This is a genomic window from Actinospica sp., from assembly GCF_035552695.1.
In the GTDB taxonomy this organism is placed as follows: domain Bacteria; phylum Actinomycetota; class Actinomycetes; order Streptomycetales; family Catenulisporaceae; genus Actinospica.
Genome location: NZ_DASZKT010000043.1, coordinates 1 through 57,671, shown reverse-complemented (window position 1 = coordinate 57,671; position 57,671 = coordinate 1). Strand labels below are relative to the sequence as shown.

At 71.5% G+C, this 57,671-nt stretch carries 43 protein-coding genes, 1 pseudogene and 1 riboswitch (1 of these 45 running past the window's edge); of the genes and pseudogenes, 21 read left to right on the top strand and 23 right to left on the bottom strand.

Annotated elements, in window-relative coordinates:
* From VG296_RS06995 to VG296_RS06965, 7 genes are all read right to left on the bottom strand, one after another.
* On the bottom strand, positions 1-242 hold the 5' end (the start) of the coding sequence (locus tag VG296_RS06995) for a bifunctional helix-turn-helix transcriptional regulator/GNAT family N-acetyltransferase (protein WP_325564299.1). Its footprint begins 652 nt before the window's first position; the window shows 242 of its 894 coding nt (coding positions 1-242); it begins with the start codon at positions 240-242; the stop codon falls past the left edge of the window.
* A gap of 9 nt (positions 243-251) precedes the next feature.
* A complete protein-coding gene (locus VG296_RS06990; protein ID WP_325564297.1) occupies positions 252-1,169 on the bottom strand; it encodes a YihY/virulence factor BrkB family protein in 918 nt (305 codons plus the stop codon).
* Between the two features lie 50 nt (positions 1,170-1,219).
* Positions 1,220-1,741 (bottom strand): 2'-5' RNA ligase family protein, encoded by a 522-nt coding sequence (locus VG296_RS06985; protein WP_325564295.1) that lies wholly within the window; start codon positions 1,739-1,741, stop codon positions 1,220-1,222.
* Positions 1,738-2,772: a tryptophan--tRNA ligase gene (trpS, locus tag VG296_RS06980; RefSeq protein WP_325564293.1), complete on the bottom strand. Its 1,035-nt coding sequence runs from the start codon at positions 2,770-2,772 to the stop codon at positions 1,738-1,740. Before trpS ends, VG296_RS06985 begins: the two co-directional genes overlap by 4 nt.
* Positions 2,773-2,945: 173 nt before the next feature.
* Complete coding sequence (locus VG296_RS06975; protein WP_325564291.1) at positions 2,946-4,310, bottom strand: hemolysin family protein; 1,365 nt, start codon at positions 4,308-4,310, stop codon at positions 2,946-2,948.
* Between the two features lie 152 nt (positions 4,311-4,462).
* Positions 4,463-5,302: a hypothetical protein gene (locus VG296_RS06970; protein WP_325564289.1), complete on the bottom strand. Its 840-nt coding sequence runs from the start codon at positions 5,300-5,302 to the stop codon at positions 4,463-4,465.
* Positions 5,303-5,473: 171 nt separating this feature from the next.
* On the bottom strand, positions 5,474-6,463 hold the full coding sequence (locus VG296_RS06965) for a malate dehydrogenase (protein ID WP_325564287.1): 990 nt from the start codon (positions 6,461-6,463) through the stop codon (positions 5,474-5,476).
* Positions 6,464-6,675: 212 nt separating this feature from the next.
* Between VG296_RS06965 and VG296_RS06960 the strand changes: the two genes are divergently transcribed.
* From VG296_RS06960 to VG296_RS06945, 4 genes are all read left to right on the top strand, one after another.
* A complete protein-coding gene (locus tag VG296_RS06960; RefSeq protein ID WP_325564285.1) occupies positions 6,676-9,891 on the top strand; it encodes an AfsR/SARP family transcriptional regulator in 3,216 nt (1,071 codons plus the stop codon).
* Between the two features lie 14 nt (positions 9,892-9,905).
* Positions 9,906-13,124: an AfsR/SARP family transcriptional regulator gene (locus VG296_RS06955; RefSeq protein WP_325564283.1), complete on the top strand. Its 3,219-nt coding sequence runs from the start codon at positions 9,906-9,908 to the stop codon at positions 13,122-13,124.
* A gap of 67 nt (positions 13,125-13,191) precedes the next feature.
* Entirely contained in the window at positions 13,192-16,416 is a 3,225-nt protein-coding gene (locus tag VG296_RS06950; RefSeq protein ID WP_325564281.1) for an AfsR/SARP family transcriptional regulator, read from the top strand.
* Between the two features lie 104 nt (positions 16,417-16,520).
* On the top strand, positions 16,521-18,743 hold the full coding sequence (locus VG296_RS06945) for an NADP-dependent isocitrate dehydrogenase (protein ID WP_325564279.1): 2,223 nt from the start codon (positions 16,521-16,523) through the stop codon (positions 18,741-18,743).
* 76 nt (positions 18,744-18,819) lie between these two features.
* On the opposite strand, the gene VG296_RS06940 is transcribed toward VG296_RS06945, so the two are convergent.
* Positions 18,820-19,080, bottom strand: coding sequence for a DUF3017 domain-containing protein (locus tag VG296_RS06940; RefSeq protein ID WP_325564277.1), 261 nt, complete (start codon positions 19,078-19,080; stop codon positions 18,820-18,822).
* A 97-nt stretch (positions 19,081-19,177) separates the two neighbouring features.
* Between VG296_RS06940 and VG296_RS06935 the strand changes: the two genes are divergently transcribed.
* The 3 genes from VG296_RS06935 (at position 19,178) to glgB (ending at position 22,284) form a co-directional block, all read left to right on the top strand.
* Positions 19,178-19,450, top strand: a complete 273-nt coding sequence (locus tag VG296_RS06935) for a LapA family protein (RefSeq protein ID WP_325564275.1) — start codon at positions 19,178-19,180, stop codon at positions 19,448-19,450.
* Between the two features lie 198 nt (positions 19,451-19,648).
* Entirely contained in the window at positions 19,649-19,924 is a 276-nt protein-coding gene (locus tag VG296_RS06930) for a hypothetical protein (RefSeq protein WP_325564273.1), read from the top strand.
* Positions 19,925-20,064: 140 nt separating this feature from the next.
* Positions 20,065-22,284 (top strand): 1,4-alpha-glucan branching protein GlgB, encoded by a 2,220-nt coding sequence (gene glgB / locus VG296_RS06925; RefSeq protein WP_349259484.1) that lies wholly within the window; start codon positions 20,065-20,067, stop codon positions 22,282-22,284.
* Positions 22,285-22,358: 74 nt separating this feature from the next.
* Here the strand turns inward: glgB and VG296_RS06920 are convergent, their stop codons facing one another.
* Positions 22,359-23,216, bottom strand: coding sequence for a bifunctional methylenetetrahydrofolate dehydrogenase/methenyltetrahydrofolate cyclohydrolase (locus VG296_RS06920; RefSeq protein ID WP_325564269.1), 858 nt, complete (start codon positions 23,214-23,216; stop codon positions 22,359-22,361).
* Positions 23,217-23,311: 95 nt separating this feature from the next.
* Between VG296_RS06920 and VG296_RS06915 the strand changes: the two genes are divergently transcribed.
* Positions 23,312-23,806, top strand: a complete 495-nt coding sequence (locus VG296_RS06915; RefSeq protein ID WP_325564267.1) for a DUF4190 domain-containing protein — start codon at positions 23,312-23,314, stop codon at positions 23,804-23,806.
* A gap of 57 nt (positions 23,807-23,863) precedes the next feature.
* Here VG296_RS06915 and purH read toward each other — a convergent pair whose 3' ends face one another.
* Entirely contained in the window at positions 23,864-25,447 is a 1,584-nt protein-coding gene (gene purH / locus VG296_RS06910) for a bifunctional phosphoribosylaminoimidazolecarboxamide formyltransferase/IMP cyclohydrolase (RefSeq protein WP_325564265.1), read from the bottom strand.
* Positions 25,444-26,085 (bottom strand): phosphoribosylglycinamide formyltransferase, encoded by a 642-nt coding sequence (gene purN / locus VG296_RS06905; protein WP_325564263.1) that lies wholly within the window; start codon positions 26,083-26,085, stop codon positions 25,444-25,446. Before purN ends, purH begins: the two co-directional genes overlap by 4 nt.
* A gap of 144 nt (positions 26,086-26,229) precedes the next feature.
* On the opposite strand from purN, the gene VG296_RS06900 reads away from it, so the two are divergent.
* The 4 genes from VG296_RS06900 to VG296_RS06885 all read left to right on the top strand — a co-directional run bounded on the left by VG296_RS06900 (position 26,230) and on the right by VG296_RS06885 (position 30,328).
* The gene (locus tag VG296_RS06900) at positions 26,230-27,273 is read left to right on the top strand and encodes a hypothetical protein (protein WP_325564260.1); all 1,044 of its coding nucleotides are present in this window, start codon (positions 26,230-26,232) and stop codon (positions 27,271-27,273) included.
* A gap of 5 nt (positions 27,274-27,278) precedes the next feature.
* The gene (locus VG296_RS06895; protein ID WP_325564258.1) at positions 27,279-27,731 is read left to right on the top strand and encodes a DUF2752 domain-containing protein; all 453 of its coding nucleotides are present in this window, start codon (positions 27,279-27,281) and stop codon (positions 27,729-27,731) included.
* Between the two features lie 69 nt (positions 27,732-27,800).
* Positions 27,801-28,679, top strand: coding sequence for an RDD family protein (locus VG296_RS06890; RefSeq protein ID WP_325564256.1), 879 nt, complete (start codon positions 27,801-27,803; stop codon positions 28,677-28,679).
* Positions 28,680-28,765: 86 nt separating this feature from the next.
* The gene (locus VG296_RS06885) at positions 28,766-30,328 is read left to right on the top strand and encodes an RDD family protein (protein ID WP_325564254.1); all 1,563 of its coding nucleotides are present in this window, start codon (positions 28,766-28,768) and stop codon (positions 30,326-30,328) included.
* Positions 30,329-30,487: 159 nt separating this feature from the next.
* Here VG296_RS06885 and VG296_RS06880 read toward each other — a convergent pair.
* From VG296_RS06880 to VG296_RS06860, 5 genes and pseudogenes are all read right to left on the bottom strand, one after another.
* Positions 30,488-31,513, bottom strand: a pseudogene (locus tag VG296_RS06880) (DUF6350 family protein); the annotation flags it as partial.
* A 407-nt stretch (positions 31,514-31,920) separates the two neighbouring features.
* Positions 31,921-32,805, bottom strand: a complete 885-nt coding sequence (sucD, locus tag VG296_RS06875; RefSeq protein WP_325564252.1) for a succinate--CoA ligase subunit alpha — start codon at positions 32,803-32,805, stop codon at positions 31,921-31,923.
* A gap of 19 nt (positions 32,806-32,824) precedes the next feature.
* Positions 32,825-33,997: an ADP-forming succinate--CoA ligase subunit beta gene (gene sucC / locus VG296_RS06870; protein ID WP_325564250.1), complete on the bottom strand. Its 1,173-nt coding sequence runs from the start codon at positions 33,995-33,997 to the stop codon at positions 32,825-32,827.
* Between the two features lie 286 nt (positions 33,998-34,283).
* Positions 34,284-34,577, bottom strand: a complete 294-nt coding sequence (locus tag VG296_RS06865; protein WP_325564248.1) for a hypothetical protein — start codon at positions 34,575-34,577, stop codon at positions 34,284-34,286.
* Between the two features lie 106 nt (positions 34,578-34,683).
* Entirely contained in the window at positions 34,684-35,121 is a 438-nt protein-coding gene (locus VG296_RS06860) for a cobalamin B12-binding domain-containing protein (protein WP_325564246.1), read from the bottom strand.
* A gap of 223 nt (positions 35,122-35,344) precedes the next feature.
* Here VG296_RS06860 and VG296_RS06855 point away from each other — a divergent pair, with 223 nt between their 5' ends.
* The 4 genes from VG296_RS06855 (at position 35,345) to VG296_RS06840 (ending at position 38,994) form a co-directional block, all read left to right on the top strand.
* Positions 35,345-36,154 carry an ABC transporter ATP-binding protein gene (locus VG296_RS06855; RefSeq protein ID WP_325564244.1) on the top strand — a complete coding sequence of 270 codons (810 nt, stop codon included), beginning with the start codon at positions 35,345-35,347 and terminating at the stop codon, positions 36,152-36,154.
* Between the two features lie 76 nt (positions 36,155-36,230).
* The gene (locus tag VG296_RS06850; protein WP_325564242.1) at positions 36,231-37,073 is read left to right on the top strand and encodes a hypothetical protein; all 843 of its coding nucleotides are present in this window, start codon (positions 36,231-36,233) and stop codon (positions 37,071-37,073) included.
* 28 nt (positions 37,074-37,101) lie between these two features.
* Positions 37,102-38,343 (top strand): sensor histidine kinase, encoded by a 1,242-nt coding sequence (locus tag VG296_RS06845; protein ID WP_325564241.1) that lies wholly within the window; start codon positions 37,102-37,104, stop codon positions 38,341-38,343.
* Between the two features lie 6 nt (positions 38,344-38,349).
* Positions 38,350-38,994: a response regulator transcription factor gene (locus VG296_RS06840; RefSeq protein WP_325564239.1), complete on the top strand. Its 645-nt coding sequence runs from the start codon at positions 38,350-38,352 to the stop codon at positions 38,992-38,994.
* 66 nt (positions 38,995-39,060) lie between these two features.
* Here the strand turns inward: VG296_RS06840 and pcrA are convergent, their stop codons facing one another.
* On the bottom strand, positions 39,061-41,529 hold the full coding sequence (gene pcrA / locus VG296_RS06835) for a DNA helicase PcrA (protein WP_325564237.1): 2,469 nt from the start codon (positions 41,527-41,529) through the stop codon (positions 39,061-39,063).
* A 136-nt stretch (positions 41,530-41,665) separates the two neighbouring features.
* Between pcrA and VG296_RS06830 the strand changes: the two genes are divergently transcribed.
* Positions 41,666-42,559: a hypothetical protein gene (locus VG296_RS06830; protein ID WP_325564235.1), complete on the top strand. Its 894-nt coding sequence runs from the start codon at positions 41,666-41,668 to the stop codon at positions 42,557-42,559.
* 440 nt (positions 42,560-42,999) lie between these two features.
* Positions 43,000-43,158, top strand: a riboswitch (cyclic di-AMP (ydaO/yuaA leader).
* A gap of 3 nt (positions 43,159-43,161) precedes the next feature.
* Positions 43,162-44,175 (top strand): C40 family peptidase, encoded by a 1,014-nt coding sequence (locus VG296_RS06825; RefSeq protein ID WP_325564233.1) that lies wholly within the window; start codon positions 43,162-43,164, stop codon positions 44,173-44,175.
* 235 nt (positions 44,176-44,410) lie between these two features.
* Here the strand turns inward: VG296_RS06825 and VG296_RS06820 are convergent, their stop codons facing one another.
* Positions 44,411-48,220, bottom strand: a complete 3,810-nt coding sequence (locus tag VG296_RS06820) for an ABC transporter ATP-binding protein (protein WP_325564231.1) — start codon at positions 48,218-48,220, stop codon at positions 44,411-44,413.
* A 134-nt stretch (positions 48,221-48,354) separates the two neighbouring features.
* On the opposite strand from VG296_RS06820, the gene VG296_RS06815 reads away from it, so the two are divergent.
* On the top strand, positions 48,355-49,566 hold the full coding sequence (locus VG296_RS06815; RefSeq protein WP_325564229.1) for a hypothetical protein: 1,212 nt from the start codon (positions 48,355-48,357) through the stop codon (positions 49,564-49,566).
* A 114-nt stretch (positions 49,567-49,680) separates the two neighbouring features.
* Here the strand turns inward: VG296_RS06815 and VG296_RS06810 are convergent, their stop codons facing one another.
* Together VG296_RS06810 and VG296_RS06805 are read right to left on the bottom strand one after the other, a co-directional pair.
* Positions 49,681-50,421 carry a response regulator transcription factor gene (locus tag VG296_RS06810; RefSeq protein WP_325564227.1) on the bottom strand — a complete coding sequence of 247 codons (741 nt, stop codon included), beginning with the start codon at positions 50,419-50,421 and terminating at the stop codon, positions 49,681-49,683.
* Positions 50,393-51,736: a PspC domain-containing protein gene (locus tag VG296_RS06805; RefSeq protein ID WP_325564225.1), complete on the bottom strand. Its 1,344-nt coding sequence runs from the start codon at positions 51,734-51,736 to the stop codon at positions 50,393-50,395. The genes VG296_RS06810 and VG296_RS06805 overlap by 29 nt, the downstream gene beginning before the upstream one ends.
* Positions 51,737-51,885: 149 nt before the next feature.
* Here VG296_RS06805 and VG296_RS06800 point away from each other — a divergent pair, with 149 nt between their 5' ends.
* Positions 51,886-53,127, top strand: coding sequence for a PspC domain-containing protein (locus VG296_RS06800; protein ID WP_325564223.1), 1,242 nt, complete (start codon positions 51,886-51,888; stop codon positions 53,125-53,127).
* Positions 53,127-53,336: a hypothetical protein gene (locus VG296_RS06795; RefSeq protein WP_325564221.1), complete on the top strand. Its 210-nt coding sequence runs from the start codon at positions 53,127-53,129 to the stop codon at positions 53,334-53,336. Before VG296_RS06800 ends, VG296_RS06795 begins: the two co-directional genes overlap by 1 nt.
* 32 nt (positions 53,337-53,368) lie before the next feature.
* Here VG296_RS06795 and VG296_RS06790 read toward each other — a convergent pair whose 3' ends face one another.
* From VG296_RS06790 to VG296_RS06780, 3 genes are all read right to left on the bottom strand, one after another.
* Positions 53,369-54,607 carry a hypothetical protein gene (locus VG296_RS06790; protein WP_325564219.1) on the bottom strand — a complete coding sequence of 413 codons (1,239 nt, stop codon included), beginning with the start codon at positions 54,605-54,607 and terminating at the stop codon, positions 53,369-53,371.
* 52 nt (positions 54,608-54,659) lie between these two features.
* On the bottom strand, positions 54,660-56,255 hold the full coding sequence (gene guaA / locus VG296_RS06785) for a glutamine-hydrolyzing GMP synthase (protein WP_349259482.1): 1,596 nt from the start codon (positions 56,253-56,255) through the stop codon (positions 54,660-54,662).
* Positions 56,256-56,335: 80 nt separating this feature from the next.
* On the bottom strand, positions 56,336-57,671 hold a 1,336-nt coding region (locus VG296_RS06780; RefSeq protein ID WP_325564215.1), incomplete at its 5' end, for a hemolysin family protein.

Genomic DNA, 57,671 nt, shown 5'->3' with positions numbered 1-57,671 from the left:
TCGACGAGGCCGTCGGATTCCAGGGCGCGCAGCAGCCGGCTCAGATAGCCGGAGTCGAGATCGAGGTCGGATCGCAGGGCGCGTACTTCACAGCCGCCGGGGCCGGCCTCGCCGATCTCCCAGAGCACGCGGGCCTGGCCGAGCGGGCGCTTTCGCGACAGGAAGGCGTCGTTCAGCGCGCCGGCGCGCTGGGTGACGGTGCGGTTGAAGCGGCGCACGCTGGCGACGAACGTCTGCTGCATTCTCTGACTTTAGTCAGAGATTCGCACCGTGGTCAACGGTCGTTCGGCGCCGCTGCGGCGGGCCAGCTCGTCCTCGGTGCGGGTGGCCGTCCAGGCGGAGAGGGCCAGCAGCATCTGGAAGGTGAGATTGAGCCAGACGAGGATCGCGATCGGGACGCCGAACGCGCCGTAGAGGGACTTCGAGGCCACCCGCGTGACGTACGAGGTGAGCAGGCCCTTCGTCACCTCGAAGACCAGGCCCGCGACGAACGCCGTACGCAGCAGGATCCAGCGCGGCATGTACAGCCGCGGGATGCCGGAGAGCAGGTACGCGAACATCGCGGTCTGCGCGATCACGCTGATCACGACGCCGAGCGCCTGCAGCGCGAGCTTGGCGCCGGTGGAGTCCTCGACGTTTATCCACTTCAGCACGGTCTCGGCGAAGCCGGTCGTCAGGCTCGAGGCCGCGAACACGATCGCGAGGGTGATCGCGAGGCCCGCGAGCGAGACCAGGTCCAAGACCTTCCTGACCCAGTAGTTGCCGGGCATGTCGTCCACGCCCCAGATCATCCGCATGCTGCCGCGGGCCGTGTTCACCCAGCTCAGGGCCGACCAGAGGAGAATCACACCGCTGATCACGCCGACCGTGGCCGCGTTCGCGACGACGCCGTTCAGGGAGAACTCGTCCCCGAGCCCCGGCAACTGCTTGGCGATGTAGTTGTTGACCTTCGCCACGCCGCTGTCGCCGAGGAAGACCGTGGCGATCGCGAGCGCGAGGACGAGCGCGGGGAAGATCGACAGGAACGCGGAGTACGTCATCGCCGCGGCGAGCCTGGCGCCGCGCTGTACGCCGTACCGGTGATATGAGCGGTAGACGCGGGTGCGCTCGACGCGCTCGGAAATCCTCAGATAACGCTCGACGAGCACGCGCGGAATCGACAGCTGCACCCTTCGAGCTTATAGACCGCGGCGGCGCACCAGGTGAATACGGAGTGTCGTCAGTCCCCCGGGTCCTCGAACGCGAACTCGCGCAGCACACGCCAGTTGCCCTCCGGGCACTGCTCGTACAGCTTGAGCCGATCGAGGTCGAACTCCGCCTGATAATCCGCCAGATCCCGCATCGCGAGCTCGAGGCTCGGCTCGTCGAGATCGTGCGCCACGGTCACGTGCGGGTGGTACGGGAACTGCAACTCCCGCTCCAGCACACCGTCGCGCACCTTGGCCTCCAGGGCCTCGCACTCCGCGAGGCCGCGGGATATCTGCACGAACACGACCGGGGAGACGGGCAGGAAGGTGCCGGTGCCGGCGAGGAGCATCCGGAAGGGAGACGTCGCGCCCGCCACCTTCCCCAGGTGCTCCTCGATCTCCGGGAGCACCTCGTCGTCCACCTCGGTCGGCGGCAGCAGCGTCACGTGCGTGGGCACGAACTCGGCCTGGTCGTCGCCGTAGGAGGCCCGCCGGTCCCGTAGCTCGGACCCGTAAGGCTCCGGAATGTCCAGCAATATCCCGATGGTCGTCACCGCGGTACGAAGCCGATCCGCTCGTAGACCTCGGCCAGGGTCACGGCCGCGACGGCCCGCGCCTTGTCCGCGCCCTCGGCGAGGATGGCGTCCAGCTTGCCCTCGTCCGCGAGGAACTGCTCGGTGCGCTCCTTGAACGGGGTGAAGGTGTCGGTGACCAGCTCGGCGAGGTCCTTCTTCAGGTCGCCGTAGCCCTTGCCGACGTACTCCTGCTCGAGCTCGGGGATCGTCCGGTCGCCGAGGGCCGCGTAGATGCGCAGCAGGTTGGACACACCGGGCTTGACCTGCTCGTCGAAGCGGATCTCCCGCTCGGTGTCGGTCACCGCCGACCTCAGCTTCTTGGCGTTGACCTTCGGGTCGGCCAACAGTTCGATCAGCCCGGCCGGGGACTCGGCCGACTTGGACATCTTCGCGGTCGGATCCTGAAGATCCATGATCTTCGCCGTGTCCTTGACGATGTACGGCTCCGGCACGGTGAACGTCTTGCCATAGCGCGTATTGAAGCGCTGCGCGAGGTCGCGGCTGAGCTCGAGGTGCTGCCGCTGGTCCTCGCCGACCGGCACGTAGTTCGCCTGGTACAGCAGGATGTCGGCGACCTGCAGGATCGGGTAGGTGAACAGGCCCACGCTCGCCGTGCCGGAGCCCTGCTTGGCGGACTTGTCCTTGAACTGGGTCATCCGGGAGGCCTCGCCGAAGCCGGTGAGGCAGCTCATCACCCAGGCGAGCTGCGCGTGCTCGGGCACGTGGCTCTGCACGAACAGGGCGCAGCGCTGCGGGTCGAGCCCGGCGGCCAGCAGCTGCGCGGCGGCCACCCGGGTGCGCCGGCGCAGCGTCGCCGGGTCCTGCTCGACCGTGATCGCGTGCAGGTCGACGACCATGTAGAACGCGTCGTAGTCGTCCTGCATGGCCACCCAGTTCCGGACCGCCCCCAGGTAGTTCCCGAGGGTGAACGAGTCGGCGGTGGGCTGGATCCCGCTGAGCACGCGCGGACGAGTGCGCGCCGGCTCCGAGGTGGTGAGGTCCGTGGACATGGCAGTACCTTAGCTTTCGCAGATCCGCTGGCGCGACTGGCTGCGGAAAGGCGGGTGTCGGCCGCCGACGCAGTGATTTTAGCCTTCGCGGATCCGCTGGCGCGACTGGCTGCGGAAGGCGCGGGTCGGCCTCCGACGCTATTGTACGGTCGGCTTTCGTAAGTGGTGCTCGGCTAGTGGTCGGCTATCACCGGCGGCTGGGGTGCTGGGGCCGGGGCCGCCGCGGTGGCCTGCGGGGGCTGCGCCTCCGGCGCGGGCTTGTCTCCGACCTGCTCGATCCGGACCCGGGAGACGCGGCGGCCGTCCATCGAGTGCACGGTCAGCCGCAGGCCGTCCCAGCCGACCTCGTCGCCGACCTCCGGCAGCCGGCCGAGCTGCGCTATCAGGAAGCCGGCGAGCGTCTCGTACGGGCCCTCGGGCAGCCCGACGCCGATCACCTCGGCCGCGTCCTCCAGGTTGACGAGACCGGACAGGTCCAGGCCGCCGCCGCGCAGCCGGATCACGTCGGAGCGGGCGCTGTCGTACTCGTCGCGGATGTCGCCGATGACCTCCTCGACCAGGTCCTCCAGCGTGACGATGCCCGCGGTGCCGCCGTACTCGTCGACCACGATCGCCAGGTGGAACGAGTCGCGGCGCATCTCGGACAGGGCGTCGAGCACGTGCTTGGTGCCCGGCAGGAACAGTGCGGGCCTGGTCAGCTCGGCGACCTGGCCGGCGCGCTGGGCGGCGTCCGGGCTGAGCAGGTCGCGCACGTGCACGAAGCCGACGACGTTGTCCGCGCTCTCGTCGATGACCGGGTACCGCGAGTGCGGGTAGCGGGCTATCTCGGCGGCGGCCTCGGGGACCGGCGTGGACGCGTCCAGGAAGACGACCTCGGTACGCGGCACGAGCACCTCGCGCAGCTGCCGGTCGCCCGCGCCGAAGACCTCGTCGATCAGCCTGCGCTCGTCCTTGCTCAGCGAGGTGTTGTCGGCCACCATGCGGCGCAGTTCGGACTCGCTGACCTGCTCGCGCGCGGCGGAGGGGTCGCCGCCGAACAGCCGTACGACCACGTCCGTGCACGCCGAGAGCAGCCAGATCACCGGGCGGCAGAGCGTTGACATGCCGTTCACGAAGGGGCCGACGGCGCGGGCGGTGGCCTCGATCCGCTGCATGGCCAGCCGCTTGGGCGCGAGCTCGCCGATCACCAGCGTGACGAAGGAGATCACCATGGTCACCCCGACCAGGCCGACGAAGCCGGCCAGGCCGGAGCCGAGGCCGGTGGTCTGCAGGGCCCGCTTGGCGTCCTCGGACAGCGTGGTCGCGCCGTACGCCGAGGAGAGCAGGGCGGTCAGCGTCACGCCGATCTGCACGGTGGCCAGGAAGCGGTTCGGGTCGCGCACCAGGCGCGCGACGACGGCGCCGCGGCGGCCGGACTCGGCGAGCTCCTGGACCTGGGCTTCGCGCAGCGAGACCAGTGCGATCTCCGAGGCGACGAAGAGCGCCTCGATCATGATCAGGGCGAGGACGACAAGGCAGGAGATCAGTGTCGCGTTCACCGGCTCTTCTCCCCGGCTATCGGGAGCGAGCCGCCGGGTCTATTGCACTCCGACGGAGGCGATGGGGCCATGGGTCCAGTCTACGGTGCTCGGGCCTGCTGTTGAGTGGCCCGAGCACCGCGTTCACCCTGGAGTTGTCCGCCGCCGGCTGGTCAGCTCACGTAGGACTGGGTCAGGTTCGCGCTGGAGGACGAGATCGAGCAGATGAAGTAGCTCTGCTCGGCGAACGTCGAGGCGTCCTGCGGATAGTAGATCTGCCCCTGCAGCGAGGACGGCGCGGACGAGGAGACCGCGGACGTCGCGGAATTCGCGTTGCACGCGGTCTGGCCCTCGCTCTGCAGCGTGCTCGCGCCCGGGAAGGTGGACTCGGAGATCGACGGCTCCGCGTACACCTGCGAGTCGTGCGCCTGCGTGCACGGGATCGCCTTGACCGACGAGATGCCCCCGGTGCCGGTCGGCGCGTCGAAGCAGTCGCCGACGTGCAGGTCGGTGGCGGCCAGGTTCCCGGACTGGCTGACCTGGCCGGTGGAGTTGCGCTGCGCCGGGTCGGCGGTGGCGAAGTGGTACACCGCGATGCCGCCCGCGACCACCAGGCCTATCGCGACGCGGCCGAACACGGTGCCGAAGAGCACCGCGAAGAAGCCCGCGGCGCCGCGGCCGCGCTGCTTGGCGGGCTGGCCGGGCTGCATCGGGACGCCGCCGTACGGCTGCTGGTACTGGTTGCCGGCGGCGTAGGGGTTGCCCGCCGCGTACGGGTTCGCGTTCGGGTCCGGGTAGGCCTGCTGCGCCGGCTGGGTGCCCGGCTGCCCCCAGGCGGGCGCGTCCTGCGGCTGCTGGCCGTACTGCGGCGCCTGGCCGTACTGCGGCTGCTGCGGCTGCTGCGGTTGCTGTGGTTGCTGTGGTTGCTGCGGTTGCTGCGGCGCGGGCGCGCCGAACTGCGGCGGCTGACCGTACTGCTGCTGCCCCGGATTCTGGTCGTACGGATTCGACATGAGAGTGCTGCTCCCCCGATGAGTATTCGTTGTCTACGAACGCGGACCGCGCCAGACAAACGCATACCTGCGCACCAGGGCAAGCGGCGTTATCGAACCGAAAGACGGCGCGGCCCGCCTGGCTCCGAAGAACTTCGGAGAGGCGGGCCGCGCCGAGGTTCTGTCGAACCGTCAGATCAGGCCGAGCTTGACGACCTCGTCGCGCTCGGAGGCGAGCTCGGCGACCGAGGCGTCGATGCGGCCGCGGGAGAACTCGTTGATCTCCAGGCCCTGGACGATCTCGAAGTCGCCGTTCTTCGTGGTCACCGGGAACGAGGAGACCAGGCCCTCCGGGACGCCGTACGAGCCGTCCGAGACGATGCCCATCGAGGTCCAGTCGCCCTCGGCGGTGCCCTGGAACCAGGTGCGCACGTGGTCGAGCGCGGCGGAGGCGGCGCTGGCCGCGGAGGACAGGCCGCGGGCCTCGATGATCGCGGCGCCGCGCTTGGCGACGGTCGGGATGAAGTCGCCCTCCAGCCAGGCCTGGTCGTCGATGATCTCGGCCGCGTTCTTGCCGTTGACCTTGGCGTTGAACAGGTCCGGGTACTGCGTCGCCGAGTGGTTGCCCCAGATCGTCAGATTGCTGATCTCGCCGACGGCCGCGCCGGTCTTCTTGGCCACCTGCGCGATGGCGCGGTTGTGGTCGAGGCGGGTCATCGCGGTGAACCGGCTCTTCGGCACGTCGGGGGCGTTGCTCACGGCGATCAGCGCGTTGGTGTTCGCCGGGTTGCCCACGACCAGGACCCGGATGTCGTCGGCCGCGTGGTCGTTGATGGCCTTGCCCTGCGGCTTGAAGATGCCGCCGTTGGCGGAGAGCAGCTCGCCGCGCTCCATGCCGGCCTTCCGCGGCATCGCGCCGACCAGCAGCGCCACGTTGGTGCCGTCGAACGCGGTCTTCAGGTCGTCGGTGATCTCGATGCCGCGCAGCAGCGGGAAGGCGCAGTCGTCGAGCTCCATCGCGGTGCCCTCGGCGGCCTTGAGCGCCGGGGTGATCTCGAGCAGGCGCAGGCTGACCGGGACGTCCGGCCCGAGCAGGTGGCCGGACGCGATGCGGAACAGCAGCGAGTAACCGATCTGGCCGGCCGCGCCGGTCACCGTGACGTTGACGGGGGTGCGAGTCATGTCGTGACGCCTTCTTCTGCTTCGAAGTCTGGGGGCTTTGGCGGGGTTTCCCGCCGGTAACGTTACTCCGCCGCGACCCCGGGTTCGTGCCGGGCCGGCTGTGAGACTGGTGACAGCGGGAATGGTGGTGGTCGCACCCTGCCCGCACCCGCCCACGTACGGATAGCATCACGGCTCAGGATGACTTCAGGATTTCCCACACTGGAGGTCGCGTGCGCTTCGCGCTGCTCGGTCCGCTTTCGGCACACGGCGAGTCCGGCCCGATCCCGGTGGCCGGCCGGCTGCGGCGCACGCTGCTCGCGGCGCTGCTGCTGGAGGCGGGCACGCCGGTGTCCACGGACCGGCTCGCGGAGCTGCTGTGGGGGACGGAGGCGCTGGACGCGTCTTCGATGACGCCGTTGCACGTTCAGGTGATGCGGCTGCGGCACGCGCTCGGCGATGAGGACCGGGTGCGCGCGGTGCCGCCCGGCTACCTGATCCACGTGCGGCCGGGGGAACTGGACCTGCACGTCTTCGCCGCGGAGTACGCGGCCGGCCGCCAGAAGCTGGGCGAGCAGGCGTGGGCGGAGGCTGCCCGGCGATTCCGCGCGGCGCTCGAGCTCTGGCAGGGCCGGCCGCTGGCGGACATCCCCGCGCTCGCCGACGACGCGCGGGTGCGCGAGCTGGAGGAGACGTACGCCCAGGCGCTGCAGGGGCGGATCGAGGCGGACCTGAACCTCGGCCGTCACCACGAGCTGCTCGACGAGCTCGGTGCGCTGGCCGCGGAGCACCCCAGGCGCGAGGCGTTTCGCAGCCAGCTGATGCTCGCGCTGCACCGCGCGGGACGCCCCGACGACGCGACCGCCGGGTACGACGCGTACCGGGCGGCACTGCTCGACGAGCTGGGCCTCGAACCGAGCGCGGAGCTGCGCGAGCTGCGTGACGCGATCGTGCGCCGGGACCCCGCTCTCGTGCTGCCGCAGAACCCGAACGCGCCGCATCAGCTGCCCGCGGACACTCGCACGTTCACCGGCCGGGTCGCGGAGCTGGCCGAACTGGCGCAGGCCGCGGGCGGCGCCGCGCGGGCGCTGGTGATCACGGCGCTGGACGGATTGGGCGGGATCGGCAAGACGGCGCTGGCCGTGCACGCGGCGCATCGGGTGGCCGACCGCTTCCCGGACGGAGCGCTGTTCATCGACCTGCGCGGGCACGCGCCGGACGTCGATCCGATGTCCAGCGCGGAGGCGCTGGCCTACCTGCTGCGCTCGCTCGGCGTTCCCGCGCAGGCGATCCCGCCCGGGGTGCCGGAGCGCGCCGAGCTCTACCGGTCCCGGCTGGCCGACAGCAGAACACTGATCGTGCTGGACAACGCCGCCGACGGCGCGCAGGTCGAGCCGCTGCTGCCGGGCGCGCCCGGCTGCCTGGTGCTGATCACCAGCCGCGGCCGGCTGGCCGATCTCGCGGGCGCGCGGGCGCTGACCGTGGACATCCTCGGCGAGGCGGAGGCCGTGGCGCTGCTCATCCGGGTCGCCGCCCCGGAACGTGAGCTGGCCGACTCCCCGGCGCTGCGCGAGCTGGCCGAGCTGTGCGGATACGTTCCGCTGGCGCTGCGGATCGTCGGCGCGCGGCTGCGGCACGGCGGCGTGCTGACGGTCGGGGACCTGCTCGCCGAACTGCGCGACGAGAACGTGCGGCTGGACCGGCTGACCGACGGCGAGCGCGACCTGACCTCGGTCTTCGAGTCCTCCTTCGTGCACCTGCCGGAGCCTGAGCAGCGGGCGATGCGGCTGCTTGGCGTGCTGCCTGGACCGGACATCGACGGGTACGCGGCGGCGAACCTGCTCGGCACGGACCCCGAGACGGCCGTCCGGCTGCTGGACTCGCTGCTCGATCGCAGCCTGCTGATCCAGCACGCCGAGGGCCGGTACGGCCTGCACGACCTGGTCCGCGCGTATGCCAGGACGCTGATCGACGCCGAGGGCGCGGAGGCGAACGGGGCGCGGGACCGGCTGTACGCGTACTACGAGCACACGGCGTGGGCCGCGTCGGTGCTGTTCCCCAGCGCGATCCGCTGGCATCCGCGGACCGAGCAGCCCGGCCCGGTACCCGGCCTGGTCGACCTGCCCGCCGCCAAGGTCTGGCTGCGCCGCGAGCGGGAGTGCCTGTTCGCCGCCCTCGAACACCCGGCCGCCTCGCCGGCCCGTCGGGTCGATCTCACCTCCGCCCTCGGCGTGCTGCTGCATCACGACGGCCCGTGGCCGCAGGCCGCGCGGCTGCACGAAGCGGCCGCCGAGACCGCCCGGGAGCTCGGCGACCGGCTCGCGCAGGCCGATGCGCTGCGCAACCTAGCGCAGATCATCGTGTGGTCGGAGCCGGCCGGAAGCGATCGGCCGAAGCTCGTGCTCGAACAGGCCACCGAGCTGTACCGGGCCGCGGGAAACCGGATGGGCGAGGCCGACACGCTGCGCCGGCTCGGGCAGGTGCTGCGGCAGCGCGACGAGTACGCGGTGGCCCGGCCGATCCAGACCCAGGCGCTGGAGCTGTTCCGCGAGCTCGGCGACCGGCACGGAGAGGCGCTGACCATGCAGTCGCTGGCCCAGCTCGAGCATTCGCTGTTCCACTTCGACGAGGCGCGGGGCTACGCGCGTGCGGCCGGAGCGATCTACCGGGAGCTCGGCCACGACCAGGCGGAGGCCTCCACCTGGACCATCCTCGGCTACCTCGAGTACGAACTCGGCGAACTGACCGAGGCCTTGGAGACCTTCACCCGGCTGCTCGCCGCGTCGCGTGAGCACGGCCAGGCCCAGCTGGCGGCGGCGGCGCTCGGCGCGCTCGGCCACCTGCACTCCCTGCGGGGCGAACACGAGCAGGCGTACGCCGAGCTGACGGAGTCGATCGCCGTCTACGACAGCCTCGGTTACGGCTTCGGAACGGCCTTCTCGCTCACCTGGCTCGGCCAGGACCGCGTGCGCGCCGGCGAGCCGGCCGAGGGAATCCGCATCCTGGAGCGCTCCAGGAGCATCGAGCTGACCGGCTCCGAGGCGGCCAACACCTACCACGCGGTGCGCGAACTCGGTTGGGCGCTGCACCTGTCCGGCGATCCCGAGGGCCGGCGGCTGGTCGAGCAGGCGCTGGAGCACTGCCGGGACGTGCAGCCGGACGTCTCCGCCGAGACCGACTGCCTGGTCTACCTGGCCCGGATCGCCGAGGACGAGGGCGATCCGGCGGCCGCGCTCAAGATTTTCGACGAGGTGGTGTCGCGGGCGCGCAACTGGCGGCGCGGCTTCTCGCTGGCCTACGCGCTGGACGGCGTGGCGCGCTGCCACGAAATGCTCGGCGAGCCCGCGGCGGCGCGTGAGCCGCTGGACGAGGCGGTGCGGCTGTACCGGCGGATGCGGCTCGCGGAGCTGGCCGAGGCGGAGGAGCGGCTCGCCGCGCTGGAGAACTGAAGGAGGCGAGCCCCATGCGATACACCCTGCTCGGATCGCTGTCGGTGGCCGATGCCGCGGGCCCGGTCGTGCTCCGCGGCGCGCAGCGGCGGACGCTGCTCGCCGTGCTGCTGCTGCACGCCGGCGAACCCGTCTCGGCGGAGGCGCTCATCGACCTGCTCTGGGGCGAGGGCTCCGGACAGGGCGCCGTGATGGCGCTGTACAACCAGATCAAGCGGCTCCGGCAGGTCTTCGGCGACGAGAACCTGATCCGCGCGGTGCCGCCCGGGTACTCGATCCGGGTCGAGCCCGGCGAGCTCGACCTGCACGTGTTCGCCGAGGAGTGCGCGGCCGGCCGCCGGAAGCTCGCGGACCGGAAGTGGTCCGACGCGGCCCGGCACTACGGCACTGCGCTCGGGCTCTGGCGCGGCCGGCCGCTGGCCGACATCCCGGCGCTCACCGGAATCCCGCGGGTCCGCGAATTGGAGGAGGCTCGAGTCCAGGCGCTGCAGGGGCGGATCGAGGCGGAGCTCCAACTCGGCCGTCACCACGAGCTGATCGGCGAGTTGCGTGAGCTCATCGTGGAGCATCCGCGGCATGAGGCGTTTCGCAGCCAGCTGATGCTCGCGCTCTACCGTTCCGGGCAGGCGGAGGATGCCGCGGCCGAGTACGACGCGTATCAGGAGTCACTGCTCGACGACCTCGGCCTCGAGCCGAGTGCGGCCCTGCGTGAGCTGCGTGTCGCGATCGTCCGCCGAGACCCCGCGCTCTCGTTGCCGCCGAATCCGAACGCCCCGCGCCAACTGCCGACCAGCACGCGCGCGTTCACCGGTCGGGAGGCGGAGCTGGCCGAACTGATCGCCGCTGCGGGGCGCGCCTCGGGTGCCGTCGTCATCTCGGCGCTGGACGGCATGGGCGGGATCGGCAAGACCGCGCTGGCCGTGCACGCCGCGCACCACGTGGCCGACCGCTTTCCGGACGGGCAGCTGTTCATCGACCTGCGCGGGCACGCAGCGCACGAAGCCGACCCGGTGGACCCCGGGCAGGCGCTCGCCTATCTGCTGCGCGCGCTCGGCACGCCGGCGCAGCGGATTCCGGACGGCGTGGCCGAGCGCGCCGAGCTGTACCGGACGACGCTCGCCGACAGCAGAACCCTGATCGTGCTGGACAACGCGGCGGACGGCGAGCAGGTGCGTCCGCTGCTTCCCGGAACCCGCGGCTGCCTCGTGCTGATCACCAGCCGCGGCCGGCTGGCCGGGCTGACCGACGCACACTCGCTCACCCTCGACATCCTCGGCGCCGACGAGGCCGTCGCCCTGCTCGTCAGGGCCGCCGGACGCGAGCGCACGCTCGACGCCTCGCCGGAGGTCCGCGAGCTGGCCGCGCTCTGCGGGTTCGTGCCGCTGGCCTTGCGGATCGTCGCGGCCCGGCTGCGGCACAGCAGTGCTCTGCGCGTCGAGGACCTGCTCGCCGAGCTGCGCGACGAGGACGTGCGCCTGGGCCACCTGACCGACGGCGAGCGCGACCTGACCTCGGTCTTCGAGTCCTCCTACGCGCACCTGCCGAAGCCGGAGCAGCGGACGCTGCGGCTGCTCGGTGTGCTGCCCGGCCCGGAGATCGACGCGTACGCGGCGGCGAACCTGCTCGACACGGACACCGAGACGGCCGCACGCCTGCTGGACTCGCTGCTGAATCGCAGCCTGCTGATCCAGCAGGCCGAGGGCCGGTACGGCATGCACGACCTCGTACGCGCATATGCCAGGACACTGATGGACGCCGCGAGCGACGAGGCGGGCGCGGCGCGGAACCGGCTGGCGGACTACTACCGGTACGCGACGTGGACCGCGTCGCGCCACCACGCGACCGCGATCCGCTGGCGGGAAGCGGTCACGAGCTTCGGCCCGAGCCCCGAACTCGACTCCATGGCCCGGGCGATGGCCTGGCTGCGCACGGAGCGGGCCGACCTGCTCGCCGCGGTCGCCGATGCCGCCGTGCCGCCGGAGCGCCGCATCGATCTGGCCCTCGGACTCGCCTCGCTGCTCCAGCTCGACGGCCCCTGGGCGGAAGCGGTGGCGCTGCAGGAGCAGGCGGAACGCGAGGCGGCGGCGCTGGGCGACACGCAGAGCCGAGCCGACGCGCTGCGCAACCTGGCCCAGATCATCACGCTCCTCGCACAGCCGGGGGCGTACGAGCGGTCCAAGATACTGCTCGGCCGGGCGCTTGGGCTCTACCGCGAGGTCGGCAACCGGCCCGGCGAGGCCGACGCGCTGTTCCGCACCGGCCGGGTGCTGACCCACATGCACGAGTTGGACGCGGCGCTGGTCCCCGAGCGGGAGGCCCTCGACGTGTTCCGGGAGATCGGCGACCGGCACGGCGAGGCCCTGGCGCTGCAGTCGATCGCCGACACCGTACGGATGCTCGGGCGCAACGCGGAGGCGGTGGAGGCGTGCCGGGCGACGCTGGCGATCCACCGTGAGCTCGGCAACCGCCAGGCCGAGGCGACCGCGCTGCAGAAGCTCGGCTACGTCCTGCTCGATCTCGGCGAGCACGACGAGGCGCACGAAGCGCTCGTGCGCGCGGTCGAGATCAACCGCGAATTCGACCAGCGGGTGGGCGAGGGCGCCTCGCTGGACGGTCTCGGCATGATCCACACGGTGTGCGGCGAGTACGAACAGGCGGGAGAGGCGCTGAACCGCGCATACCGGCTGTTCGACCAGCTCGACTATCCGCTCGGTCGGGCCGTCATCACCGAGCATCTTGGCCGGCTCCGCGTCGCGGCGGGCGACCCGCTCGCGGGGATCAAGCTGCTCGAGGAGTCGCGGCAGCACTACGCGTCCGTGGAGAGCAGGTACGGCGACGTCGAGGTCGACCGCGAGCTCGGCTGGGCGCGCATCCGGGCCGGCGACCCCGGAGGCAGCGAGCTGATCCTGCGGGCGCTCGACGCGCACCGGGGAACGCTGGACGACCCGCCGGGCGAGGTGGACGCGCTGGTCTACCTGGGTCTTGCCGCCCTCGAAGCGGGCGACGCGCAGGCCGCACTCGCCCGCTTCGATCAGGCGCTGCCGCTCGCACGCCGAATCCGCCGTACCGTCGCCGAGGCCCGGAGCCTGGACGGCGTCGCGCGCTGCCGGGTGCTGCTCGGCGACCCTACGGCCGCGCTGGAGCCGCTGCGCGAGGCGGTCCGGCTCTACCGCTCGATGCGGCTCGCGGAGCTCGGCGAGGCCGAGCAGCGGCTCGCCGCACTCGGCGGCTGAGCGGCGGCCGAGCTCCGGCTGAGGCCCGGCACGACGGCCAGCGGGGATAGGTGCTTAGATCCCGCTCATGCGCTTCAATCTGCTCGGGTCATTGTCAGTGCTCGACGACTCCGACTCGATCACCCTGCGTGGTGCGCGGCGGCGGACGCTGCTGGCCATGCTGCTGCTGCACGCCGGCGAGCCCGTCTCGGCGGAGGCGCTGACCGAGCTGCTGTGGCGCGAGTCCTCCCGGCAGGAGGCCGCGATGCCGCTGTACAACCAGATCACGCGGCTGCGAAAAGCCCTCGGTGACGAGGACCGCATCCGGGCCGTGCCGCCCGGGTACCTGGTCCGGGTCGAGCCGGGCGAACTCGACCTGCACGTCTTCGCCGAGAAGTACACGGCCGGCCGCCGGGCGCTGGCCGCGCGGTCGTGGGCCGAGGCGTCCCGGCGGTTCGGCGAGGCGCTCGGCCTGTGGCGCGGCAGACCGCTCGCGGACATCCCGGCGCTCGCCGACGACCCGCGCGTCCGCGAGCTCGAGGAGACGCACGTCCAGGCGCTGCAGGGCCGGAACGAGGCGGATCTCAATCTCGGCCGTCACCACGAGCTGATCGAGGAGCTGCGCGCGCTGATCCCGGAGCATCCTCGGCACGAGGCGTTTCGCGGCCAGCTGATGCTCGCGCTCCACCGCGCCGGGCAACCGGACGACGCCGCTGCCGAGTACGACGCGTACCAGGAGTCCCTGCGCGAAGAACTGGGCCTGGAGCCGGGCAAGGAACTGCGCGAGTTGCGCGATGCGATCGAGCGCGGCGACCCCGCGCTCGCGCTCCCGTCGAACCCGGACGCCCCTCGCCAGCTCCCGGCGGACACGCGCACGTTCACCGGCCGGGACGCGGAGCTGTCCGAGCTGGTCCGGTCGGCGCGGCAGTCCTCGGGCACGCTGGTCATCTCGGCGCTCGACGGGCTCGGCGGCATCGGCAAGACCGCGCTGGCCGTGCACGCCGCGCACCGCCTCGCCGACCGCTTCCCGGACGGCCAGCTGTTCATCGACCTGCGCGGCCATTCGCCGGGCAGCGAACCCGTCCCCGCCGCGGACGCGCTCGCCTACCTGCTGCGCGCGCTCGGCGTGCCGCCGGGGGCGGTCCCGGCCGAGCCGGCGGAACGCTCGGCGCTCTACCGCGGCCGGCTGGCCGAGAGCAGAACGCTGATCGTGCTGGACAACGCGGCGGACCCCGAGCAGGTCCGCCCGCTGCTGCCGGGCGCTCCGGGCTGCCTCGTGCTGGTCACCAGCCGGAACCGGCTGGCCGGACTCGAGCAGGCCAGGACGATGACCATGGACGTCCTCGGCGAGGCGGCGTCGTTGGCCCTGCTCGGCAAGGTCGCCGGTCCGCGACACCGGCTGACCGACTCCCCCGCCCTGCGCGAGCTGGCCGAGCTGTGCGGCCGCCTCCCGCTCGCCCTGCGCATCGTCGCGGCGCGGCTGCGCCATCAGGACGCTGTGACCGTCGAGGACCTGGTCGCCGAGCTCGGCGACGAGGACCGGCGGCTGGGCGGGCTGACCGACGGGGAGCGCGATCTGCGGTCCGTATTCGACTCCTCGCTCGCGGCCCTGCCCGAGCCGGAGCGCGGCCTGCTGATCCTGCTCGGCCTGGCCGCGGGCCCCGACATCGACGCCTACGGCGCCGCGAACCTGGCGGACCTGGACCTGGCGACGGCCCGGCGCCTGCTGGACGCGCTGGTCGAGCGCAATCTGCTGAACCGCCAGCACACGGACCGCTACGGCCTGCACGACCTGGTGCGAGCCTATGTCCGGACCCTGATGGACCGCGCGGGCGATCAGGCCCGCGCCGCCCGGGAGCGGCTGCTCGGCTACTACCAGCACACCGGGTGGACCGCCGCCCTGCATCAGGCGGCCGGGACCCGCTGGCGGGCCCACCACTTCCCGGAGCCGTCCGGCCCGACCCCCGAACTACTCGATCTGGCGGGTTCGCTGTCCTGGTTCCGGGCGGAGCGGGCGAATCTGCTCGCCGCCGTGTCGGACGTCAGCACCCCGCCGGAGCGCCGGATCGACCTGACGGCGGCGCTGGCGGGCTATCTGCTGCAGGACGGCCCCTGGTCGCAGGCCGTGCAGCTGCACGAGACCGCCGCGCGCACCGCCGAAGAACTGGGCGAGCGGCTCGCGCAGGCCAACTCGCTGTGCAACCTGAGCCAGATGCTCAGGCAGATCGGGCGGAGCGAGTTCGACCGGTCGGCGCAGTCGGCCGAGCAGGCCCTGCGGATCTGCCGGGAGCTCGGGCACCGACCCGGCGAGGCCGACGCCCTGTACCGGCTGGGACAGCTCTCCTACAACCAGGGCAGGCCCGCGGAGACGATGGCGCTGCACGAACTCGCCCTGCCGATCGCGCTGGAGCTGGGCGACCGCTACGCGGAGGCCGAGATCAGACTCGCGCTCGGCCAGTGCCACGACCTGCTGTACCAGAAGGAGGAATCCCGGCTGCAGCACGACATCGCGGCGCGGCTCTACCGGGAACTCGGCCTCCCGCATCTGGAGGCGTTCGTACTCAACTCCCTCGCCCGCGAGGAGATCAACGACGGCGAGATCGCGAGCGCGGCGGAGCACGCAGTGCGCTGCCTGGCCATCAGCCGCGAGTACGGCTATCCCCAGGTCGAGGCGGGTTCCCTCCTCAACCTGGCCAACATCGACAGCATGCGGGGCGAGCACGAACAGGCCCACGCGGGATACCGCGGCGCCCTCGCGATCTACGAGGAGCTCGGTTACGAGACCGGGGTGACCATGGTGATGGCCTTCGCCGGTCCGGCCCGGACCAACGCCGGCGACCTGGACTGCGCGATCGAGTACCTCGAACGCGGCTATGCGGACGTCGAGGCCGAAGGCGCGCACCTGTACACCCAGATGGAGCTCATGCGCGAACTCGGTTTCGCGCGCTATCTGACCGGCGCCGCCGACGAGGGCCTCGCGTTGATGGAGCGGGCGCTGGGGATCTACCGCGGGCAGCTGGACGACCCCCAGGGGCTCGCCGCGACGCTGAACCGCCTGGGCACGGTCGCCCTCGACCAGGACGAACCGGCGGCGGCGCTCGACCGCTTCGGCGAGGCCCTGCAGCTCACCCTGGAGGCGGGCATGCTGATCGACCAGGCCCACGCACTGGACGGGATGGCACGCTGCCGGGAACGGCTCGGAGACCCGGCGGCGGCCGCCGAGAACCTGCGCGCGGCCGTGGACCTGTACCGGCGGATCGGCGCCTTCGAGCTGGCCGAGGCGGAGCGCCGGCTGGCCGCGCCGGACGGCTGAGCCCGGGCCGCGGGCCGGTGCGGCGCCCGGTACGCCGAGCCCCGGGGACTGAGGTATCTTGATGTCGAGAAAATAGCGAAGTCCTCAGCCGAGCGGAGCACCCGGTGACAGATTCCACCATCATCTACACGCACACCGACGAGGCGCCGGCGCTGGCGACGTACTCGTTCCTGCCGATCGTCCAGGCCTACGCCTCGACCGCCGGGATCACCGTGCAGACCCGCGACATCTCGCTCGCCGGGCGCATTCTCGCCCTCTTCCCCGAGTACCTGAACGAAGGCCAGCGGATCGGCGACGCGCTGACCGAGCTCGGCGAGCTGGCCACCACCCCGGGCGCGAACATCATCAAGCTGCCGAACATCTCCGCCTCGGTGCCGCAGCTCAAGGCCGCCGTCGCCGAACTGCGGAGCCAGGGCTACGCGCTGCCGGACTTCCCGGACGAGCCGAAGACCGACGAGGAGCGCGAGATTCGCGCGCGTTACGACAAGGTCAAGGGCAGCGCCGTGAACCCGGTGCTGCGCGAGGGCAACTCGGACCGCCGTGCCCCGGCGTCGGTGAAGAACTACGCGAAGACCCACCCGCACCGCATGGGCGCCTGGTCGGCCGACTCCGAGACCGAAGTCGCCACGATGGGCGAGAACGACTTCCGGTCCACCGAGAAGTCCGCCACGCTGACCGCCGCGGGCAGGCTGCGGATCGAGCACGTCGCCGCCGACGGCGCCGTGACCGTGCTCAAGCAGAGCGTGCCGGTGCTCGAGGGCGAGGTCGTCGACGCCTCCGTCATGCACGTCGCGGCGCTGGAGAGCTTTCTCGCCGAACAGATCGCGCGAGCCAAGAGCGAGGGCGTGCTCTTCTCGGTCCACCTGAAGGCCACCATGATGAAGGTCTCCGACCCGATCATCTTCGGCCACGTGGTGCGCGCCTTCTTCCCGAAGACCTTCGCCGCGTACGGCGCCGACCTCGCCGCCGCGGGCCTGAGCCCGAACGACGGCCTCGGCGGGATCCTGAACGGCCTGGCCGCGCTGGCGAACGGCGCCGACATCAAGGCCTCGTTCGACGCCGAGATCGCCGAGGGACCCGCGCTGGCCATGGTCGACTCCGACCGGGGCATCACGAACCTGCACGTGCCCAGCGACGTGATCGTGGACGCCTCGATGCCCGCGATGATCCGCACCTCGGGACACATGTGGGGCCCGGACGGCAAGGAGGCGGACACCCTCGCCGTGCTGCCGGACAGCAGCTACTCGGGCGTCTACCAGGCCGTCATCGAGGACTGCAAGGCGCACGGCGCCTACGACCCGGCCACGATGGGCTCGGTGCCGAACGTCGGCCTGATGGCGCAGAAGGCCGAGGAGTACGGCAGCCACGACAAGACCTTCGAACTCGCCGCCGCGGGCACCGTGCGCGTGGTGGACGAGTCGGGCGCGACCGTGCTCGAGCAGGCCGTCGGGGCCGGGGACATCTTCCGCATGTGCCAGACCAAGGACCTGCCGATCCGCGACTGGGTGAAGCTGGCCGTCACCCGCGCCCGCGCCACCGGCGACCCGGCGGTGTTCTGGCTGGACGCCACCCGCGCGCACGACGCCGAGCTGATCAAGAAGATCGACGCGTACCTGCCGGAGCACGACACCGCGGGCCTGACCATCAAGGTGCTGTCCCCGGTCGAGGCGACGAAGCTCTCGGTGGAGCGGATCCGCCGCGGCGAGGACACCATCTCGGTCACCGGCAACGTGCTGCGCGACTACCTCACGGACCTGTTCCCGATCCTGGAGCTGGGCACCAGCGCCAAGATGCTCTCCGTCGTGCCGCTGATGAACGGCGGCGGCCTGTTCGAGACCGGCGCCGGCGGCTCCGCGCCGAAGCACGTGCAGCAGCTGGTCAAGGAGAACTACCTGCGCTGGGACAGCCTGGGCGAGTTCCTGGCCCTCGCGGTCAGCTTCGAGCAGTTCGCGACCACCGCGGGCAACGCGCGGGCGCAGGTGCTCGCGGACACCCTGGACCGGGCCACCGCGACCTTCCTGAACGAGGACAAGTCCCCGAGCCGCAAGCTCGGCGGGATCGACAACCGCGGCTCGCACTTCTACCTGGCGCTGTACTGGGCGCAGGAACTGGCCGCGCAGACCGCGGACGCGCGGCTCGCCGAGGCCTTCGCCCCGCTGGCGGCGAGGCTGGCCGAGCAGGAGAAGACGATCGTGGACGAGCTGATCGCGGTCCAGGGCTCCCCGGTCGACCTCGGCGGCTACTACCAGCCCGACCCGGCCAAGGCCGGCGCGGCGATGCGCCCCTCGGCCACCTTCAACCAGGCGCTGGAGCTGCTGACCAAGTAGCCCCCGGCGCTTTCGAGAACGGCCTCGGCCCGGATGTGCGGATCCGGGCCGAGGCCGTTCGTTCTCGATTCAGGTCTCAGTTGGTCAGGTGGACGACCGAGAGGATCAGCATCACCAGGCCGAGCAGGCCCATGGTGACCACGTCCACCCCGCGGCCGCGGATGGCCAGCAGCCCGGCCCGCGGGGTGGGCAGCGCGAAGCGCAGGCCTGAGCCGAGCAGCAGCGCGCAGCCCAGGATGAGCACGCCGTGCTGCAGGTTGCCGAGCGCTATCAGCGCCACGGCGGCGAGGGCCACCGCGAATACGGTGGCGAAGGGCCACTCACGCCGTACGTCCATAGCTCCATGGAACCACGCTTCGGCCACCCGTGCGGACCGCGCCCGAGAGGCGGGCGGTTCATCGTGCCCTTATGCTGTGTGATACGAGGAGGCACACATGAGTGCGAACATCCCGCCGGTCGGCTCGGCGGAGCCGGAGCGCAAGCGCGACTCGCGGCTCGCCGAGCGGCTGGCCACGCCGAAGGTGTTCATCGGCGGCCTCGTCAGCGCGGCGTCGCTGTGGTTCATCATCGCCAACAACTCCCAGGTCCGGATCCACCTCTGGGTGACGTGGATCAGCGCGCGGCTGTGGGTCGTGCTGCTGATCGTCTTCCTGGCCGGGGCGCTCGTCGGCTTCCTGGGCGGGCGGCGCCGGGCCAAGCGCAAATAGCGGCGGGCAGGGGGTACGCCGTAGGCACGCCGGGGCGCGCGACGTGCGGCGGACGGCGCGGAAGGCCACGGCGGCGTACACGGGCCCGGCCGTACGCTCCGTAGTCCGGCGACGCCCGGAGATCTACGGTGGAAGAGACCGGCGGGCAGGCTCGGTACTCACCGCCCACTGCGTGTCGAGGTCTGGCGAGGTGCTTCCGTGGTCCCCGAACAGCGTTCACCCGTACAGCTCATTCCCACCCATCATCCGGAACTGTGCTCGATCCGGATCTTCTGCGGCGACTGCAACTGCGGCTGCCCCGAGCTCTTTCTCGATCCGGAGGCCGATCCGCCGCGCCGGATCGTGCTCGCCGACGACTTCGGCCAGCGCGTGCAGATGTCCGTGGAACAGCTCAAACAGCTGGTCGGGGACGCGAAATCGGGCCTGTTGGACGAGCTGATCCGGCGGGCCGTCGGCACCCGCGGCTACTCCTGACGGTGCGTCGGACGACGCGGCCGCCGAGCCGCCCGGCCGCCACGCCGTGGGCTTCCGGTAACGCCCCCGCCTCCCGCTGCTCCCCCGAACGTGGCAGTCTGGGACGGGTGACGGGAGAACAGAACAAGAGCTCGGCGGCCATCGACGCCACCACCGGGACGGCCGCCCCTGCCGAGCGCCCGGATTCGGTTCAGCTCGAGGGCCTGCTCGGCGGCGCGGTGCACGATCCGCACGCGCTGCTCGGCTCGCACCCGGCCGGCGACGGAGCACGCGTCATCAGGGTGCTGCGGCCGTTCGCCGAGGGCGTCCGGGTGGTCCAGGCGGACGGCGAGTACGCGCTGCACGACCAGGGCGAGGGCCTGTTCGCCGGGGTCGTGCCCGGCCGGCCCGACGAGGCTTACCGGCTGCGGGTGGACTACGGCGAATCGGTCTTGGAGCAGGACGACGCCTACCGGTTCCTGCCGTTGCCCGGCGACGTCGACCTGCACCTGATCGGCGAAGGCAGGCACGAGCAGCTGTGGGAGGTGCTCGGCGCGCACGTGCGCACGGCCGACGCCCCGGACGGCGGCACGGTCGAGGGCACCGGCTTCGCGGTCTGGGCGCCGAACGCGCAGGGCGTGCGCGTCATCGGTGACTTCAACTACTGGGACGGCACCGGCTACCCGATGCGCTCGCTCGGCTCCAGCGGCGTCTGGGAGCTGTTCGTGCCGGGCATCGGCGCCGGGCAGCGCTACAAGTACGAGATCCTCGGCCGCGACGGGGTCTGGCGGCAGAAGGCCGACCCGCTCGCGCAGCGGACCGAGTGCCCGCCGGAAACCGCGTCGGTGATCGACGTCTCGCACTACGAATGGGCCGACGGCGAGTGGCTCAAGCGGCGCACCGAGTCGGACCCGTACCGCGAGCCGCAGTCCGTGTACGAGATGCACCTCGCCTCGTGGCGGCCCGGGCTGACGTACCGCGGGCTGGCCGAGCAGCTGCCGCGGTACCTCAACGAGCTCGGCTTCACGCACGTCGAGTTCCTGCCGCCGACCGAGCACCCCTTCGGCGGCTCGTGGGGCTATCAGGTCTCTTCGTACTTCGCGCCGACCGCGCGGCTAGGCGACCCGGACGACTTCAAGGCCCTGATCGACGCGCTGCACGCCGCCGGGATCGGCGTGATCGTGGACTGGGTGCCCGCGCACTTCCCGAAGGACGCCTGGGCGCTCGCGCAGTTCGACGGCACGAACCTGTACGAGCACCCGGATCCGTGGCGCGGCGAGCACCCGGACTGGGGCACGCTGGTGTTCGACTTCGGGCGCCGCGAGGTGCGCAACTTCCTGCTCGCCTCGGCGCTGTACTGGTGCGAGGAGATGCACATCGACGGGCTGCGCGTGGACGCGGTCGCCTCGATGCTCTACCTCGACTACTCGCGCCCGGCCGGGGAATGGCACCCGAACGCGTTCGGCGGCCGGGAGAACCTGGAGGCGGTCTCCTTCCTGCAGGAGCTGACCGCGACGGTGTACAAGCGCGTGCCCGGCGTGCTGATGTTCGCCGAGGAGTCGACGGCCTGGCCCGGCGTCACCCAGCCGACCAGCCACGACGGCCTGGGCTTCGGCTTCAAGTGGAACATGGGCTGGATGCACGACACGCTCGGCTACGTGTCCGAGGAGCCCGTCAACCGGCGCTACCACCACCACCGGATGACGTTCTCGCTGGTCTACGCGTTCACCGAGAACTTCATCCTGCCGCTCAGCCACGACGAGGTCGTGCACGGCAAGCGCTCGCTGCTGCACAAGATGCCCGGCGACCGCTGGCAGCAGTTCGCGAATCTCAGGGCCCTGCTGGCGTACATGTGGGCGCATCCCGGCAAGCAGCTGCTGTTCTCCGGCGGCGAGTTCGCGCAGAGCGACGAGTGGTCCGAGCAGCACGGCCTGGACTGGTGGCTGCTCGACCACGCCGAGCACCGCGGCGTGTTCAAGACGGTCCAGGACCTGAACGCCGCGTACCGGGACCGTCCGGCGCTGTGGCAGCAGGACTTCAGCCCCTCGGGATTCACCTGGCTCTCCTCCGACGACGCCGACCACAACGTGTTCGCCTTCGCGCGCTGGTCCGAGGACGGCACCCCGCTGGTCTGCGTGGCCAACTTCGCCGGCGTGCCGTGGGAGGACTACCGCCTGCCGCTCCCCCTCCCCGCCGACCGCGCGCCGCGCTGGAACGAGGTCCTCAACACCGACGCCGAGCAGTACGGCGGCAGCGGCGTCGGCAACATGGGCCAGGTCCACTCGATCGCCGAACCGATGTGGAGCCAGCCCGCCCACGCGGTGCTGCGCCTGCCCCCGCTGGGCGTGCTGTGGCTGGAGCCCGCTAAGGGCACTGAGTAGGGACACCTCGGACCGTCCAGGGCCGACCGGCTCACATTTGCCGGTCGGCCCTGCCTGCGCCGCCGACGCTCCGCCTAGCGGCCGGCCGCGGCGCGCTCGGCGGCTTCGACGACGTTGGTGAGCAGCAGCGAGCGGGTCATCGGTCCGACGCCGCCGGGGTTGGGTGAGAGGAAGCCGGCGACTTCGGCGACGTCGGGGTGCACGTCGCCGGTGAGCTTGCCGTCCACGTGCGAGACGCCGACGTCCAGTACGGCGGCGCCGGGCTTGACCATGTCGGCGGTGATCATGTGCGGGACGCCGGCCGCGGCCACCACCACGTCCGCGCGGCGGACGTGGGCGGGGATGTCGCGGGTGCCGGTGTGGCACAGGGTCACGGTCGAGTTCTCGCTCTTCCTGCTGAGGATCAGGCTGAGCGGGCGGCCGACGGTGATGCCTCGGCCGATGACGACGACGTCGGCGCCGTTGAGCTGCACTCCGAATCTGCGCAGCAGCACGACGCAGCCCCACGGCGTGCACGGCAGCGGGGTCGGCTCGCCGAGCACCAGCTTGCCGAGGCTCAGCGGGTGCAGGCCGTCGGCGTCCTTGGCCTGGTCGACCTTCTCGAGCACCGGGTACTCGTCCAGGCCCTTGGGCAGCGGCAACTGCACCAGGTAGGCGTGACAGGCCGGGTCCGCGTTGAGTTCCTCGACCGCGGCCTCGACCTCGGCCTGGGTGGCCGTCGCCGGCAAGCGCCTGTCGATCGAGTCGATGCCGATCAGGGCACTGTCACGGTGTTTCATCGAGACGTAGGCGTGCGATCCGGGGTCGTCGCCGACCAGGATCGTGCCGAGGCCCGGCGTCACGCCGCGCTCCTTGAGCTTGGCCACCCGCGCGCTCAGGTCGGCGCGGATCTCCTTCGCCGTAGCCCAGCCGTCCAACACGGTCGCTGTCATGGTGTCATCCTCGCATTTGCTCTACGCTCGTTCGGTGATCAGCCGAAATCCATTCACGAAATCAAATTCTTCTCAGTCCGAAGGGTGAGGATCAGGTGTCCGAGCAGTGGGGGCAAGAGCCGCAGGATCAGCCGGAACAGGGGCAGTCCCCGTCACAGTTCCCGCAGTACCCGCAGCAGCAGTACCCGGCCGCGCCGCCGCTCGCGGGCGGCCTCGGCGGCGGTGGCGGCATCCCCGGCGGCGGCTACGGCGCGCCCGGCCAGCCCTACGGCCCGCCGCGCAACAGCAAGCTCGCGATCTCCTCGCTGATCCTCGGCATCATCTCGCTCCCGATGATCATCTTCGGCTTCTTCGGTTCGATCGTGGGCCTGGTCGGCCTGATCCTCGGCATCATCGGCATCGTGGGCGCGTCCCGGCGGAACCTCAAGCGCGGCCTCGGCATCGCCGGGATCGTCCTGTGCGTGCTCGGGATCATCGGCGGCGGGCTGGTGACCGTCGCGGCGGTGCACGCGGCCAACTCGTGCAAGTCGATCGACAAGAACGACACGTCTGCCTACAACGCCTGCATCAAGCGCAACCTGAAGCTCTGACCATTCGAGCACTGACGGCGGCCCTGATATACGCGTCAGGGCCGCCTCGTGCGTTCGTCAGTGCGCGAAGTGCCGGGTGCCGGTCAGGTACATGGTCACGCCGGCCGCCTCGGCCGCCGCGATCGAGTCGGCGTCCCGCACCGAGCCGCCCGGCTGCACGACCGCGCGCACACCCGCGTCGATCAGCACCTGCAGGCCGTCGGGGAACGGGAAGTAGGCGTCCGAGGCGGCGACCGAGCCGGCGGCCCGCTCGTCGGCCCTGGCCACGGCGAGCCTGGCCGAGTCCACCCGGTTCACCTGCCCCATGCCGACGCCCACCGAGGCGAGTCCGCTCGCGAGCAGGATGGCGTTGGACTTCACCGCGCGCACCGCCCGCCAGGCGAACGCGAGGTCGGCGAGCACCTCGTCGGACGCGGCCGGTCCGGCGGCGAGCTGCCAGGCCTCGGTCGCGTCGCCGGGCGCCTGGTAGAGGTCGCCCTGCTGGACCAGCAGGCCGCCGCAGATCTGCCGGAACTCGACGTGCCGGCGGGCCCGCGCCGGGGTGCGCAGCAGCCGGATGTTCTTGCGCGCGGCCAGGATCTCGACCGCGCCCTGCTCGTACTCGGGGGCGATCAGCACCTCGGTGAACACCTCGGCGACCTGCCGCGCCATCTCCACGCTGACCGGCCGGTTGACGGCGATGACCCCGCCGAACGCGGAGACCGGGTCGCAGGCGTGCGCCTTGCGGTGCGCGTCGGCGACGTCGGCCGAGGAGACCGCGATGCCGCACGGGTTGGCGTGCTTCATGATCGCGACGCAGGGCTCGTCGAAGTCGTACGCGGCACGCAGCGCGGCGTCGGAGTCCACGTAGTTGTTGAAGGACATCTCCTTGCCGTGCAGCTGCTCCGCCTCGGCGAGCGTGCCCGCGCTGTGCTGCGCGAGGTAGAGGGCGGCCCCCTGGTGCGGGTTCTCGCCGTAGCGCAGCACCGAGGAGCGCACGTACGGCATCGCCAGGAACTCGGGGAACGGCGAGTCGTCGGCGGGCGCGTAGTCGCGGGCGAACCAGGAGGCCACGGCCGCGTCGTACGCCGCGGTGTGCGCGAAGGCCTCGGCGGCGAGCCGCTTGCGCTGGGCCAGCGTGAAGCCGCCGTCGGCCGCGTTCACGGTGCCGAGCACGTCGGCGTACCGCTCGGGGTTGACCACGACCGCGACGCTCGGGTGGTTCTTCGCGGCGGCGCGCACCATGGACGGGCCGCCGATGTCGATCTGCTCGACGCATTCGTCCGGCGCGGCACCCGAGGCGACCGTCTGGGTGAACGGGTAGAGGTTGACGACCACCAGGTCGAAGGGCTCGATGCCGAGCTCGTCGAGCTGCGCGACGTGCTCGGGCAGCCGGCGGTCGGCGAGGATGCCCGCGTGCACCTTGGGATGCAGGGTCTTGACCCGGCCGTCCAGGCACTCGGGGAAGCCGGTGAGCTCGGCCACCTCGGTGACCGGCACGCCCGCCGCGCGGATCCGCGCGGCCGTGCTGCCGGTGGAGACGAGGGCGACGCCGGCCGCGTGCAGGCCCCGGGCCAGCTCCTCGAGGCCGGTCTTGTCGTAGACGCTGACCAGCGCCCGGCGGATCCTGACGGTCTCGGTGGTCTCGATGGTCTCGCTCATTTCACGGTCACCTTTCGCTCCGCGTCGATGGTCCAGCCGTTGCGGGCCATCCGGCCCACGTAGTTCACGAGCAGCGCTCGTTCCGCGACCTTGATGCGGTCGTGCAGGGAGTTCTCGTCGTCGCCCGCCTCGACCTGGACCGCGCTCTGGGCGATCACCGGGCCGTCGTCGACGCCCTCGGTCACCGCGAACAGGGTGCAGCCGGTGACCTTGACGCCGTAGGCGAGCGCGTCGCGCGCCGCGTGCATGCCCGGGAAGGAGGGCAGCAGGGCCGGATGGGTGTTGACGACCCGGCCGGGGAAGGCCGCCAGGAAGTCGGGTCCGAGCAGCTTCATGAACCCGGCGCTGACCACCAGGTCCGGTTCGTACGCCGCCACGGTGTCGCGAATGGCGAGGTCCCAGGTCCGGCGGTCCGGATGGTCCTTGACCCGGTGGACGAAGGTGGGGACGCCCGCCGCGTGCGCGCGCTCGAGTCCGGCGATGCCGTCTCGGTCGGCGCCCACCGCGACGACCGCGGCGCCGTAGGCCGGGTCCCGGCAGGCGTCGAGCAGGGCTTGGAGATTGGTCCCGGTGCCGGAGACCAGCACGACCAGGCGTGCCGGCGCATGGCCGGGTAGGAGATCCAGAGTGGAGGCCACGACCGCGGCTCCCTTTCTGTGAGATTCTGGCTGCAGACAATCAAGTGCACCGTATCCAGCGGCCGCGTAACGGGCGGGACACGGATTCGCGGCCAACGATATCTATGGATACCGTGATAGGGCCAATCAGCGACTGACGACGATATGACGACAGAGCCCGAGGAGAACGTGACCGACGCCTCGCCCAGCCAGACCGGGTCCGCCGGGCCGGAGAGCGCTCCGGGGCCGGACTCGGGCGACGGTTCCGGCGACGCCGCGCCGAACCGCTCCCCGCAGCCCCCGCGCTGGTCGGACAGCCAGCCCGCGCCCGCGCCCTGGTACGTCGGCCGCCCCGGCGCCGCCCCGCAGTCGCAGGCCGGCTGGGGCGTGGCCATGCCGCCGCAGCAGCCCGCGCCGCCGCCCGCGGGTGCCGAGGATGCCGCCGGTGCCGAGGGCACGACGGGCGCGCAGGACGCGGACGGTGCCGAGGGCGCAGCCGGCGCCGGCGACTCCGAGGCCGATTCCGGAAAGCCCGAGACCCCGGGCGATCAACCCGAACAGTCCGGTCAGTCCGATCAGTCCCCTGAGGCGCAGGGCACGCCGGGGACCCCGGAGCCGCCGCCCATCGCGCCGCCGCAGCCGCCGCAGAATCCTTACGACCAGCCGGGTCCGTTCGGTCCGCCGCCCCCGCCGATGCCGCCCTGGCAGGACCCGAACCGCTACGGGCCGCCGAGGCCGCAGCAGCCCCCGAATCAGCAGCAGGACGACCCGTGGCAGCGCCAGCGGCAGCAGCGTCAGCCCGCCGAGCAGGAGAAGCGTCAGCCGCTGGATCTGCGCACCCGGTGGGCGCGCGGCCTGGCCCTCGGCGCGATCGGGTGCACGCTCTTGGCGATCTGGTACAGCATCTCGAACTTCCCGACGTGGATGGTCGGCGCCGGGGCCGGGCTCGTGCTCGGGCTGACCGGGCTGTGGCTTGGCGTGTTCGCGCAGCGTGCGGCGCTGGCGAAGGGCAAGCGCGCGCCGGAGGCCGTCGGCGCGATCGTGTGGAGCTCGATCGCCTCGCTGCTCTCGCTGATGATCCTGGCGTTCTCGCTGATCTTCTACACGCAGCTGTCGCAGCTCTCGAACTGCCTGCGCTCGGCCACGACGATCTCCGCGCAGAACCAGTGCGAGACGAACTTCCAGAACGACTTCGGGACCAGGGGCTGAGGCCGATGTCCGCGGCCGAGGCGGCACCGGCCCCGAGCCGGCTGGTCCGGCTGGCGCCGCGCGGCGTCCCGGAGCGGGTCCTCGCCTCCGGCGGACGACTCGGCCTGGCCGCGGTCTGCTCGCTCGGCGCCGCCTGGATCCACGGGCACCACGACCCCGGCGCGCTCTGCCCGCTGCGGCGGCTGACCGGTATCCCGTGCCCGATGTGCGGCTCGACGACCGTGTTCATGGAGGCCGGGGCCGGGCACTGGACGGCCGCCCTGACGGCCAATCCGCTGACCGTCCTCGCGTTCGCGGTCTTCCTCGCCGCGCCGCTCACGCGCATCGACCCGGTCGCCTCCTGGGCCAATCTCCCGGTACGCCGGCGCAACACCGTGCTCGGCGTCCTGCTGGCGCTCGCCTGGGTCTGGCAGCTGCACCGCTTCGGCTTCGTCCTCGGCGGCACGCGGTTGGCGTAGTCCGGGAGGCGGCCCGGCCGACCCTGTCACATGATCTGTTTGACGGACGGACAGATCTTGGAGGCCACGGTGACGACGCCCGAGAACCCGAGCTCGCAGGACCCGCATTCGCAGGAGCAGCAGCAGCAGTCCGCGGCGGCGGCGGGCCAGGGCGAGCCGCCGGTCGCGCCCGAGGACGCGCTGCGGGAACTGCACCAGCAGCCGCGCGTCGACGAGCAGGGCAATCCGACCGCGTACACCGCCGTCCCGCCGCCGCTCAACCAGCAGCAACAGCCCGGGCAGCCGCAACAGGCGTGGCAGCCGCCGAACGAGCACGGGCAACAGCAACCCGGCCACGGTCAACAGCCCGGCTACGACCAGCAGCAGCCCTCGTACGCCCAACAGCCGGGCTACGGTCAGCAGCCTGAATACGGCCGGCCGCAGCCGCAGGACCAGCCGCCGCCCGGCTACGGCTATCCGCCCCCGCCGCCTCCCGGCTACGGCCCGCAGTACGGCGGCGCGCCGCTCGGCGCGACGGGCCTGCCGCCCGGGATGCCGCCGTTCGCTACGTGGTGGCAGCGTGTCGGGGCGTGGCTGATCGACAACGGCATCGCGCTCATCGGCGGCTGGTTGACCGACGCCGCGTACTACGACTGGGGAAACGGCCCGCGCATCACCGGCTGGGTGATTTCCGTCGTCGGCCTGGTGTGGGCCGTCTACAACGCGTACCTCGCCGGAAAGGCCGGGCAGTCCACCGGCAAGAGAATGGCCGGTATCCGACTCGCGCGATACTCGGACGGGCAGGTCGTGGGCCCGGCGTACGGAATCCTGCGCCTTTTCATGAACGCCGTGTTCTGGGCGATCTGCGTGATTCCCGGAATCCTGAACTACCTGTGGCCGCTGTGGGATCAGAAGTCGCAGACATGGAGCGACAAAATCGCCTCGTCCGTGGTCGTCCAGGCCAGGTGAACGAGCGGCTGTCCAACACCACAATCAGGTGACAAGTCCGGGGGCGGGGTTACCTGGCGTGGATTAGTCGGATAGCGTGCGGAACCATGTCCGACCCCTCTTCCGAGTCCAGTCCCGCCCAGCCGGACGACCAGTCCTCCCGGCCGGCGCCGCAGGCCGAGCCGACCCAGTGGGCCATCCCGACGCTGGGGAACCAGAACCAGGGCAGCGAGCCGACGCCGCAGCCGCCCGCCGCGCAGCAGCCGAACACCCAGGCCGAGCCGACGCAGTGGGCCATCCCGACCCTCGGCCGGCAGCCCGGGCAGCCGGGCCAGCCCGGTGCGGGTGACGCGTCGAGCGCCGAGCCGACCCGGCTGACCTGGGGTCCGGGCTCGGAGCCGGGCGCGCAGCAGAACCCGCAGTTCGGCGGACCGCAGCAGGGCCAGCCGCAGTTCGGGCAGCCGGCCGGCGCGCAGGGGCAGTACGGACAGCCGGGACAGCAGCCGCAGTTCGGCGGCGGACCGCAGCAGGGCCAGCCCGGACAGCAGCAGTACGGACAGCAGCCCGGAGCGGCGCAGCAGTTCGGCCAGCAGCCGGGTCAGAACCCGCAGTTCGGCCCGCCGCCGGGACAGCCGGGTCAGCCGCAGTACGGACAGCCCGGTCAGCAGCCGCCGCAGTTCGGCGGACCGCAGCAGGGACAGCAGCCGTACGGCCAGCCCGGACAGCCGGGTCAGCAGCCGCAGTTCGGCGCGCCGCAGGGCCAGCCCCAGTATGGCCAGCCCGGACAGCCGGGCCAGCAGCCGCCGCAGTTCGGCGCTCCGCAGGGCCAGCCCGGACAGCAGCAGCAGTACGGACAGCAGCCGTACGGCGCGCCCGGCCAGCAGAACCCGTATGCGCAGCCGCCGCAGCAGTTCGGCGGACCGCAGCCCACGAACACGCCGCCCGGCGGCTCGCCGACCGCGGGCCAGCCGAACCCGTGGGGCGCCCCCGGCACGCAGGACCAGGCGCCGGGTCAGCAGTTCGGCGGACCCCAGCAGGCGCAGTACGGACAGCCGGGCCAGCAGCCGCAGTTCGGCGGGCCGCAGCAGGGACAGCAGCAGTACGGACAGCAGCCGTACGGCGCCCCCGGCCAGTACGGCGCCCCCGGCGCGCAGGGCTACGGCCCCGGCCCGGGCATGCAGGGTGCGTACGCGGGCGTACCCGGCGGCGGGATGGGCTCAGCGGCCTTCGCCGGCTGGGGGCAGCGCGTCGGCGCCGGGCTCATCGACTACGTCGCCCTGCTGATTCCCACCTGGGCCTGCTACATCTACTACTTCAGCTCCATGAAGCCGGTCACCGTCGACCCCACCACCGGAGCCACCAGCGGCGGAGTCCCCGGGGGCGCCGTCGTCGCCCTGCTCGTCGGCGTCCTGTACGCCCTCGTCGTCGGCCTGTGGAACCTGTACCGGCAAGGCACCACCGGCCAGTCCGTCGGCAAGGGCGTCCTGCACATCAAGCTGATCCGGGAGGCCGACGGCCAGTTCACCGGCTTCGGCGGCTCCTTCGTCCGCGGGCTCGCGCACATCCTCGACGGCCTGCCCTGCTACATCGGGTACTTCGCCCCCCTCTGGGACGCCAGGAACCGGACCTTCGCCGACATGGTCTGCCACACGGTCGTCGTCCAGGCCTGATTCGAGGCTCGCGACGAACACCGGGGCGGACCCCGGCTCGACCGCGGCGTACGACTCGTCGTCGCCGTAGGCCGGAACCTCACAGCCCGTCTCACCGCGCCCGCGCAGCCGTCCGGCCAGCGCGGGCGCGGCGTACCAGACGCCGAACGCGGCCGCGGCCGCCAACAGCAGCTCCGCGGAGACGAGCGCGCCGACGAGCCACGCCGTCGAGCCGACCACCGACATCGGGCCGAAGGCCACCGGGCCGCCCGCGTACATCTCCGCCACGGCCAGCACCAGCCCGCCGCCCGCCGCCATCGCCGCGGTCGCGGTGACCCGGTCGGGCCACGCGCGTGCCCCGCGCCCGATCACCGCCGCGGCCAGTGCCCCGGCCGCCGCCGGCACCAGGAACAGCGCCAGCCACCCGGCCGCAGGGTGCTGCGAAGCCGGGGTCGCGGCGAGCAGCGGCAGTCCGGGCAGCGGCCCGCGCACGACCGAGAACACGGACACGTTCGTCCCCGTGCCGAGCGCGAAACCGGGCCCGGCGAGGACGGCGATCGCCCACAGCGCCGCGTTCGGCACCAACGCGACATCCACCAGGAACAGGCCGCTCTCGCCGGTCAGTCCCCCGCCGATCTGGCGCTGCGCCGCCAACGCGTCGTCGGCGTGCGCGATGATGAGGCCCGCCGCGAGCAGTGCCGCCGCGCCGAGGTAGACGCTGAGCGCGGCCACCGTCCCGCGCACCGCGGCCGGAAGCCAGGGCGCTTCCATCCGCGGCATCAGATCCCTGATCGCACCGGCCGCGCCCACGCCGTGGCCGACGAGCGCGATCACCGCCGGATACAGCGCGACCTGCGCGTATTCCGGCGTCAGCCCGTTGCCCGCGCTCGCGGCCGCGATGGCGCACGCGCACAACGCGTACCCGACCGCCGCGCCGAGCGAGGCCCGGACCGCGTACTCCGGCGCCCGCCGCGCCGTCCGCCGCCCGGTCGCGACCAGGCCCATCACCGGCAGCAGCGTGAATCCCAGAGGGCTGAGACCGAAGGGGCCGTCCGGCGCGTGCAGCAGCACGTGATGCGCCGCGAGCCAGAGCTGGCCGCTGACGCGCAGCGGAATCATCGGGTCGGAGCCGGCGGGCGCGGCCGTGGCCCACAGCAGCAGCGTGAGCGATACGGCCACGAGCCACCCGCCGACCGCCACCAGCATCGCGGCGCGCACCCCGTACAGGTACGCGGCGCCGTTCTCGGTGAAATCCCGCCGGACGCGGGACGGCAGCGCCCGCGCCGTCTCCGGAAGCTGCGGAAGCTGGGCGAGCTGATCGGCGATCATGCGCGGAAGCGGGAGCAGCGGCCGCGGCGTCGGTCTGAGCTCCCCCTGCTCGGCCTCGGCCCCGGCGGCCGCTTGTTCGGTGTCGGCCACCCCACCATGCTCGCGCGCGGGCACGCACACCCGGACGCGGCTCGCCATCCGGTCACCCAAACGAGAACCGGATCCCCCGCCCGCCGAGCGGGAGGGGGATCCAGTTCGCATGCGGCTAAGCTCGCCGACCGTACTACCGTCTCGGACGCCGGCCTCGACCCACCGCGACCAATCGCGCGGCGGGCCCGCGAAAGCTAATTCACAGCCTCGATGATCTCGCGCATCAGCCTCGCGGTCTCGGACGGGGTCTTGCCGACCTTCACGCCGACGGCCTCGAGGGCCTCCTTCTTCGCCTGCGCGGTGCCGGAGGAACCGGACACGATCGCTCCGGCGTGGCCCATCGTCTTGCCCTCGGGCGCGGTGAATCCGGCCACGTAGCCCACCACCGGCTTGGTGATGTGCTCCTTGATGTAGGCCGCGGCGCGCTCCTCGGCGTCTCCGCCGATCTCGCCGATCATCACGATCGCCGCGGTCTCCGGGTCGTCCTGGAAGGCCTGCAGCGCGTCGATGTGCGTGGTGCCGATGACCGGGTCGCCGCCGATGCCGACGGCGCTGGAGAAGCCCAGGTCGCGCAGCTCGTACATCATCTGGTAGGTCAGCGTGCCGGACTTGGACACCAGGCCGATCTTGCCGGGCTTGGTGATGTCCGCCGGGATGATGCCCGCGTTGGACTTCCCCGGACTGATCAGGCCGGGGCAGTTCGGGCCGATGATGCGGGTCCGCTTGCCCTGCGCGTGCGCCCAGAACTCGGTCGAGTCGTGCACCGGGATGCCCTCGGTGATGACGACGGCCAGCGGGATCCCGGCGTCGATCGCCTCGATCACGGCGCTCTTGGCGAAGGCCGGCGGTACGAAGATGACCGAGACGTCGGCGCCGGTCTCGGCGATGGCGTCGGCCACGGTGCCGTAGACGGGGATCTGCACGCCGTCGATCTCGACCTTCTCGCCCGCCTTGCGCGGGTTCACGCCGCCGACGATCTTCGAGCCCGAAGCCAGCATCCGCTTGGTGTGCTTCATGCCCTCGGAGCCGGTCATGCCCTGGACGATGATCTTCGAGTCCTCGTTGAGGAAGATAGCCATGGTGTATTCCTCCTCTTCCTTACTTCGCGGCCAGCTCGGCGGCGCGGGCCGCGGCGCCGTCCATGGTGTCCACCTGCTCGAGACCCGGCAGGCCGGCCTCGGTCAGGATCTTGCGGCCGAGCTCGGCGTTGTTGCCGTCGAGCCGGACGACGAGCGGCTTGGTCACGGCCTCGCCGCGCGACTCGAGCAGCGCGAAGGCCTGCACGATGCCGTTGGCCACCGCGTCGCACGCGGTGATGCCGCCGAAGACGTTGACGAACACGGACTTCACGTCGGTGTCGCCGAGGATGATCTCCAGGCCGTTCGCCATGACCTCGGCCGAGGCACCGCCGCCGATGTCCAGGAAGTTGGCGGGCTTCACGGCGCCGTGCGCCTCGCCCGCGTACGCGACCACGTCCAGCGTGGACATGACCAGGCCGGCGCCGTTGCCGATGATGCCGACCTCGCCGTCCAGCTTCACGTAGTTGAGGTGCTTCTCCTTGGCCGCCGCCTCGAGCGGGTTGGCCGCGGCCTTGTCCTCGAGCGCGGCGTGGTCGGCCTGCCGGAACGCGGCGTTCTCGTCCAGGCTGACCTTGCCGTCGAGCGCCAGGATGGTGCCCTCGGGGGTCTTGACCAGCGGGTTGACCTCGACCAGGAGCGCGTCCTCCTGGACGAAGACCTGCCACAGCTTCACCAGCACGTCGGCGACCTGGTCGGCCACGTCCGCCGGGAAGTTCGCGGCGGCCACGATCTCGGCGGCCTTGGCCGGGGTCACGCCCACGGTCGCGTCCACCGGCACCTTGGCGAGCGCCTCGGGCTTGGTGACGGCGATCTCCTCGATCTCCATACCGCCCTCGACGGAGGCCATCGACAGGAAGGTGCGGTTGGAGCGGTCGAGCAGGAAGGAGACGTAGTACTCGGTCTCGATCTCGGCCGTCGTCGCCAGCATCACGCGGCGCACGACGTGGCCCTTGATGTCCAGACCGAGGATCTGCTCGGCCTTGGCGCGGGCGTCCGCCGGGCCCTCGGCCAGCTTCACGCCGCCGGCCTTGCCGCGGCCGCCGGTCTTGACCTGCGCCTTGACGACCACCTTGCCGCCGAGCTCGGCGGCCGCGGCCTCGGCTTCCTCGGGAGTGTCAGCGATCTTGGCGGAGAGTACGGGTACGCCGTGCTTGGCGAACAGGTCCCTCGCCTGGTATTCGAAAAGATCCACGCTCGTCCGTCCTCAATGACGTGCTGCGGCTCGGGGCACGGGGTCCCCGTCCTGGACTAGATGCTTGTCCGAGGTTATCCCGTCCACGTTGCGGGGAAGGAATCCACGGGGTGTGAGCTACGCCGCTCATGGGCATCATCCAGGGTTCCGCCGCCGCGCCGGAGATCGTCCGGCCACCCGGCGCCCGACAGACGCACGATGCGTCCGTTTATCGGAATCGGGCGGGGGTGGCCGTCTCACGATCCGCGCTGAGCCTCATTCCGCGCCGTCATGCGTCGTCACACGGCTACACGCGCTCCAACAAGCCCGCGAGCAACCGCCCGACGACCAGGTACACGATCGTCGCGATGCCGTAGTTGAGCACCGTGTTCCACTTCCCGTTCGCCGTGTTGAACAACCCGTCGAACCACGCCGCGAGGTGCCGCGCCCAGTCCGCGTCCGTGGACACGATGCTGTTCGCGGAGTTCGCCCCGAAGAGCACGAAGATGATGTGGAGCACCAAGATGAGCGCGATGACGCCGACCACGAGCATGATGATCGCGCCTACGCCGTTGTACCGCCTTTGCACTGCACCAGCCATACGCTCGAGTGCCCCGAACATACGGGGACATGCGTACCCGCGGAAAATCTCCTAACCGCAACGGTTTCCGGGCCACGGCACAGTCCGGGGCACAGCGAACCGTCCGTCAGCTCAGGTTCGCGTAGGCCCAGTCGACGATCTGCTGGGTCGGGGTGCCGGGGGTGAAGACGGCGGCGATGCCGGCGTCGAGGAGGGTCTGGATGTCGCCCTCGGGGATGATTCCGCCGACGAAGACCTTGATGTCCGCTGCGTCCCGCTCCTTGAGCAGTTCGACGACCTTGGGGCAGAGCGTCATGTGCGCGCCGGAGAGGATCGACATGCCGATGCCGTCGGCGTCCTCCTGGATGGCGGTGGCCACGATCTGATCGGGCATCTGGTGCAGGCCCGTGTAGACGACCTCGACGCCGGCGTCGCGCAGGGCGCGGGCGACGACCTTGGCGCCGCGGTCGTGCCCATCCAGGCCGGGCTTGGCGATGACGACGCGGATGGGGGCGGCGCCGGGGGCGGGCGCGTTCGCCGCTTGCCTGGTCTCGGTCTCGCTCATGCTCACTCCTTCGTGAGGCCGATGGAGTACCCGCGTACTCGACACTTTCGGCCAGTCGCAGCGTAGCCGAGGCCCGGACGGGCGGCCCTTCGACGGAGCTGTGATATCCGGCACTGGGGTGGCGAGCAGGGGTGGCGGCGGGCGGGGGGTGGGGTTAGCACCACCCCGGGTTCGGGGGGCCGCGCCCTCGTGGCGCGATGCCCTCCGGCGCGAGCCTGGACGCATGACGGAGAACGCTGCGAACCGCACTCACCACACCGACACGACGCCCGCCGTCGAGGCGCGCGGGCTGACGAAGTCCTACGGGCACAAGAAGGTGGTCGACGCGCTGACCTTTCAGGTTCGCGCCGGCCGCGTGACCGGGTTCCTCGGGCCGAACGGCGCGGGGAAGTCGACCACGATGCGGCTGCTGCTGGGGCTGGAGCGGCCCGACTCCGGGACGGCGCTGATCAGCGGCCGGCCGTACGCCGCGCTGTCCGCGCCGCTCGCGCACGTCGGGGCGCTGCTCGAGGCGAAGTCCTTCCACAAGGGCCGCAGCGCGCGCAACCACCTGCTGGCGCTCGCGCAGTCGCAGGCGCTGCCGGTGCGGCGGGTCGACGAGGTGCTCGACATCGTCGGCCTGCACGATGTGGCCGCCCAGCGGGCCGGCGGCTACTCGCTCGGCATGGCGCAGCGGCTCGGCATCGCGGCGGCGCTGCTCGGCGACCCGCGGATCGTGCTGCTGGACGAGCCGGTCAACGGGCTCGACCCGGAGGGCGTGTTCTGGATCAGGAACCTGATGAAGCGGCTGGCCGCCGAGGGGCGCGCGGTGCTGGTTTCCTCGCACCTGATGAACGAGATGGCGGTGACCGCGGACCACCTGCTGGTGATCGGGCGGGGCCGGCTGCTGGCCGACTGCACCACCGCCGAGTTCATCGAGCGGCACACCGATCCCGCGGTCTACGCGGCGACCCCGGCGGTCGCCCGGCCCGCGCTGCTCGAGGAGGCGTTCATGCGGCTCACGGCCGGCGCGATCGAGTACTCGGCCCGATAGCCGCGACACCCGAAGACCCGCCAGACGAGACACCTGAGACACCTGAGACGACACCCGAAGGACTGGGGAACCCACGATGACGTACGTGACTTCCGCCGCGGTGCGCACCGAGCACGCCGCCGTACGGCCGACACACCGGCCCGGCTTCACCGACCTGATGCTCAGCGAGTGGACCAAGCTCAAGACCCTGCGCTCGACCTGGTGGTCGCTGGCCGCGATGATCGTGCTGAGCCTCGGCTTCACGATCACCGCCTGCGCGGTCTACTCGAGCAAGTTCACCCGGCTGGACCCCGCGACGCGGACGCAGTTCCGGCAGGACACCATCGGGCTCATCCTGCAGCCCGGCGCGGCCTTCGCCGGCCTGGCCGTATGCGTGCTCGGGGTGCTGGTGATCGGCTCGGAGTACACCACCGGGATGATCCGGGCGACGATGCTGGCCGCGCCGCGCCGCACGTCCGCGCTGCTGGCGAAGGCCGCCGCGTTCTCCGCACTGGTCTTCGTCGTCGCCGAACTGGTCGCGGTCCCCTGCTTCCTCATCGGCTCGGCGCTCACCAGCGCGCACGCCTCCACCTCGATCACCGACCCGATCACGATCCGCGCGATCCTGGCGTTCGGCCTGTTCATGACGGCCCTGGGCCTGCTCGCGCTGTCCGTCGGCACGCTGGTGCGGCATCTCGCGGCGGGGATCAGCCTGATCCTGGCGCTGCAGTTCGTGCTCCCCGGCGTGCTGAGCATGATCCCGGGCAGCCTGGGCGAGCACCTGTCGAACGCGCTGCCCGGCGGCGCCACCGTGATGATGAGCAGCGGCCACAACTCGTCCAACGTGTACACGCCGCTGCAGGGGCTGCTCATCCTGCTGGGCTGGGTCGCCGTGCTCGGGTCCGCCGCGCTGGTCTCGATCAAGAAGCGGGACGTCTGACCTTCTGATGAGCGAGAATGCTGTGACGATGGCTGCCAACCGAGTCACGGTCGTTGCCCGGCGCGTGCTGCGTGAACCCTTCACCGCACGCGCCTGGCGCACGTTCGTGTACTGCTTCTGCCAGCCCTTCGTCGATCTCTTCGGCCTCGGCGTGGTCCTGCTGCTGCTGACCGGCTCGACGGGCTCCGCGGGTCTGCTGGCCCCGGTGCTGCTCGTGCCGCTGCTGGCCTTCGCGCGCGGGCTCGGCAACGTGCACCGCGGCCTGGCCCGCGGCCTGCTCGGCTGGGACGTGCCGGAGCCGATGCGCGCCCCGCGGCGGCCCGGCGTTCTCGGCTTCTTCATGTATTACTACGGGGACGGGATCGGCTGGCGCGCGGTGGGCTACGTGCTGGCCAAGATCCTGCTGAGCGTCGAGCTCGTGGTCGGGGTCGCGTTCCGGCTCGGTCTGCCGCTGACGCTGATCGCGCTGGCCGCCTCGGGCGCGGAGATCCAGTCGTGGTCGATTCTGATCATCTGGACGGTGCTCTTCTTCGCCTCGCCGCGGCTGACGGAGCTGCTGCTGCTGCTCGACCAGACCCTGATGCGGCGGCTGCTCGGGCCCTCCGAGGACTCGCTGCGGATCAGGGAGCTGGAACAGACCCGCTCGCACGCGATCAACGAGGCGGCGGCCACGCTGCGCCGCATCGAGCGCGATCTGCACGACGGTGCGCAGGCCCGGCTCGTCGCCCTCGGGATGCAGCTGGGCCGCGCAGAGCGGCAACTGGAGCGCGGGAACGCCGAATCAGGGCTGGAACTGGTCCGCGAGACGCGCGCCGAGGCGAAGGCGATCGCGCAGGACCTGCGGGACCTGGTCCGAGGCATCCACCCGCCCGCGCTGGACGGCGGACTCGCGCCGGCACTCACCACGTTGGCCGCGAAGACGCCGATCCCGACGATCGTGCGGGTGAGCCTGGAGACGCGGCTTTCCGCGGCCGCCGAGACGATTCTGTACTTCACCGCCGCGGAACTGCTGACGAACGCCGCCAAGCACAGCGGCGCGCGGGCCATCGCGGTCACGGTGGTCAGCGACGCGCACGACGAGGACGTGCGGCTGATCGTGACGGACGACGGGTGCGGCGGGGCGCGGCTGGACAGCGCGGGCTCGGGGCTGCGCGGGCTGTCCGAGCGGGTCCGCACGATGGACGGCCGGCTCACGGTCGACAGCCCGGTCGGCGGTCCGACGACCGTCACCGTGCGACTGCCCGCGAACAAGCCCAATGAAGGGAACTGATTCCGGATGCGCATCGTGGTGGCGGAGGATTCGCCGATCCTGCGAGCCGGGCTGGTCGGCCTGCTCGAGGACGAGGGGCACGAGGTGGTGGCCGCGGTGCCGGACGCGACCCGGCTGCGGGAGGTCGTCGCCGAGCACCGGCCCGAGTTGGTGGTCTCGGACATCCGGATGCCGCCGACGCATACGGACGAGGGCCTGCGCGCCGCGATCGAGCTGCGCGCCGCGGATCCCGGCCTCAGGATCCTGATCTTCTCGCAGTACGTGGAGACCCAGTACGCGAGCCGCCTGCTGGCCGGGAACTCGGCGGGCGTCGGCTATCTGCTCAAGGAGCGCGTGATGGACACGAAGGACTTCATCGACGCGCTGGAGCGCGTCGCGGCGGGTGGCACGGCGCTCGACCCCGAGGTGGTCTCGCAGCTGGTGGGCGCGAGCAACTCCCGGCGCGCGCTCGACACGCTGAGCCCGCGTGAGCGCGAGGTGCTCGGCCTGATGGGCGAGGGCCGGTCCAACGGCGCGATCGCGGCGGCGCTGTTCGTCACCGAGCGCGCGGTGGAGAAGCACGTGGCGGGCATCTTCACCAAGCTGGACCTGCCGGTCTCCAGCGCGGACAACCGCAGGGTGCTCGCGGTGCTCCGCTATCTGGGCGTCTAGCCCGAAGGACGGCTGCGGGCATGGCTGCGGCTACGGCCTCGGCTGCGCCTACGGCGCGGGCTGCGGCTAGAGCTTCTGCAGCGGCGCGAAGGCCAGCACCAGCTTCCTGACTCCCTCGGAACCGAAGTCCACCGTCGCGTGCTCCCCGGTGCGGCCCTCGACCGAGACGACCGTGCCCAGGCCGTACGTGTCGTGGATGACGCGATCCCCCGGCGCGACCGAGATCGGCTCGCGGCCGCTGGAACCGAGCGACTTGAAGCCCGTCTTACGGGTCTTGTTGGCCGACGCCGTGAGCTGCGGGGTCTGCGTGCCGAACGCGGTCGAGCTCGGGGCCGGAGCCTCGCGCTCCCACTCGATGAGCTCCTTCGGGACCTCGCCGACGAAGCGCGATTCCGGGTTGTACGCGGGGGCGCCCCAGGCCGAGCGCAGCACCGCGCGGCTGAAGTACAGCCGCTGCCGGGCCCGGGTGATCCCGACGTACGCCAGCCGGCGCTCCTCCTCGAGCTCCTGGTTGTTGCCGAGCGCGCGGGTGTGCGGGAAGACGCCCTCCTCAAGGCCGGTCAGGAAGACGACCGGGAACTCCAGGCCCTTCGCGGTGTGCAGCGTCATCAGGGTGATCAGGCCGCCCTCGTGCTCACCGGGGATCTGGTCGGCGTCCGCCACCAGCGCGACCCGCTCGAGGAAGCCGATCACGGCCGACGTCGGCGCCGCGCCGTCGAGGCCGTCGACCCCCTCGCCGTCCTCCGTGCCCTCGGTGTTCTCCGTCCCCTCCATGCTCTCGTACTCGTGCGCGACGGCGACCAGTTCCTGCAGGTTCTCCGCGCGGCTCTCGTCCTGCGGGTCGGTGGACTCCTGCAGCTCGGCCAGATAGCCGGTGCGCTCCAGGATCGCCTCGAGCACCTCGGCCGGGCCCGCGCCCTCCGCCACCTTCTCGCGCAGGCTCGCCATCAGCGCCGCGAAGCCCTTGACCGCGTTGAGCGAACGCGCCGCCAGGCCGTACGCCTCGTCCGCGCGGTCCACGGCCGCGCCGAAGGAGATCCGTTCACGCGTCGCCAGCGCGTCCAGCATCGCCTCGGCGCGATCGCCGATGCCGCGCTTGGGCACGTTGATGATCCGCCTGACCGAGACCGTGTCGTCCGGGTTCGCCAGGGCCCTGAGGTAGGCCAGGGCGTCCTTGACCTCCTTGCGCTCGTAGAAGCGCACGCCGCCGACCACGCGGTAGGGCAGGCCGACCCGGATGAAGCACTCCTCGAACGCACGGGACTGCGCGTTGGTGCGGTAGAAGACGGCCACGTCGCCGGGTTTGGCCAGGCCCTCGTCGGCGAGCCGGTCCACCTCGTTGGCGACGAAGGCGGCCTCGTCGTGCTCGGAGTCCGCGACATACCCGATGATCTGCTCGCCCGCGCCCGAATCGGTCCACAGATTCTTCGCCTTGCGGCCGCGGTTCTTCGCGATCACCGCGTTGGCCGCGGTCAGGATGGTCTGGGTGGAGCGGTAGTTCTGCTCGAGCAGGATGGTCTTGGCGTTCGGGTAGTCGGCCTCGAATTCGAGGATGTTGCGGATCGTCGCGCCGCGGAAGGCGTAGATCGACTGGTCCGCGTCGCCGACCACGCACAGCTCGGCGGGCGGCACCTCCCCGTCCGCGGGGCCGACGAGCTCGCGCACCAGCACGTACTGCGCGTGGTTCGTGTCCTGGTACTCGTCGACCAGCACGTGCCGGAAGCGGCGGCGGTAGCTCTCGGCGACGGCCGGGAAGGCCTGGAAGAGGTTGACCGTCGTCATGATCAGGTCGTCGAAGTCCAGCGCCTTCGCCGCGATCAGCCGGTTCTGGTAGACGCCGTAGACCTCGGCGATCAGCGCCTCGCGGTCCGACTGCGCGGCGTCCCGCGCCGACTCGTGGTCGATGAGCTCGTTCTTGAGCGAGGACACCGCGGCGAGCAGACCGCGCGGGGGATGCCGCTTGACGTCCAGGTCGAGGTCGCGGGCGACCTGCGCCATCAGCCGCCGCGAGTCGTCCGCGTCGTAGATGGTGAAGGACGAGGGCAGCCGCAGGTGCTCGTGCTCGCGTCGCAGGATCCGCACACAGGCGGAGTGGAAGGTGGAGACCCACATCATCCGGGCCCGCGGGCCGATCAGCGCCTCCACCCGCTCGCGCATCTCGGCGGCGGCCTTGTTGGTGAAGGTGATGGCCAGGATCTCGCCGGGGTGCACACCGCGCTCGCCGAGCAGATAGGCGATCCGGTTGGTGAGCACCCGGGTCTTGCCGGAGCCGGCGCCGGCGACGATCAGCAGCGGCGATCCCGCGTGCACGACGGCCTCGCGCTGGGCGGGGTTGAGGCCGTCCAGCATCGCGTTCAGGTCCCGCGGCGCCACCGGAGCGGGCCGGGCGGGGGCCTTCGCCGACGAGGGCAGATCCCCCCGCTCCTCCTCGCGGCGGGCCGGGCGGCCGAGGCCGGGCAGCACGGACCCTGCCTGGTGCCGCGCGGGGGCGGGCGGCTTGGGCAGGTCGAACAGGGGGGTCTCGTAACCGCTCATCGGACCCGAGTCTAGAACCGTCCGCCGACAATCGCGGTCCCCGTGAGTTCGGTCACAGGCCGTGCGGGCGCGGACGGTCCGGCGGCGTGATTTGCATTACGGTTGAATAACGAGAACGTCTGATCCCAGGGGATGCATGAGCGAGCGCGAGGACGAGGCACGAGACGAGCAGGAAACCCTGGCAAAGAAGCCGCGACTGAATCTGACCACCAGTCAGGTCGCGGCTTCTGCGTTGGCGGCCTGCTCCGCCTCGGTCGTCGCCTCGTACCTCGGTGTGGCGGGCACGGTCATCGGGGCCGCGGTCGGTTCGGTGGTCGCGACCACGGGCGCGGCGATCTGGGGGCACGTGTTCCGCACCGGCGGGCACAAGATCAAGCAGACGCTGCTGGTGAACGGCGAGTTCATCGAGGTCGAGGTCGACGAGGAGGCGGCCGGGGGCGAGACCGCCGAGGAGTCCGACGCGACCGCGAAGGTCCCCGCCGGACGTTTCTACGGTGCGAACGCGGCGGAGCCGTGGACCCCCAAGGAGGCCACGGCCGAGACCCGGGTCATCCGCGAGGACACGAAGCTGATCCTGCCGCCGGGCATCGACGCCGAGCGGACTCAGCTGATCGCGCCCGCCGAGGCGGCCGAGAAGCCGTCTCGCCTCGCGCGGATCCTCAGATACCGCAAGCCGATGGGCATCGCCGCCGCGATCGTCGCCGTGTTCAGCGTGGCGATCGTCGTCGGCATCTTCGCCGGCGCCCCGGTGCGCAGCGCGGGCTCGTCCACCACGCCGTCCACCACCACGACGACCACCGTGACCGAGACGACGCACGGCGCGGCGAACGACGGCTCGTCGGCGTCCGCGGACTCGACGGGGTCGAAGAGCTCCGGTGCCACGGCGTCGTCCTCGGCATCGTCGTCGAATTCTGCGACGTCCTCGGCGAGCCCCTCGACGTCCCCGAGCGCCGCCGGGTCGACCAAGTCCACCGGCACGGCCTCCGGCTCGCCGCAGGCAGGCGGCGCGACGAGCACCGGCTCCCCCTGACGAACCCGGACCGCGACAGCGTGTTGACCGGCGGGTATCAGAGCGTGCACACTATCCGGGCCTCATGAGAATGAGAGCCTTCGAGATCTTGCCGACAGCCCGTCGGCAAGATCTCTCCCCCGTGGAGCATCACGAAACGGCTCGGCCACCGAGCCGTTTCGTCCGTTTCGCCCACCCGGCAAAACGGTCAGAGCACGCCAGACGCGCACTATTCTCCGGGTCCCGTCGGCTCGCGAATGGCCACGGATCGATCACGACACGGGCAAAGAGACGTTAAAGAGCGGGGCCGAAAAATCGAAGCCCCGCAACCGGATCGCTAGAGTCCACACCCAGATACCGCCCCACGCGGGGTCGCCAGACCCCCGGCGGATATCCGCGCCGAGTCCAATCGGCGGGCCCCACCACCGGGCCGTGCACCGCGAACACCGCGGGACGCGGACGGAACGGGACCGCCGCGGAGCCGGGGACCCACCCGCAAGCACCGGGGTGAATCACCGCGCCCGACCGGTTCGCAGCCGCGAACCGCGAAGGCAAGGTGTAGGGCGACTTTTCCCGCCCGAACCCGTCAGCTAACCCGGTAGGCGCCACCGGAAGAGGAACGCATGCCGTCTCATCGCGCCCCGAAACTCTCGACGCGAAAGGCCTCGGCTGTAGCCCTGGTCGGCGTAGCCGCCGGCTCCACCCTGCTGATGCAGGGCAGCGCGCACGCCGAGACCCTGACGCAGGCCAAGGCCGATTACAACCAGAAGATGCAGCAGTCGGAGGCCGCCACCGAGGCCTACAACGCCGCCACCGAGCAGGCCGCGACGCTGCAGACGAAGGTGAACGCCCTCCAGGCGCAGATCTCCAGCGCCACCGCCGAGATGAGCTCGCTGCAGCGCACGATGGGCCTGCAGGCCGCACAGCAGTACGAGAGCGCCGGGATGTCCTCGACCCTGGAACTCGCGCTGGAGTCCAGCCCGGAGACCTACCTCAACAAGGCGCTGGCCAGCAACGAGATCTCGCAGAAGGAAGCCCAGCTGCTCAAGGAGCTGGCCACCGCCAAGTCGCAGGTCGCCGCCGACCAGAAGCTCGCCCAGACGGAGCTGACCCAGCAGCAGGCGGCCGTGAACACGGCGAAGAAGCAGAAGACCTCCGCGCTGTCCGCGACCGCCCAGGCGAAGTCCGTGATCAGCACCCTGAGCGCGGCGCAGCAGCAGACGATCGTCTCCGGCGGCGGCAGCACGTCGAACACCGTGACGGCGGTCGCCCCGAACTCCCGCGCCGCGATAGCCGTGGCGTACGCGAAGTCGAAGCTCGGTGACGAGTACGTCTACGCCGCCTCCGGCCCCTCCACGTTCGACTGCTCCGGACTGACGATGGAGGCGTGGGCCGCCGCGGGCGTCTCGCTGCCGCACAACGCCGCCGAGCAGATGAGCGTCACGACGTCCGTCAGCGAGTCCTCCGCCGAGCCCGGCGACCTGGTCTTCTTCTTCGACAGCCCCGGCTACGTCGGCCACGTCGGCATCTACATCGGTGACGGCATGGTCATCGACGCACCGCACACCGGAGCGACGGTCCGCGAGATCTCGCTGTCCAACATCGGCATGCAGGTCGCCGGCTTCGGCCGCCCGTAGCCTCCTGCCACGCAAGAACACCTCAGGCCATGTGACCTGGCGGCGTTCTCTACCCCCTCCCCCTCGTGAGGGCGCTGCCATCGAGCGCCCGGATCGCCGGGGCGACGTGAGCCGCAACCTCTCCCCCTTGTGCGGCAAGCGGAGCCCAACCCACCGGCGATCCGGGCGCTAATACTTTTCCCCGGACCTCGACCTCGGCCTAGATCTCGGACTGGATCTCGGCCTGGATCTCGACCTAGAGCGCCGCGGCGCCCTCCGAGCTCGCGTGCATGAAGCTGTTCCACAGTCGCGCGTACGGTCCGTCCGCGGCGAGCAGGTCGTCGTGCGTGCCGTCCTCGACGATGAGGCCGCCGTCGAGGACGAGGATGCGGTCGGCGCGGGCCGCGGTGGTGAGGCGGTGCGCGACGACGAGGGTGGTGCGGGCGCGGGAGACCTCGTCCATGGCGCGGGTCACGGCCGCCTCGCTGGCCAGGTCGAGGGACGCGGTCGCCTCGTCGAGCAGCAGGATGTCCGGGTCCACGAGGTAGGCGCGGGCGAGGGCGAGCAGCTGGCGCTGGCCCGAGGACAGGCTGCGGCCGCGCTCGCCGACCTGGTGGAGGTAGCCGCCGGAGAGCCTGGCGATCATCTCGTGCGCGCCGACGGCCCGGGCCGCCGCCTCGACCTCGGCGTCGGAGGCGTTGGGACGGCCGTAGGCGATGGCCTCGGCCACGGTGCCGGGGAACAGATACGCCTCCTGCGGGACGACGCCGAGATGCCCGCGGTAGCCGGCGAGGTCGTAGTCACGCAGGTCCACGCCGTCCACCAGCACCGCGCCCGAGGTCGGGTCGTAGAACCGCGCGACCATCTTGACCATCGTGGACTTGCCCGCGCCGGTCTCGCCGACCAGGGCGACGGTCGTGCCCGGCTCGATCGCGACGTTCACGCCGGCGCCCTCCGCGTCCCGGCCGCCGAGCGCCGGATTCGCGGCAGTCGAGTAGCCGAAGTGCAGGTCCTTGAACTCGATCAACCCGGTCAGCCCGGTCGCCGGCGTCGGCTGCTCGGACTCCGGCGTGTTCGTGTGCGTATGCAGCAGCTCGGTGATCCGGCGCAGGCCGACTGCGGCCTGCTGGTAGCTGTCGAAGACCTGCGAGAGGTTCTGCACCGGCGAGAAGAACATGTCCACGTACAGCAGGTACGCGATCAGCGCGCCCGCCGACATCGCACCAGTATGGATCATGTGCGAGCCGTAGACGATCGCGAAGGCCGCGGTCAGGTCGGCCAGTAGCTGCACGAAGGGGAAGTACGTGGCGATGTAGCGCTGCGCGGTCAGCCGGGAGACGCGGTAGGCGTCGGTCTTGCCGGCGTAACGGTCGCGGTTGACGCCCTCGCGGCGGAACGCCTGGGTCACGCGCATGCCCGCGACGTTCTCCTGCAGGTCCGCGTTCACGGCGCTGATCCGCTCGCGCGCCTCGGTATAGGCCCGCGAGGAGAGCCGCTTGAAGATCACCGTCGCCACGATCATCACCGGCATCACCGCGAAGACCACCAGCGACATCCGCCAGTTCACCACGACCAGCGCGCCCGCGATGCCGAAGAAGGTGAGGATCGAGACGACCGCGGTGGACACGCCGTTCTGCAGGAAGCTGGAGAGCGCGTCGATGTCCGAGGTCATGCGGGTCATCAGCCGCCCGGCCATCTCCTTCTCGTAATAGTCGAGGCCGAGGCGCTGCAGCTGGCCGAAGGTCTTGAGCCGCAGGGTGTAGAGCAGCCGCTCGCCCATCCGTCCGGTGACCATCGTCTGGATCGACTCCACGAACCAGTCCGCGACGACCAGGCCGAGGCCGATGATCGCCATCGTCGCGATGACGTGGTACGCGGCGCCCTGGATGCCCTGGTCGACGCCGGTGCGGATCAGCGCCGGAATGGCCAGCGAGGCGAGCGCGTCGGCGGTCTCCAGCAGCAGGCCGAACACCAGCAGGACCAGGAACGGCCGGAGCAGCCGGCGGAGCGAGAACCCGTAGTCGGCCTTGGTGATCTCGGCCGTGTCGAGGTTCGGCTTGTCGTTGGCCGGAGGCAGCGCGGCGACCTTGGCGAGCAGCTCGGGCGTGGCCGGCATCGCGGATATGATGCCGCCTCCGCCGCCCCCTCCCGCCCCGCCGCCGCGCGGCACGCGGTTGGCCGCGGCCACCGCGGCCTGCGCGGACCCGTTGACTCCCGCCAGCTGCGAGCGGTCCCACAGCGCCAGCGTGACGCCGTCGACCTGCATCGACTCGTTGTCCACCGGCAGCTCGTGGTCCACCGGCAGCTCGCCCGCGTCCACGCCCTCGGCGTCGTCGCCCGGACCGGACAGCAGCAGCCGGTAGAGCGCGCAGCCGCGCTCCAGCTCGTCGGCGGTGCCGACCGCGATCAGCCGGCCCTTTTCCAGCACCGCGATCCGGTCCGCGAGCTGCAGGGTGGAGCGGCGGTGCGCGATCAGCAGGGTCGTGCGATTCTGCATGACCCGGTGCAGCGTGGCGTGGATCTCGGCCTCGGTGGCGGCGTCCACGGCCGAGGTCGCGTCGTCGAGCAGCAGGATCTGCGGGTCGGTGATCAGCGCGCGGGCCAGGGCGACGCGCTGGCGCTGGCCGCCGGAGAGGGTCAGGCCCTGCTCGCCGACGACCGTGTCATAACCCTGCGGGAGTTCCTCGATGAAGCGGTCGGCCTCGGCGGCGCTCGCGGCGGCGCGCACCTGCTCGTCGGTCGCCTGCGGCAGGCCGTAGGCGATGTTCGCGCGCACGGAGTCGGAGAAGAGGAAGGCCTCCTCCATGACCAGGCCGATCGACGCGCGCACCGACTCGGTGGTCACGTCGCGCACGTCCTGGCCGCCGATGCGTACCACGCCGCCCTGCGGATCGTAGAAGCGCGGCAGCAGCATGGCCAGCGTGGACTTGCCGGAGCCCGAGGTGCCGATCACGGCCATCGTCTCGCCGTGCCGCACGGTCAGGTCGAGGCCGCGCAGCACCGGCTCGGAGGGCACGTAGCCGAAGGTGACGTCGTCGAACTCGACGTCCAGGGCCTCGTGCGGGAGCTCGGCCGCGCCGTCCTTGTCCTGGATATCAGGCTTCGAATCGATGACCTCGAAGACGCGGATCGCGCTGGCCCTGACCTGCTGGCCGAACGTGATCAGCGTGGCGAGCATGCGCACCGGGCCGACGAACGAGGCCAGGTAGCTGGAGAAGGCGAAGAAGGTGCCGATGGTGATCTCGCCGCGCAGCGCCATCCAGCCGCCGAGCGCGAGGATGCCGATCTGGCCGATGGTCGGGATCGCGCCGAGCGTCGGGTTGTAGCGCGCGGTCAGCCGCACCTGGCGCAGCCGCGAGGCGAACAGCGTGCTCGCGGCGCGGTCCAGCTTGTCGATCTCCTGCTGCTCCTGGCCGAAGCCCTTGACCACGCGCACGCCGGTGACGGCCGACTCGACGACGCCGGCCAGCGCGCCGGTCTTCTGCTGCGAGTCCCAGGTGGCGGGGAACAGCCGCTTCCTGGCCACCACGTTCACGGCCAGCAGCCCCGGGCCGACCGCCAGGCCGACCAGCGTGAGCAGCGGGGAGAGGAAGAGCATCGCGGTGATCGAGGCGAAGAACATCAGGATCGTGCCCGCGAGCATCGGGGCCATGCCGATCAGCTGCGAGACCATGTTGATGTCGGACGAGGAGCGGGCCACGATCTGCCCGGTCTCCAGGTTGTCCTGGCCGCGGCCGTCGAGCCGGGAGAGCGAGTCGAAGACCTCGGTGCGCAGGTCGTTCTGCACCTCGATGCCGATCGAGCCGCCGAGGTAGCGGCGCGCGCGCGAGACCACGAAGTTGAGCAGGGCGATGCCGATGAGCGTGATGGCCCAGGGCAGCACGGGACGGTTCCCCTGGATGATCACGCCGTCGATGATGGTGCGCTGCACCAGCGGAACCACGACGCCGATCCCGGCGATGGCGATCGAACTGGCCGACGCGATCAGCACGATCTTCTTGTACCGCCAGATATAGCCGGTAAGCCGCTTCAACCAGCCATCCCCGCTGTTTTCCCTCACGGTCACGCCGCCCCCCTTCAGGTTCGTTTCATGCACGGACAGGATAAGTGAGATTACCTCATCAACGCCACTCGTTTCGCGGGACGGATACAATCTGGTCTCAGCTTGGCGGGCGAAAGCGTTATGCGAGATGGGACGTCGTGCACACCGAAGCATGCTCCGCGGTCGACGAAGTCAACCTGCTCTCGGAACGCCCCGAGGAGCCCAACCTGCACTACGTCGAGGCCGCGCTGACCGGCCGTCTCGAACTGCCGAGGCTGCGCGAAGCGGTCGGAGCGGTGCTCGAGGCCCATCCCGAGGCCCGCGCGCGGATCGCCACCACCTCCCCCATGCGACTGTGGACCCAATGGGCCATACCCGGTATCGCGGAGACCGACCCCGTCCAGGACCGGATGGCGGCGAACCGGGGCGAGCTCACCGAGGCGCGCGAGGAGATTTTCGCGACCCCCCTGCCGGTGCGCACCGGCCCGCTCTTCCGGCTGCACGTGCTGCGCCAGCCGCGGGTGACGAACCTGATCCTCGCCGTGCACGCCGCCCGCTTCGACGCGTACTCCGCGCTCGGCCTGCTCCGCGCCATCGCCTCCGCGTACACCGGCGGCAAGGCGCTCGCCCCGCCGCACGACCAGGCCCCGCTGCTGCGCGGCAGTTCGCGCCCGCCGCGAACCCAGGGCCCGCCGCTGCGCATCGAACCCGGCCGCACCGCGCAGGACGCCGACCGTCCCACGAACGGCTACCACTTCCGGCACGTCGCCATGGACATGCGCGACCTGTCGAACGCCATCTCGTACTACGCCGACGCCACCGTCGAGGACGCGCTGCTCGCCGAGGTCGCCCGCGCCGTCTACGAGTGGAACGCCTCGAAGGGCAAGGGCTGGGGCCAAATCAGGGTCGTGATGCCGGTGGACCGCAGGTCGGTGCTGGACGAGTCGCTGAAGATGGGCAACCACGCGGCGTACGGAACCGTCGCCCTCGACCTCGCCGACATCGCCGCCAACCCGCTCTCCGCGGTATCCGCGCAGACCAAGTGGCTGCGCCGCAACGCCGTCGAACTCGACGCGATGGCCCGCGGCTTCGCCGAGCCCTGGGCCCCCTTCGGCATCCGCAGGACCCTGAAACGCCCGGTAGACCGCCGCACCGCCTCCCGCGTCCCGAGCACGATGCTCGCCAACCTCGGCGAGATCGACCAACTGTGGTTCGGCGCCGTACGCACCGGAGCCCTCTGGTACGCCCCGCCCGCCCCCCTCCCCATGGGCCTCGCCGTAGGCGCCGTCCAATACAACCACCGCATGCACCTCACCCTCCGCTACCGCCGCGCGATGTTCACCACGCCGCCGTTCTGGGGGCGGGGGTAGGGATAGGGCGGGGTGGCGGCGGGAGCCTTGGGGACGCTCATGGCTTGCGGCTTGGTGATCGGCCCTGCCTACGGCCCGACCCCAAACCGCGAGCCGCGAGTTCCCCGCAGCACCCTAGAGCCGCCGGTCGTTGGCCCATCTGGAGAGCTCGTAGCGGTTCGAGAGTTGGAGCTTGCGCAGGACCGAGGAGACGTGGGTCTCTACGGTCTTGACGGAGATGACCAGCTCGCGGGCGATCTCCTTGTAGGCGTAGCCGCGGGCGATCAGGCGGAGGACCTCGCGCTCGCGGGCGGTGAGGCGGTCGAGTTCCTCGTCCGCGGAGGCGGGGGACGCGGTGGGCGGGGCGGCGCCGGAGAAGGCGTCGAGGACGAAGCCGGCGAGCTTCGGGGAGAAGACGGCGTCGTTCTCGGCGACCCTGCGCACGGCGTCGACCAGGTCGGTGCCGGAGATGGACTTGGTGACGTAGCCGCGGGCGCCGGCGCGGATGACGCCGATGACGTCCTCGGCCGCGTCCGACACGGACAGCGCGAGGAAGCGCGTATCAGAGGCCTTACCTGGGCCGCCGCCGGTGAGCAGGCACTGGCGCAGCACCTCGACGCCGCCGCCGCCGGGCAGGTGCACGTCGAGCAGCACGACGTCGGGGCGCTGCTCGACGATGACGGCCACGGCTCCGGGGGCGTCCTGCGCCTCTCCGACGATCTCCACGCTGCCGTGCGCGGCCTCGGCCAGCTCCGCGCGCACACCGGTGCGGAAGAGCTTGTGGTCGTCCACCAGGACCACCCGGACCGGGCGGACGCCGCCCGGTCCCGCACCCGCACCCTGACCCTCAGGGCTCGACGACGGTTCGCTCTGCACCGCTTGACCTCTCCTCGTTGTTCCAGGACGACTCGTTCCCGGACGGCTGGCCCGGCGACGGTTGACCTGCCGACTGCTGCTGGCCCGCCGACGACTGGTGCGCCGACGACTGACCCGTGGACGGCTGCGGCACGCGCTTGGCCGTCAGCCGCACCTCGGTGCCCTCGCCGGGCGCGGTGCGGATCTCCGCCTGGCCGCCGTGCCGACGCATCCGGCCGAGGATCGACTGGCGCACGCCCATCCGGTCCGGTGCCACCGCGTCCAGGTCGAAGCCGGGGCCGCGGTCCTTGACGAACACCTCGACCCGGTCGTCAGCGAGCTCGGCGTAGACCGAGATCGGTGCCTCGGGCGCGTACTTCGCCGCATTGACCATAGCCTCCCGCGCCGCCGCGACGCACGCCTCGAGCTGTGGATCCAGCGGCGCGTCGCCGACCGAGACCACCTCCAGCCGGGCGCCGTGCCGGTCCTCGACCTCGGCCGCCGCCGCGCGGATCGCCTCGGCGAAGCTCTCCGCGGCCGACTTGCGTTCGCCGTAGAGCCATTCGCGCAGCTCACGTTCCTGGGCGCGGGCCAGCCTCGCGACCTGCGCGGGATCGTCGTGGTGACGCTGGATCAGGGTGAGGGTGTGCAGGACGGAGTCGTGCATCAGGGCCGCCACCTCGGCTCGCTCCTGGGACCGCGCGCGCTCGGTGCGCTCGTGCGCCAGGTCTCGCAGGATCCTGAGGAAGAACGGCAGGCCGATCAGCCCGGCGCCGACCAGCAGGGCGAGGGCGGCCAGTAGCGTGCGGCCGGTCTCGGTCCAGCTGTTGTTGCCGTCCGCCAGCGCGATCATGCCGCCGATCGCGACCGCCGCGCCGAGGGCCGCGCGCGCGAGGTGCGTCGTGGACCGGGTCCGCGCCCGCGGCCCGCCGTCCCCGGCCCGCTGCACGTCGTCCGCCTGACGCCACAGCACCGCGAGCCCGAGGGCCACGGCCGCCAGCGGCAGGATCGTGCGCCAGTTGCTCGGGTGCCGCATCGGCAGGCCGAAGAGCAGCAGGATGCCGAGGGCGATCAGTGCGAGCAGCACCAGTCGGACCTGCGGGCGGGGGGCCGAGCGATCTTCCTCGGGGATGTCGCCGAGCGGGACGAAGATCCAGAACGCGGCGTACGTCAGCACGCCGAGGCCGCCGATCCAGGTGAACAGGACGAACAGCAGCCGGACCAGCCACACGTTCGCGCCGAGGTGCAGCGACAGCCCGCGGCAGATCCCGCCGGCGAGCCGTCCCCGGCGGGAGCGACGCAGGCGGCGGGTGTCCTCGGGCAGGGGCGGCGACATCACCCCATCATGGTCACACGCGCGAACCTCGCCGGGCATCGGGGATTGACCCCGAGACGTACCCTGAGACCGCGGCCGGCGGATTCCAGGGTGCGTTCCGGGCTGTCCCCAATGGCTGCCGACCCCTCCGATCCAGAATCCTGGTCACCATGAGCGAAGAGACTACGAGAGGCCACGCCGCGCGTGGCCCGCTGCGCCGAGACCGGCGCTCGAAGGTCATCGCGGGCGTGTGCGGGGGGCTCGGCCGACACCTGGACATCGACCCCGTGGTCTTCCGCATCCTGTTCGCGGTGCTCTCCTTCGTCGGCGGCATCGGCCTGCTGGCGTACGCCGCCGCCTGGCTGTTCCTGCCGCGGGAAGGGGCGGACCGCTCCGCGGTGCACCGCGTGCTGATCGGCAGCAACCCGCTGATCGCGGTCGCGGTCACGCTCGGCCTCGGCGCCGGGGCGCTGGTGTCGCTGCGCGCGCTGACCCAGGGCGTGTCGAACATGTGGCCGCTGTGGATGCTCGCGGCGGCGGTGGTCGGCGTGCTGATCTGGCGCGGCGACGTCAAGCTCGGCCGCGGCGCGGGGACGAACTCGCCGGAGCAGCCGCCGACCTGGTGGCAGCAGCCGGTGGAGGGATCGCAGGGCACGACGACGGGCGGTGGGGAGCCGTCGGCGGAGCCCGAGGTCAACGCGTTCAACGCCTTCGGGGAGGCCGGCCCGCAGGACGCGCCGCCGCCCGCGTTCGCCGAGACGGCCGCGCCCGAGCGGGTACGGCGGCGCGGCTACGGCGGGCTCGTGCTGGCCAGCCTGCTCGCGGCCACCGGCGTGCTCGGCGTGCTGGACGCGGCCGGCCTGATCAGCCTCAGCTGGCTGTCCGGCGGCGCGCTGGTGCTGCTGCTGCTCGGCGCGGGCATGGTGGTCGGCGGCGTGTTCGGCAAGACGACCGCGCTGGTGCCGATCGGCCTCGTCGTGGCGGTCCCGTTGATCGCGCTCGCCGCGGTCGGCGTCCCGCTGCACGGCACCGTCGGCGACGAGAGCTGGACGCCCACTTCGGCGGCCGCCATCCAGCCCTCGTACCAGCTCGCGGTCGGTGACGGTTCGCTGGACCTGTCGAGCGTGCAGCCGGGCGTCGGCAATACGGTCACGACGAAGGCGCAGGTCGGCATCGGGGACCTGCAGGTCGTGCTGCCGACGGACGTGACCGTCACGATCCACACGCACACCGACGTCGGCATGGTGTCCGACGACGGCCAGCCGGAGCTGAACGTCTACGGCACCAACCGCGACAGCGGCATGAACGTGGACCGGAACTTCACCATCCCGGCGCAGGGCAAGGCCCAGGGCACCATCGTGCTCGACCTGAAGGTCGGCATCGGCGACGTGAACATCGGAACAGGGAACTGATGATGGAGACCGAGAACAAGAACCACACCCGGATTCGGCCGGATGCCGCGTCCATCACGGCGGGCCTGGTGTTCATCGGGATCGGGCTGGTGTACCTGCTGTCCTCCGACGGCCACCTGCACGCCGCGGCGCAGTGGACCGGATCGGTCCTGGTGCTCGGCCTCGGGCTGGCGTGGGTGGTCGGCGCGATCACCCGCAGGCGGCGCTGAGCACGTGGGCGGGTGACGGCCTCGGTGCCGCGTCAGTCCTCGGCGGCGGCGATGTCCAGCGGATAGTCGTCCGTCTCCAGGCCCGCGGCCGTCACCACGCGCACCGTCCACGGTCCCGGATCCACGTCGTACGGGATGGGCACGGTGACGGAGCTGTCCGTCGGATTGCTGAAACCGCCCTCGGCGCCCGGAACGAGCGGCACGTGTATGTGGATGGGCCCGAGCTTCACGACTATCCGGGCGAGCTGGTCCGGCTCGGCGGCGGCCGGGGGCACGAAACCCAGGCCCCTGATCTCGATCTCGTCGCCCTGCCGGATCGGCCCGTCGAGACCGCCCGCCGGACGCACCCGGACCACCGAGACGAGCACCGGCTGCCGCGACTCGATCAGCCGCACCGCGGCGTAGAGCACCGCGGCGGCCAGCGAGATCCACACGACGATCGCGGGCAGTTGCGGGAGTTCGTAAGGGTTCTTAGCCAGTCCCGCGATCAGGAACAGCACGGCCGCCAGGTACGAGGGCAGCCACACCGCCGAGGCGACCGAACCGACGCCGGTCTCGTCGAGCGCCAGGTCCCGCAACTGCGCCCGCTGGCCCGGCAGGTAGGGCACCGCCCGGCGACGCATCCGCGCCGCGGCGACCGCGTTCGTGACGATGGACACGACGATCGGGGCGATCAGCAGCGCCAGATACTCCCAGCGCGGATGCGAGATCGCGGCACTGATATCAGAGCGCTCGGTCGAGGTGCCGGCCGCGAAGTCCGCGACGGCGAAGTAGACCAGCGCCGTGCTCAGCGCCGCGCCCCACAGCAGGCCGAGCGCCTTGGCCGGGGACAGCCGCCCGTCCGCGCCGACCATGAAGCAGAGCACGCCGCCCACCTCGCTGTGCACCAGGCTCAACCCGGAGACCAGCGCGGCCAGGGCGGCGAACGCGAGCAGCACGGCGGTGTGCGGCAGCGTCCAGGATCCGGAGACCGGCAGCGTGGCCAGGTCGACCACGACGACCAGCCCGCCGAGGATCCAGCTGCCGCGCATCGTCCAGCGCCCGACGAGCGCCAGCCAGGCCGAGTTCTCGGCCCGCGCGGCCACCGCGAGCCGCTGCGCGCGGCGGCTCAGCTCGTCTGAGATCCACTGCCGGGCACCGCTCTCCGAGTGGGACAGCGCGGCCGGCACGCCCTCGTTCTGCGCGAACTCGCGGCAGCGCTCGGCGAATTCGGCCAGCTCCCGCTCGTACTCCTGACGAGCGCCCGCATGGCTCTCCGGGCCTTGCACCACCGCGAAATCCCCTCCACCGGGCAGAATCCTCATTCGGGCGCTGAGATTACACCTATTCCCACTCGATGGTGGCCGGAGGCTTCGAGGTGGCGTCCAGCACGACGCGGTTCACGCCCGGCACCTCGTTGGTGATCCGGGTGGAGATCTTGGCCAGCACCTCGTAGGGCAGCCGGGTCCAGTCCGCCGTCATCGCGTCCTCGGAGGAGACCGGACGCAGCACGATCGGGTGGCCGTAGGTGCGGCCGTCGCCCTGCACGCCCACCGAGCGCACGTCGGCGAGCAGCACCACCGGGCACTGCCAGATCTCCTCGTCCAGGCCCGCCGCGGTCAGCTCCGCGCGCGCGATCGCGTCCGCCTCGCGCAGCAGGTCGAGCCGCTCCTCGGTGACCTCGCCGACGATCCGGATGCCGAGGCCGGGCCCGGGGAACGGCTGCCGGCCCACGATCTCGCCCGGCAGGCCGAGCTCCGCGCCGACCTTGCGCACCTCGTCCTTGAACAGCTTGCGCAGCGGCTCGATCAGCTTGAACTGCAGGTCCTCCGGCAGGCCGCCGACGTTGTGGTGCGACTTGATGTTCGCGGTGCCCGCGCCGCCGCCGGACTCGACTACGTCCGGGTAGAGCGTGCCCTGCACCAGGAACTCGACGGCCTCGCCGCCGGCCGCGGCATCGGCCAGGATCTCCCGCTCGGCCTGCTCGAAGACGCGGATGAACTCGCGCCCGATGATCTTGCGCTTCTCCTCCGGGTCGCTCACCCCGGCGAGTGCGTCCAGGAAGCGGCGGCGCGCGTCCACCACCTTCAGCGAGACGCCGGTGGCCGCGACGAAGTCCCGCTCCACCTGCTCGGCCTCGCCCTTGCGCAGCAGCCCGTGGTCCACGAACACGCAGGTCAGCCGGTCACCGATAGCGCGCTGGACCAGGGCCGCCGCGACCGCGGAGTCGACGCCGCCTGACAGCCCGCAGATCGCACGGCCGTCGCCGACCTGCTCCCTGATCCGCTCGGTCTGCTCCTCGACGATGTTCAGCATCGTCCACGTCGGGCGGCAGCCCGCCGCGTCGAGGAAGCGGCGCAGCACCTTGGTGCCGTACTCGGTGTGCATCACCTCGGGGTGGAACTGCACGCCGTACAGGCCGCGCTCCCTGTCCTCGACCGCCGCCGCTGGCGTCGCCGCGGTCTGCGCCGTAACCGTGAACCCCGGCGGCGCGGCGGTCGAGGTGTCACCGTGTGACATCCACACGCTGAGCTCCGGGCCGAGCCCCGCGAGGAGCAGGCCGCCTGCGCTCTGACCCGGCCCGCCCAGGACGTGCAGCGGCGTGCCGCCGTACTCGGCCGCGCCGGTCCGCTCGACCGTGCCGCCAAGCTCGCGGACAAGCACCTGGTGCCCGTAGCAGATGCCGAAGACCGGCACGCCCGCGTCGAACAGCCCCTCGGGCGCCGCCGGCGCCCCCTCGACGTAAACCGACGCGGGCCCGCCGGACAGGATGATCGCCTTCGGGTGCTTGGCCAGCATCTCGCTCACCGGCATCGTGGAAGGCACGATCTCCGAGTAGACGTGGCACTCCCGTACGCGGCGGGCGATGAGCTGGGCATACTGCGCACCGAAGTCAACGACCAGAACGGTGTCAAACCCACCAGGTCCGGACACACCTATCCCTTCCACCAGGGCGTTTCCCCGTGTAGGGGCACAGTGTAGTTGCCGTGGACGGGGGACGCGGGTCTTGCGTGGGCGCCCTAGGAGGCGCCCTCCGCGGTGCTGCCCCCGGTTAGCTCCGGTTGCGTGCCAGGCTCTGGCGCCGGCTCAGGGAGCGGCGTGACGCGGAGGCGGGCGATCCGGCGGCCGTCCATCTCGGTCACGGTGATCGTGTACCCGGGGATCTCGACCGCGTCGCCGGGCGCCGGGAGCTCGCCGAGTGCCGCGAGCACGTAGCCCGCCACCGTCTCGTAGGGGCCTTCCGGCAGCCTGATCGAGGTCTGCTCGGCGAACTCATCGAGGTTGAGCAGGCCGTCCACCTCGACCTCGCCCTGCGGCAGCTTGGTGGCCGGAGCCTCGCCAGTGTCGTACTCGTCCCTGATGTCGCCGATGAGCTCCTCGACCAGGTCCTCGAGGGTGACGATGCCGGCGGTGCCGCCGTACTCGTCGACCACGATCGCCAGGTGCGCGCGCTCACGGCGCATCTCCGACAGCGCGGAAAGCACCGTCTTGCTGATCGGCAGGAACTTGATCGGCCTGACCACCTGGTCGACAAGCGCCGCCTTGTCCGGCGCGGCCGGGCCGAGCAGGTCCCTGATGTGCACGAAGCCGACGACGTTGTCATACGAGCCCTGGTAGACCGGCAGCCGCGAGTACGGCACGCTCGAGGCGATCCGCGCGGCCTCGCCGACCGTGGTGCCCGCCGCCAGGAACTCGACCTCGGTGCGCGGCCGCAGTACCTCGCGGATCTGCCGCTTGCCCGCGTCGAAGACCTCACCGACGATGCGCCGCTCGTCCACGCTCAGCGTCTGCGTGCCCGCGACCAATTCGCGCACCTCTTGTTCCGTCATCGCCTGGCGGCCCTGGCGCGGGTCGGCACCGAGCAGCCTGACCACCACGTTGACCGAGACGGAGAGCAGCCAGACGACGGGCCGCGCCAGCCGGGAGATCACGTCAAGCGTCGGCGCGGCGAACAACGCGATCCGCACGGTGCGCTGCAGCGCCAGGCGCTTCGGCGCGAGCTCGCTGAACACCAGGGTGAGGAAGGTGATGCAGACGGTCACGATGGCGAACGCAAGCGGCGCCGCCGCGTCGTGGCCCAGACCCTGCCTGACCAGCCAGTCGCGCAGCAGTCCGGCCAGCGTGTCGGCGCCGTAGGCGCCGGTGACCAGCGTCGCGAGGGTCGTGCCGATCTGCACGGACGCTAGGAACCGGTTGGGATCGGAGGCCAGCTTGGCCGCCGTCGCCCCGCGCCTGCCGCGCTTGGCGAGTGACCGCACCTGGCCCTCGCGCAGCGAGATCAGGGCCATCTCCGCGGAGGCGAAGAACCCGCCGATGGACACGATGACAAGAACGATGACAACGTCCAGGATGACC

Bases quoted from the DNA above. Each gene is read 5' to 3' on its own strand.
- trpS (WP_325564293.1), bottom strand. From the start codon at position 2,772: ATGTCCACGGACCTCACCACCTCGGAGCCGGCGCGCACTCGTCCGCGC.
- VG296_RS06970 (WP_325564289.1), bottom strand. From the start codon at position 5,302: ATGTCGAATCCGTACGACCAGAATCCGGGGCAGCAGCAGTACGGTCAG.
- VG296_RS06965 (WP_325564287.1), bottom strand. From the start codon at position 6,463: ATGACTCGCACCCCCGTCAACGTCACGGTGACCGGCGCGGCCGGCCAG.
- VG296_RS06955 (WP_325564283.1), top strand. From the start codon at position 9,906: ATGCGATACACCCTGCTCGGATCGCTGTCGGTGGCCGATGCCGCGGGC.
- VG296_RS06950 (WP_325564281.1), top strand. From the start codon at position 13,192: ATGCGCTTCAATCTGCTCGGGTCATTGTCAGTGCTCGACGACTCCGAC.
- VG296_RS06940 (WP_325564277.1), bottom strand. From the start codon at position 19,080: ATGGACGTACGGCGTGAGTGGCCCTTCGCCACCGTATTCGCGGTGGCC.
- VG296_RS06935 (WP_325564275.1), top strand. From the start codon at position 19,178: ATGAGTGCGAACATCCCGCCGGTCGGCTCGGCGGAGCCGGAGCGCAAG.
- VG296_RS06920 (WP_325564269.1), bottom strand. From the start codon at position 23,216: ATGACAGCGACCGTGTTGGACGGCTGGGCTACGGCGAAGGAGATCCGC.
- purH (WP_325564265.1), bottom strand. From the start codon at position 25,447: ATGAGCGAGACCATCGAGACCACCGAGACCGTCAGGATCCGCCGGGCG.
- VG296_RS06900 (WP_325564260.1), top strand. From the start codon at position 26,230: ATGACGACAGAGCCCGAGGAGAACGTGACCGACGCCTCGCCCAGCCAG.
- VG296_RS06895 (WP_325564258.1), top strand. From the start codon at position 27,279: ATGTCCGCGGCCGAGGCGGCACCGGCCCCGAGCCGGCTGGTCCGGCTG.
- VG296_RS06885 (WP_325564254.1), top strand. From the start codon at position 28,766: ATGTCCGACCCCTCTTCCGAGTCCAGTCCCGCCCAGCCGGACGACCAG.
- sucD (WP_325564252.1), bottom strand. From the start codon at position 32,805: ATGGCTATCTTCCTCAACGAGGACTCGAAGATCATCGTCCAGGGCATG.
- VG296_RS06865 (WP_325564248.1), bottom strand. From the start codon at position 34,577: ATGGCTGGTGCAGTGCAAAGGCGGTACAACGGCGTAGGCGCGATCATC.
- VG296_RS06860 (WP_325564246.1), bottom strand. From the start codon at position 35,121: ATGAGCGAGACCGAGACCAGGCAAGCGGCGAACGCGCCCGCCCCCGGC.
- VG296_RS06855 (WP_325564244.1), top strand. From the start codon at position 35,345: ATGACGGAGAACGCTGCGAACCGCACTCACCACACCGACACGACGCCC.
- VG296_RS06850 (WP_325564242.1), top strand. From the start codon at position 36,231: ATGACGTACGTGACTTCCGCCGCGGTGCGCACCGAGCACGCCGCCGTA.
- VG296_RS06845 (WP_325564241.1), top strand. From the start codon at position 37,102: ATGGCTGCCAACCGAGTCACGGTCGTTGCCCGGCGCGTGCTGCGTGAA.
- VG296_RS06840 (WP_325564239.1), top strand. From the start codon at position 38,350: ATGCGCATCGTGGTGGCGGAGGATTCGCCGATCCTGCGAGCCGGGCTG.
- pcrA (WP_325564237.1), bottom strand. From the start codon at position 41,529: ATGAGCGGTTACGAGACCCCCCTGTTCGACCTGCCCAAGCCGCCCGCC.
- VG296_RS06830 (WP_325564235.1), top strand. From the start codon at position 41,666: ATGAGCGAGCGCGAGGACGAGGCACGAGACGAGCAGGAAACCCTGGCA.
- VG296_RS06825 (WP_325564233.1), top strand. From the start codon at position 43,162: ATGCCGTCTCATCGCGCCCCGAAACTCTCGACGCGAAAGGCCTCGGCT.
- VG296_RS06805 (WP_325564225.1), bottom strand. From the start codon at position 51,736: ATGTCGCCGCCCCTGCCCGAGGACACCCGCCGCCTGCGTCGCTCCCGC.
- VG296_RS06800 (WP_325564223.1), top strand. From the start codon at position 51,886: ATGAGCGAAGAGACTACGAGAGGCCACGCCGCGCGTGGCCCGCTGCGC.
- VG296_RS06795 (WP_325564221.1), top strand. From the start codon at position 53,127: ATGATGGAGACCGAGAACAAGAACCACACCCGGATTCGGCCGGATGCC.